Here is a 54,238-nt window from a genome sequence, read left to right on the forward strand (position 1 = left end):
CAGCCGCTCGCCGGGGAAGAGTGCCGACAGGCGGGCGCGGCGGGCCGGGGTGACGGCGTACGCGGCGACGCGCTCGGAGTCGGGCAGCGGTGACGGGGCCCAGTTGCCGGCCATGTACCGGGACAACTCGGCGGATACCGGCAGATCGTGACTCCCGGTGTTGAGGCGGGAGAGGGGTTCGGTCACGGGGGCTCCCTGGGAAAGGCGTGAACTGGTGTGCGCACAGGTCTTGTCAGTGCAATTTCACATTACTATGTTACAGCTCACACCGCGGCGCGTTAATCCCCGTCAAACGCCGTGTGGCGCAGGGCAGTTCACGCACGACCGCTCGTCCGGCACACCCCACGCAGCATCCCCGCGCCGTGTCCACCATGTCCCCCACCTCCCCTTCCAGGAGTCCTTGGTGTCCCAGCACAAAATGGTGCGTTCCTCGCTCCTCGCCACCGCGGTCGCGGTCACGCTCCTCGCCACGGCGGGCCAGGCCGTGACCCAGGCCGCCGAGACCGCGGTCCCCGCCCAGGCGCCCGGCACGGCCGCCGCCCCCGCCGCCCCCGCCGGTCCGCCGTCCGGGCGGAGAGGGCACCGGGGGGCCGGGCTGCTCCGCGCCGCGAGACGTGGCCGGGCTCAGGGCCCGTACCGGTGCTCGCCGGAGAGCGTGTCCCGGAGGCGACGGGCCTGTGCCTCGATGTCGCGACGGACGGCGGGGTTGCGCACCCTGCCGTTGAGGATGGTGACCATGTCGTCCACGGTCCGCTGTGCCTGCTCATCGCGGCCCGCCCTGACCTCCATCAAGGCACGGCGCTTCATCACCCAGCCCAGGGTGAGGTTGTCGACACCGCGGTTCTCGACGGTGGCGTCCACGACCTTGTTCAACTGGTCGATGCTCTCCTCGGGGGCGGCCTCCTTGACGTAGGGCTTGCGGTTGGCCGGGAGGTACTTGAAGTCCCGGGAGGCGTTCGTGCCCTTGACCAGCCGGGGGAAGACGGCGAGGGGGTGGTCGGGGTAGCGGTCGAGCGCCTCCTCCATGGCGTCACGGCCCGGGCGGAGCGTGTCGCTGTGGGAGCCGAGGAGGTAGAAGAGCATGCCCTGCTCGTCGCCCATCAGCAGCTCGGCCATGTGCTCGTCCTCGTCGGTGCGGGGCGCGCGGACGGTGACGTGGTGCACCGGCGACAGGACCCGGGAGCCGTCCGAGGCGACGTACTGCGCGCGGAGCTGGTACCGGCCGGTCTGCTGGAAGTACAGGCCCTCCTTGCCGAATCCGATGTACGAGCTCTTGTAGAGCGCGGGCCGCTCAGCGTCGAGCCGCACCACCTCCGAATCGTCCACGCACCGCGTCAGCGGTGGCCGGTAGATCCTGGTGTCGCCGGAGGGAGTACGGATCGCGATGGTGACGAAGCCCTCCTCGGGGTCGAGGTGGCCGTGCGTGGAGCGTCCGTTCAGGTCGGTGGTGGACAGCTTGAGCTCGACGACCACCGGCTGCCCGTACCGGAAGGCACCGGGCGAGCGGAGCTCCAGGGCGAGGCCGGAGTGGTTCACCACCGGGTCGCCGAACAGATCGGCGTCGATCTCGGCGGCGCCGAACTGGAACGGGTTCCCACCCATGGCCACGTCGCGGTAGAAGCCGTGCCTGAGGTGGATCAGCTCGTTGTCGGTGAACTGGAACGGGAACGCCGCCCAGTAGGCGGCGGTGCCGCCCGGCGCCGGGGGCGGGGGCTGGTACCGCTGCGCGTAGTTCATCCACGAGAGGTCGCCCAGGCCCCCGTTGGGACCGAGGGGTTGCGGAGGAGTCGCCGTGTTCTTGTCCCAGGAGTGCAGCAGGTTGAAGGCGTGGCCCAGTTCGTGCACGTAGGTGCGTAGCTGAGCCCGCTGGCTGGCGGGATCCGTTCCCTTGATCGCGTTGTGGAAGACCGCGGCGCCCTGCCGCTGGAACGCTCCACCGCCGTCGAACATGATGCCCCGGACGTCGGCCCTCACATACTCGGTGGCGATCAGCATCCACACCCGCCAGAGCGGGGCGTCCCGCCAGAGCGTGAAGTGGTTCACCATCGCGTTGTGCAGCTCGGAGACGTCCCACTTCGCGTCCGCACCGGCCGCGTCAAAGTCGATGACGTTGGGCGTCCCCGCGAGCTGGATCTCGATGCCCGCCTCCTCGTACGCCTTCGGCACGGTGAGGGTGCGCCGCGGGCTCGAGGGCGGCTGCGGCAGGGAGCCGGTGTCGTACGAGATGAACGGGACGGTTCCGGCGACGGAGTCCTGTTCGAGCTGCACGCTGCGCAGGTGCGGTGACACGAAGGAGCAGAGGAAGGTGGCGCCGGGCGCCACGGCCGGTCCTGCCGAGAACTGCACGGTGGCGATGCCCGGCCGGGGCGGGAGGCCCATACCCCGGGGAATGGTCACCCGTACGTGCCGGGAGCTCATGGGGAAGCTGAACCTGCCCTGGCCCTCCAGCTTCACCGTGCCGGGTGACTGGGTGATGACCGGGGCCTCGACGACGAAGGACCCGGCATAGGTCGAGGTGGCTCCGCTGTTCTGGAAGAAGTCGCCGCTCAGGCGCATGGTGGGCCGGACGCCGTCCACGTCGACGCGCAGTTCCATCTGGGTTCCGGTGCCGGTACTGCGGTAGCGGCCGCGTACCAGGCGTTTCACCGGCTGGGTCGTGGCCCTGAGCGCGGCGTGCGCCTCGAGCTGGGCGACCCTGGCCTGGAGCTGTACGGCCTGCTCGCCGCCCTCGAGCTCCGCGGCCGCGGTCATCTCCTGGAGCTGCGCCATCTCCTGCCGCGCGGCCAGGTCCTCGAGATCGACCTCCAGCGATGACTGGGCCTGGCCGTCCAGGGCCGTCGGGTCGGTGATCATCGACATGGCGTACGTACTCCTTCTGCCCCGGCTCAGGTGTCGCGGCCGGGCCGCACATGGTGGTGGGTGACCTGACCGGGCCGGATCCGCCGGCCGGGTTCCAGCCCACCACAACGAGCCCGGGCCCACCCGCCGCGTGCGCCCGGGCGGGTGGTGGCGGCGACGGGCAGCCCCCTTGAGGACCCGGGGGGCGCGCCGCCCCGTCAGGTGGTGGGCGCCGGTGGTTCTCGCGTGGGCTTGCCCGGGGTGCTGTGCGGCCCTCCCACGGAGTTCAGGACGGTCTGGGCCTGGTTGTCGACGAGTTTGGTGAACAACTGCTGGGCGTATCCGAAGATGACGGCCCAGGCGATGATCTGGGCCGACGAGTCGAGGGCTTGCAGACCGGGGACGAACTCACCCCGCATGAGCAGCAGGCCGAGAACGGCGGTCAGCGCACCGGTCGGCAGCTTCAGCAGGGCGAGTGCCACGGGGACGTTGTAGGGGGTGGACGTGCCTCTGATCCGGCGCAGGGAGGTGGCGGCGGCGACGGCGGCCGCCACGATCCCGACGAATGCGACGACGGGGTAGTCCCAGGGTGAGGCGACCGTTGCGTAGAGGTCATCGACGTCGCCCTCGGCCTGGCTCCGCTGGGACATGTCGCTCGCCGTGGGGCAGACGACCCCGATCTTCTCGGGGTGGAAGCACAAGGGCACCGTGTCCGGGGCCACGGCGCCCAGGACACCCACCAGGACGACGATGACGGACAGCGCGACCGACATGCCGTAGACGACGTACGTGAAGCTGCGGACCCGGAGGTTCTCCCGGAGATGGGACTGGCGTGCGACGGCCACCGAATCGACGACCACTTCGCGCTGTACCTCTTGAAGCGCCGAGCCGCTGCGGATGGCCAGCGCGATCTCCTCGACCTGCACCCTCCGTTCGTCGCTGACGGGGAGGTGCTCGCGGATGTAGGCCACCAGCCCCGGCATCATGGCCGTGACCTCGTCCAGCGTGGACAGTCTCAGCATGAGGTTGTGCGCGACGTCGAACCGCGTCTGGGCTACGGCCAGATGCGCGGCGGGGAGGCGCCGGCGGTGGTCGTGGCGGAGTGTGCTCCTGGCTTCCTTCAGCTCCTCGAACGCCTGGGCGGCCAGTGCTCGCGCCTCCGCCGGGAACTCCTCCTGCCCTGTCCTTGCGCGGAGCAGCGCCTCGAGTTCGCTGATGCGCGAGGTCAGGCTCTCGCGGAGCTCCCACAGACCCTTCTCGTGCGTACCGCGCCTCCGGCGGTCGAGGAACCTCGGTCTTTCTGCCATGGGTCCGCCATCGCCGGTTCTCTGCTCAGGGCGCTCAGCAGACGAAGTCGGGACTGTTGGCCCAGAACGCCAGATGAGACCAGGTCTGCGCGCCGCAGACTCCGTCGACCGTGATGGTCGCGCACTGCTGGAATCTCCGGGTCGCCGCGTCGGTGAGCGGTCCGAAGATTCCGTCGACGACGAGCCCGTCACCCGTCAGTGAACTGTTGAGGTAACACTGTGCCTGTTTCACACCCGCTCCCGACGAGCCGCGCTTGATCGTCGGGCGGGCACTGGTGTGGGTGCAGATGTCGGTGGCCATGACGCACTCCTGTCTCGTGGTGGCCTTCCGAGGATTGCGGGCGACGGCTGAGCCCTTGCCGAGACGAGCAGCCGCTCCGAGGGACGCTGCCCCCGCCATGGGTCCGTGACCCCGAACGCGCTACGAAAATTATGCGTTCCCATGTTTAGGCTACATCTGCCGCTAATCCACTGCATGTTCGTGTGCCCCAGGCCGAGCCGCATCGTCCGCTCAGGAACGTCGAGCCCCCGGGCGGCGGCCGGAAAACGAGAATTTTCAACGGCATTTGAGGGCATGGCCTGCTCACGAGAATGAGCCTAAGGTTATTGGGGGGGGGACAAATCCGACTACGCGTCATGGGAGTGGTGGCCATGGGCAGGCAAACCCATTACGCCTTCGAAACGTACCGTGCCGTTGCGGACAGTGGCCGTGCCGCTGCGCTCGCCGAGACCACGTCCCCGTTCCAGATCGAGGTGCGGTTCATCCGGGGGCTGACGAACAGGCAGAAGAGCGTCTTCTCCGAGGCCGCGGACCGCTGGGCCCGCGTCATCGTGGGAGACCTGGAAACCGCGATCATTCACGACTTCTCCGGTGAGGTGGTGATCGACGACCTCCTGATAGACGCCGAGGGCGTCCCGATCGACGGTGTCAACAACGTGCCCAACACCCTCGGGGAGGCAGGCCCCACGCGGTTCCGCAGTGAGGACGCGGCCAGCGGTGCGGGGCTGCCCGTGAAGGGGATCATGAGATTCGACAGTGCCGACCTGGCCCAGATGGAAGAGGAGGAGACCCTTCTCGACGTCATCACGCACGAGATGGGTCACGTCCTCGGTATTGGAACCGTCTGGACGGATTTCGGCTTCCTCAAGAACTTCCCGGGTACAGATCCCACCTTCGTCGGGCCCGGCGCCATGAAGGAGTTCGGCAAGCTGAAGAACAGGGGGCCCACCCCGGTGCCGGTCGCCAACGAGGGCGGATCCGGCAGTGCGGGCGGCCACTGGCGTGAGCGCGTGTTCGACAACGAGCTGATGTCCCCGTCCATCGAGGGCCGCGACAACCCCCTGAGCCGGCTGACGGTGGCGAGCCTGGGGGACCTCGGATACACGGTCGATCTCGGCGCCGCCGAGGACTACGCGCTTCCGGACCTGCTGGAGATCGCGAGCTCCGGCCGCGTGCTGCCTTCGGTTCCGCGGCACGTGGTGCTCCCCACCATCCCCACTCGCATCCCGGCCGAAAGGCCCTGAGACGCACGGTCCTAAGCCGGGCGGTCCAGAGCCGGGCGGTCCAGACCGCGCGAAGTCGTCCAGACGTCGACGAGGCACTCCTGCGCGGTCGCGGCGTCAAGCAGGATGTGGTGGTTGGTGTGGTTGGTTATCAGCAGGCGCGGCGAGACCAGGAAGCCGGTGCCGATCGGCAGCTCCGGCGGCAGCTCCCGGCCACGGCGATACCGCTCGGCCGCGGCCTCGCCCTACTTGAGCCGCGCCTGCATCACCGGTGATTGCCGTGCCCGGCCCTCCGAGCTGGTTCCGGGGATGTGCCTGCTCCCCGGCAGGGGACAACGGGCCGTCCCGGCCTCTCCGGTACGAGGGGTGGTCGCCGGACCTCCCGCTTCCTCTCCGTGCCTAGGCGAAGACCTGGTAAGGAACCCGGAGTTTGTTCCACGACGTCGGTCCGGGCCAGCCGTCGGCGTCCGCGCCCGTGTACCCGAGCTTCCGCTGCCACTTGGCGTAGGAGTCACGGTGCTGTTGGTTCCATTGGGACGACGGGCCGCCCGGACCGTATGCCGAGCACCTCTCTTCGATGAGACGAGCTCCCATCATGGCGATGATGGGGCTGTTCGGTTGATTCTTGAACCAGCCAGCTCCGGGGAAGGGGACGTAACCCGAGCCGGGCTGCGGCTCTTCCTGCCGGACAAGCAGCTTTTGACCGATCTTGATGATGTCCGGGTTCGGAATATTGTTCCACGCCTGTAGCTGCTCGACCGTAGTACCGAACGTTCGGGCAATCGCGTACAGAGTGTCACCCGTCTTAACTGTGTAGTATGTGCTGTCATTTCCCATGCTTTTATGCTAGGCGCGTTTTCGTCATCTGCATACGCAGATACGCAGACGCCCTCGGATATGCGGCCCATCCGGCCGCCGACAGCGCACACCTGACACCCGATCAGGGAATTTTCAACGAAATTCGATGATTGACCGGGCGATATTTGAACCGGCGACCACGGAAAACGAACCAGCCAGCACGGGGAAGCAACCGAAGCGCGAACCGATGGGCCGTCACAGCGCCACCGACACGTCCCGGCAAGCCGAGGACACCACTCCCGTTCTGGTGCCGGACGCCCCGAGGAAGACAGCCGCTCAGCGGGACGGCGTGACCGAGGACCACACGCCGAACCACTGCTCGGCGCCGTACTCCTCGAACCGCTCCACCTCGGTGAACCCCAGTCGTGCCGCGAGGCGCATCGCACGGTCGTTGGCGGTCCGGGTGCAGAGCACCACCGGCTCGCCGGGAAGCGCGCCGGCGAACCAGTCGAGTGCCGCCGCGCTCGCCTCGGCGGCGTACCCGCGTCCCCACGCCTCCGGCAGGAACAGGTAGCCGAGCTCGACCTCCCCGCCGTGCGGACGGACGCGACCCGGACGCCCGGCGTCGCGCCGATCGAGCGTGATCATGCCGATCATCGCACCGTCGAGCTCGGTCACGAAGAGGCCGGGGCGCCGCCCGGGCACCTCGGGCACCGCCCGTTCGAGCTCGTCGCGCGGTCGAGAACCACCGATGTGGGCGCCCACCTCCGGCGATGCGAACAGATCGACGAAGGCCGCACGGTCCCGGGCTTCGGACTGGCGGAGTACGAGCCGTTCGGTGCTTATCGGGGCAGGTGGCCAGGCGACGGGTCCGAGTTCGGTCATGGCCGGCAACCTAGCGCACGCCGGTGCGAGGGACCGGGAGAATGCCTAGCCCTCGATCATGCCGAGCTCGGTGTCGGGGCGGCACACCGAGCAGGCGTCCACCTGCTCCGCCAGTGCCCGCCGCGCCGATTCCTCCGACGCGCCGGTCGCCCCTCTGCCCGCCAGCGCGCACGTCCCGACGTGCACCTTGACCGGTGTCCGGGTGGCGTCCAGGCCGCGCTGTATCCGGTACGGCGGCGGGGCGGGCGGAGCCGTGCGCTCCTGGATCTCCCTCTGACGGGCCCTGGCCGCGCGCTGCTGCCTGACGTGCAGGAGCTGCACGGTCAGGTACGCCTCGATGGCGGCGAGCCGCTCGTCGTCGGGCGGGTACGGGGGTGGCAGTGGGTCGGACACGGTCCAGTCCAGGGACGTCGTCGGCGTCGGTCAGGCGGCCTCGGTGACGCCGTGCGGCGGCGTCACCGTCTGCCGCGTGACCTGCTTCAGCGCCGAGCGGGCGGGCGCGCGCTGCTGATCGTCGATCTTGCGCCAGTAGGGATGGGTGCTGACGCGGAGGGACAGGCCGAGGCACTCGGTTCGCAGCCGGGCGACCGCTTCCTTCTCCCCCTCGGTCCAGCCGGGGCTGTCCTCGCGGCCGCCGGTGACCTCGCCGGTGTGCGGGTGTGCGATGCCCGGCCACCCGGGCATCGGTTCGACGCTCCACGGCAGTCGCCGGCACAACGCGGCCAGCTCGGCGGTCGCCTGGTGGAGGCGGGTCTGCGCAGCTCGCAGATCATCGGGGAAGTCAGTTCCGGCCATGGCCAGAATCATACGCCTGTTCGATTCTCTTCGTACGAGGCGTGCCGGAGCGCCAGGCGGACGCGGGACCGCGCCGGTGGCGATGCGTACGGCGGAGCGATGTGATCACTCGATCGTGAGTTCCTCCTCTCCCGGGCCCGGCCTATCGGGATGCTCGAAGGACGGCGCGTGAGACGCCGTCCGATGTGCGGTGCGTGGGGGGAAGAGGACATGACTGGGAAACCGGAGCACGGCGGGGGCCTGGACAGCCAGGCGTTGCTGCTGGTCGCCGGGCTGGCCGACCTGGCGGCGAGCACGCTGGGCACCGCCCTGGGGGGCGTGCGGGGACTGCTGCGCCGCTCGGACGCCATGGAGCTGGCGGCCCAGGCCGAACACGAGCTCGTGGCGCGTGGCCGCCTCGTGATGAGCCGGTACGCGGCCGCACCCCCGGCCCACCTGGAGATCCTCGCCCGGCAGGCCCTGGCGCGGAAGGCCGCCGATGACGTCTGACCGGTGGGAGCCGACCGCGTTCAAGACCCGCGTCGACGAGGTACTGCGCCGGTTCGTCGCCCTGGAGGCCGACCGGTTCACGGCGATCGACCCGCTGCTGTCTCCGGTGGCCGAGCAGCTCGAGGCGACGGTCGCGGACGGCAAACGGCTCCGGGCGGCGTTCTGTTACTGGGGCTGGCGTGCGGTGGGACAGCCGGACAGCGACGCCCTGGTGCGGGCGGCGGCCTCGATGGAGCTGGTGCACGCCGCGGCGGTCGTACACGACGACCTCGTCGACGACAGCCCGCTGCGGCGCGGGCGGCCCACGGCCCATGTCGCCCTGCGCGGTGCCGTACGCGGCCGACCGCACGCCGACGGCGCCGCGCGGTCGCTGGCGATGCTGCTGGGGGACCTGCTGATGGCCTTGGCCGGGCATCTGTTCGCCACCAGCGGGCTGCCCGCCGCGTACCTCGCCCGGGCCCGTCCCTTGTGGTCGGTGATGGCCCGTGAGCTGATCGCGGGAGAGTGCCTGGAGATCCTGCGCACCGGAGCCGCCCCGGACACCGAGGCGTCGCTGAAGGTGATCCGGTACAAGACCGCCAAGTACACCGTCGAGCAGCCCCTGCTGATCGGCGGCGCCCTGGCCGGGGCCGGAGCGCGGCTGCGCGAGGGCTACTCCGCGTACGGGCTGCCGCTGGGTGAGGCGTTCCAACTGCGGGACGACCTGCTCGGCCTGTTCGGCGACCCGGGACGCACCGGCAAGGCGGGCACCGACGATCTGCGGGGCCGGCGGCCCACCGCCCTGCTGGCGGAGACGTGGCGCCTCGCCGGCGACGCCGACCGGGAGTCGCTGCGTACGCTGCTGGACGGCCGCCCGGAGCCCGGCGGCCGGGCCCCGGGCAAAAACGGACCGGACAAGCACGGGCCGGACAGGAACGGGCCGAACGGGCACGGGCCCGACGAGCACGGGGGCGACGCGCACGGGGCCGACAGAGACCGGGCCGACGGAGAGAACCCCGGCGGGGAGGCCCTGGACGCGGTCCGCGAGCTGATGCGCCGGCTCAAGGCACCCGACCGCATCGAGGCCATGATCAGCGCCCGGGTCGAGGAGGCTCTCGCCGCCCTGCACGAGCTGGACGTACCGGTGAACGCCACCGCCGCCCTCACCGCACTCGCCCATTCGGCGGCGGTCCGACAGTCCTGACGCCCGCACGGGGCGGCGCGACCCCGTGCAGAAGGAGCCCTGCCATGACCTACAGCGAGGCATCGATGGACGCCCTGCGACAGGCCGGTGACGAACTCGCCGACGCCACCGTCGCCACCCTCTTCGAACGCGGGGAGGTGGGCACGTTCAACACCTTGATGCGCTACGTCTCCGCCGCCGGTGCTCCCCTGCCGGACGGGCTGCCCGACGTCGCTCGTGACTACCTGGAAGCCACCCGTTTCCCGCCGTCCTGGGTGGACTGGTCGGAGATGGAGAAGGCCCGGCTGTTCTTCATCGACAACAACGTGCACATCTCCACCGCGCTGTCCTTCGCCTCCATGCCCGCCTGCTACGTCGTCCCGCACGTGGCGAAACTCCTGTCGACGACCCACGGGCTGAACTACCCCTCCAAACGCATGGCGGAGACCGGCCAGTTCACCGTCCACCTCATGCAGCCCGACGCCTTCGAGGCCGGCAGCCGCTTCATTCCCGCCGCCCAGAAGGTCCGCCTCCTGCACGCCTCCATCCGCCACCACCTCAGGCGTGAGGACCGGTGGGACGCCGACGCGCTCGGAACACCGATCTGCCAGGAGGACATGATCGGCGGGCAGATGTTCTTCTCCCTGCTGGTGCTGGACAGCCTCCACCGCCTCGGCATCCACATGTCGGCGGAGGGCGCCGAAGCGTACTACTACGCCTGGCTTGTTGTCGGCGCCATGCTCGGCGTCGACCAGAGCGCCGTGCCCAAGACGCTCGACGACGCCCGCCGGTTCCTCGACCTGTACATGATCCGGCACATGGGGCCCTCCGAGGAGGGCGCACACCTGACCCGGCAGCTCGTCGACCTCTACGAGGACGTCGTCCCCGGCACCTTCTTCGACCCGGTCGTCTCCGCCCTCATCCGCTACCTCATCGGCGACACCTGCGCCGACTGGCTCCGGGTGCACCGCACGCCGTGGGACACCGTCGTCAAGGCCGCGCCCCGCCTCCTCGGCGTACTGGAGACGATCGAGGACCGCTCCCCGTTCAGCGCCTGGGCCCTGGACCGCATCGGGCACCTCACCACGATCCTCGAACTGTCCTCCCTCACCCGCGGACGCGTCATGCACTACGCCATCCCCGAGGCGCTCAAGAAGGACTACGGCGTCTCCGGCACCGTGCCCCGCACCCACCGCTGGACGCCACCGCCGCCCACGGTCTCCTGACGGCCCCGCCTCGCATGGGCGGTGGTTGTCGCGGCGGCCGGCTGCGGCCGACCCCGCAACGCACCACGCGTTGTCCGAAGCTGCCGCGCAGGCGATCACCGGGGACGCGAAGGTCTTCGCCGCGGTCGTGTCAGACGTTCTGGACCTGGCCGGCGGTCCGCTGTGGGACGGGTATGCCATCCGAGACGGCACGTGACGGCCCCGGCTGCGGCTCAGGAGGAGCCTACGGCGGCCACGCTGATGGGGCTCCCCGCGCGTGTGGCGGGTCAAACCCCGTACGCGGGTGGCAGGAGACGGGCCGGCCACGGGTGGTCGACTGCGTTCCGACGGATGTGAGTACCTGGGCACGAGTGCTGAGTACGTTGCCCGATGTGGCCCCGCGCCGCTGCGTGCTGGGATGCGGAGCATGACCTCCGAAGCGCCTCGACGTGTGAACATGCAGTCCGTCGCCGGCACCGGCGCGGCCCTCGCGGCAGTGTTGCTGCCGCTGGCCGCCGCCGTACTGCTGGCCAAGACGGTGGCCGGTGACCCTTTGGCACCGGTGAACACGCTGATGACCAGCGGGGCGCAGCGTGCACGGATCTCCTGTTCGGTGTGGCGCAGATGCGGCAGGAGCGCGCTGTCCGAGTGGAAGAGGAGGAGCGACCTGCGGACCAGCGGCGCGGAGGCCCGGGATCACGCTTGAGTCGTGTGCCGACGGCGCGGGTGAAAGCCCGCGTGTCAACGCCCTCGCGGCGGCCGGTGCGCCGCCGCGAGCGGACATCGCGGCGGCGCACGTTTTCACAGCCCTACCCTGCTCCGGTTTCCGTCAGCGTTGGAACGCCACGTCGTAGTAGGTGTCCGACAGTGCGCCCGCGGCCGTGTAGCAGCGGACCTGCACGCCCGTGCTGGGTGTCCAGTAGTCCACCTTGCAGTGCCTGGAGTCCGCGCCGTAGGCGGTCACCTGCACATTGCCGTTGCTCAGCGGCATTCCGGAGGGCCAGAAGCGGTACGTGCCGACACCGACCCGAGAGATCCGGTTCGTCGCGCCCGTGGAGTTGTACGAGTAGGACGCCGCGGGATTGTACGCGGACGCGGTCGGCTGGTTGGCCCACGCGTAGGCGGCCGGCGTGATGCGCTGGATGCCGGTGCCGCGCACGTAGGTCAGCGTGTACCGGTTGTCCTGGAGTGCGCCGCCGAGGGTGAAGCAGCGGACGTTGACCATCTGGGCCGTTCCCGACACGTACCAGTTGACGACCTTGCACCTGGCCCTGACGTCGCCGTATGCGGTCACCTGCACCTGTCCGGCCGCGGACCCGATCGATGGGATCCGTACCGTGTACCGGCCCACGCCGGAGCGGGTGATGGTGTTGGTCGCGCCGGCGGAGTTGAACTGGTAGCTCGTCGACGGCGTGTACGCAGCCGTGGTCGGCTGGTTGGCCCAGACGTAGGCGAACCGGCCGCCGAGGCTGGTGGTGTTCACGAAGCTCGTGGTGAACGCGGTGTTGACTCGTACTCCGCCCGGCGTGAAGCACCGGACGTGCGCATCCAGTCGGTCACCGACCGGGGCCCAGTAGTGGACGCCGCAGGAGTTCGCGTTGGCGCCATACGCGGTCACGTGTACCACACCGCCGACCCGGCCGAGGTTGGGCATCCGGACCGTGTACTGGCCGGTTCCGGTGCGCACGACCGTATTCGTCCCCCCGGTCGAGTTCCGGCTGTAGGCCGCCGACGGTGTGTACGGCGTATTCAGCGCGGCGTTGGGCGAGTTTGCCCAGACGTAGGCACGGCCGAAGCTGGGCGCCGCCTGGGCGGTGGACGGAGTCAGGGCCGCCACTCCAGCGGCGAGGGCCAGTGTCGTTGTGATGGCGAGCCCGCGAGCGCGCCACTTCCTGAAGGTTGTCGATACGTTCACGTACGTTCGTCCCCCCCTTACGCACAGGACGGTCCGGTGACCGGCCTGGGTGAGTGCTGAGGAACCTATACATTTCCCGCCACGCCGACTACGTCGCCGCTGGGGGATGTGGTGGCACCTGGTAGTGAACGGGGGGCACTCTTCACAAACGGAGCACCCCCGCCCGTGTCGTTCCGTGGAGCGTTTCGACTCTCCGGTCCCGGATGCAGGTGATGGTGCCGATCCCCTCGTGGGTGCACGCGGAGAGCGCGACCGGTTCGGTGCCGGTGAGGTCGACCAACGCGAACTCCGGAGGTGTCCGGCGAGCCGCGGGCGCGCACCGGATCAGCTCAACCGTGGTGGGGTCCAGGCGTGGTGTCGGAGGATCATGCGCATGGCGGCAGGGGAGGGTGTCATCCGCATGGTCGCGTTGCGCAGGGCCACGGCCAAGGGGTGGGAGAGTTGGTGGCCCATCCGCCCGGCTTGTCGAGCGGCGCGGGCGACGGCCTGGCTGCGCGGGCGGCGCTCGGTGTCGTACCGGGCCAGAGCGGCTTCGACGGTGGGTTCGGAGGCGAGGGCGGCGGCGAGGGTGACCGCGTCCTCCAGCGCTTGGCAGGCGCCTTGGCCGAGGTTGGGGGTCATCGCGTGTGCCGCGTCGCCGAGCAGTGCGATCCGGCCGGCGGTGTACGAGGGGAGGGGCGTGCGCAGTTCGTTGACGTCGTGGTGGAGCACGGCGTCGGGCCGGGTCGCGTCGAGCAGCGCGGGGATCGGGTCGTGCCAGTCGTGGAAACGTCGGCGCAGTTCGGCCAGGGGGTCGGCGAACCGCGTGCCGGCGGGGAGGCGGAGGACCGCGTGCCATTCGGCGCGCCCGTCGGGGAAGGCGATGTGTCCGAACTCGGCGCCGTTCCCCCAGGTCAGTTCGAAGTCGGTGTGCAGCCCGACCGCTTGCTCGGTGATGGCACGCAGCACCGTCGAGCCGCTGTAGGCGGGGCCGGGGTGGGCGGGGAAGAGCCGGCTGCGGATCTTGCTACCGATGCCGTCGGCCGCCACCACCAGGTCCGCTTCCCGGATCGTTCCGCCGCAGCCGACTCGAACCGTCCCGGCGTCGATCTGCTGGACCGAGCCTGCTTCGTGGCCGATCAGCAGGGCCTCGGGGGGCAGCGTCTCGCGCAGCAGCCGGTGCAGGGTGGCGCGGGGGATGCCCATGATCGGCGTACCCACCGCCTTCTCAAGTCCCACGCCGTCCATCCTGGCCAGCCAGCCGCCCGCCGGTGTGCGGGTGCCACCGCTGTACTGGCCCCGCGACGCCTTCCTCACCGCGTGGCCCACGCCGAGTTCGTCCAGTGCCCGAAGCCCGTTGGCGGCAAGGGAGATGCCCGCTCCGGCGTCGTCGAGCATGGCCGCGCGCTCGACGACCGTCACGTCCCAGCCGATGCGGCGCAGGCCGATCGCGGCGGCCAGTCCGCCGATGCCTCCTCCTACGACTACTGCTGTGCTGCCCATAACAAGCCCCCACTTCTTCTACACCTGTAGAAGGTTCGATCATATCCGAGGCTCTACAGGTGTAGAAAGGAACCATGACCACCGACCGACGCACCCTCCTCGCGGACGCGGCTCTCGACGTGCTCACCGACGAAGGGGTCCGCGGCCTGACCCACCGCGCGGTCGACCGCCAAGCGGCCATGCCGCCCGGCACCACGTCGGCCTACTTCCGCACCCGAGCCGCGCTGCTGACCGGGCTCGTCACCCGCCTGGTCCAGCTCGACCAGGCCGAACTACAGACGACGGCGGAGCAACTGCCGCCACTTCGCACCGCCGAAGAGCTGGTTGACGCCATGGCGCTGCTCGCGCGGCAGCGACTCACCGGCGAGGGGCGCCGCCGTTCGCTCGCCCGATACGCCTGCACCGTCGAGAGCGTGCGCGACCCGGAGCTGCGCGCGATCCTCGTGCCGCGCGAGAACGCCGGCCGGAGGGCTGTTCGGTCGTTCCTCGAAGGGCAGGGCGTGAAGGACGTCGACAACCGCACGCACACGCTGCTGACGTGCCTCGACGGACTGGTCTTCGACCGGCTTGTGCGCGGGGGTGAAGTGCCGCGCGAGGCCCTCGAAGGACTGGTCGCCGCCGCGCTGCGCGTCTGAGGCCTCCGGCACGGACGTCGGATTGCCGGTTCCGTTCGGTTCAGTGTGGGGGTGAGTAACGACGGCGGTTGCCGGGGTGGCACCCTGGAGCGATGCGATCTGCAACCGGCGTCACCGTGAACGGCCTGCGGCAACTGCTCAACGAGTGGGATCCGATCGGCGTCGCGGACGATGTGCAGGACGAGTACGACTGCATGCTCGCCCCTCTGCTCCAGCGCCTCCGTAGCGGCGAGGACGAGACGGAGATCGGTGCGTTCCTCCGACACGAGCTGGAAGACCACTTCGGTCTTACCCCTCTGCCTTCAGAGCCGGAAACGATGGCTGCCCGGCTGGTGTCCTGGTGGACATCCGCCGGCAAGGTTGACGGCACCGGCCACGCGTAGTCGCTACGTCCGGACCCTGATCGTTTGTCCGGGCGTGCCGTCAACTGGCGTGCAGTGGGCGGGGATCGAGCCGCCACTTCCTGACCGCCGCCGAAACGGGGTGCTTCCGGCACAGGCCGATGCCGACGAGAGGCTGAACCGGGTCGTCTGACCGTCAGGTCGATGGGCGAAGAGGGGCGCAGCCCATGCGGCCGGGGGTGTCGTTGAGGCTTTCCCAGCGCCGTGGGAAAGCGTGCGGCGGCGCGTTCGGCTTCGGCCAGGTCGATGTCGCCGGCATCGTGAACGACACGCTCGACGTACTCCTCGTACGACGGGACGGCCGAGACGGGCGGGGAGTGGTGCGTCAGGTGCTCGTCGCGGCGGGGGTGGAGGAGGCCGGCTCGAGGCGGACGCAGCAGAGGCCGGGGCTCGGAGCCAGGCATGCCTGGAAGCCGGCTTCGTCGAGGCCTTCGAGGGCGCCGCGGAGCAGGTGGAGGTTCATGCCGCACACGGTCTGGGTGTGTTCGCGGGCGAGGGCGTGGAAGGGGCAGTTGCCCAGCACGATGGCGTCACCGTCGTGGCGGGGCTCGAAGCCGTTGTCTTCCAGCAGATCCAACACGCCCGTGTTGGCCTGCTCGGCGAGCTGGGCGCCGAGGTTGTGGGCTTTGCGGTGCAGGACGGTGCGGACGGGTTCGCCGGTGGCTTCGGATTCCTCCAGTGCCTGGGCGAGGAGGCGGCCGGCCAGTTCGTAGTGGCGCTCGGGCAGGCTGACGGTGACCTGCTTGGTGGATCGCCTGTAGAGCTTGGCCGGCCGGCCGGCTCCGGGGCCGGTGCGGCCGCTGCGCCGTTCGTAGACGACGTCGAGCAGTGATTCGTCCGCCAGGCGGTCCAGGTGGAAGGCCGCGGTCTTCCGGGCAAGGCCCAGCGCCTCGGCGGCCTCATCGCGGCTGACCGGTTCCGGCTGGCGTACGACGTGGTCGTACAGCCTCCTGCGGGTCGGCTCGTCGAGAGCGGCGACGGCGGAGACGTCGGGTCGGGGTGCTTCTTCCGGGTGATCCACGAACACCAGTGTAAAACCCACGCCCATTGACTAAAGAAGGTTTGCGCGCTTCTATTGCTAATGAGAGTTGCCGATAGAAGGAAGTGCGTCATGTCGTCCGCAACCACCACCACGTCCGCCACCTCCTCTCGGCGGGCCGCACTCGCCGACCCCGGCTACCAGGCGTTCGTCATCCTGCGCGCAGGGTTCACCGTGGCGCCGATCCTGTTCGGACTGGACAAATTCACGAACCTGCTCGTGGACTGGCCCACCTACCTCGCGCCGTGGATCAACGACATCGTCCCGGGCAGCGCACAGGCGGCCATGTACGCCGTGGGCGTCATCGAGATCGTCGCGGGCATCGCCGTCGCCCTCGCGCCCCGGTTCGGCGGCTGGCTGGTCGCCGGATGGCTCGCCGGCATCATCGTCAACCTGCTGACCATCCCCGGGCACTACGACATCGCACTGCGCGACTTCGGCCTCCTGCTCGGCGCGGTGGCCCTGGCCCGGCTCGCCCAGCGCTACCACGGCACCCGGCAGCCGCGCTGACCGCCCGCCGCGGCGGGCACGAACGGCGACGGGCGGGCGAGCGCCCGGGGGCTCACCCGCCCTCGCCGACGGCAGCGCAACACATGGCACGCGCGGCCCGCGGAACAGGAAGGTGGCGCCATGGGAACCATCAACGGCCCTCCGGGGACAGCGACCGATCCGGTCCCCTCGGCCGGACGCCGGCGGACCCGCGGCTACGTTCCCCTCCGGGAGTACGCGGTCCTCGGCGACGGACGCACCGCCGCCCTGGTCGCCCGAGACGGGTCGGTGGACTGGCTCTGCCTCCCCGACCTGGACTCCCCCGCCGTGTTCGGCGCCGTGCTGGACGCCGCCCGCGGTGGCCGGTTCACGCTCGAACCATCCGCGCCGTACCGGGTGGAGCGCCGCTACCTGCCCGGCACCAATGTCCTGGAAACGACCTTCCGCACCAGCACGGGCACGGTGCGGATCACCGACGCGCTCAGCCTCCACGACGACGCCGCGCTCACACCGACGCGGGAGCTGCTGCGACGCGTAGAGGGGCTGTCGGGATACGTGCCACTGCGCTGGAGCGTCAAGCCGCGCTTCGGCTACGGCACCCACCGCACCCGGATCACCCGGCGCGCCGGTGTCCCTGTGGCGGCAGCCGGAAGGGACGCGCTGGCGGTCTGCGCCTGGGAGGCCGGCGAGCCCGTATGCGGCTCGGACGCCATCGGCGGAGACTTCGCGCTCGCTGAGGGCCGGCGTGCCCTGCTCGCGATGCCGTTCGCCCATCAGGAGCCGCTCGTCCTGCCCGCCCGCTCCGAGTGCGAGGCACGCTTGGACGCCACGTGTGCGGCCTGGCGGCGCTGGGCGCACGGCCGCCCGCACACCGGGCGGTGGCACCAGGCGGTGATGCGCAGCCTGCTGGCGCTGAAGCTGCTGGTCCACGCCCCTTCCGGCGCGGTCGCGGCCGCGGTGACGACCTCGCTGCCGGAGGAGATCGGCGGCGAGCGCAACTGGGACTACCGCTTCTCCTGGGTGCGCGACTCCGCCTTCACCCTGGCCGCGTTCCTGCGGCTGGGCTGCCCGGCGGAGGCACGCGCCTACTTCTGGTGGCTGATGCACGCCTCCCAGCTCACCCACCCCCGGATGAACGTGCTGTACCGGCTGGACGGCGGGCACCGCACCCCGGAGAAGACCCTGCCCTGGGAGGGCTACCGCCGCTCGGGGCCGGTCCGGGTCGGCAACGCCGCGGCCCGGCAGGTCCAGCTCGACACCTACGGGGAGCTGATGCAGACCGCCTGGCAGTACGCGGGGGCCGCCGGCCGTCTCGACGCCGACGTCGCACGCCGTCTCGCAGAGCTGGCCGACCTCGTCTGCTCAGCCTGGCAGGAGCCGGATGCGGGCATCTGGGAGGTGCGCAGTCCACCCCGGCACTTCACCCAGTCGAAGATGATGTGCCGGGTCGCCCTCGACCGCGCCGCCGACCTCGCCCAACGCGGCCTGATACCCAGCCGGAACCTGCCCCGCTGGAACGCGGCACGCGACGACATCACAAGGTTCATCGAGAACCACTGCTTCTCGGCCGACCGCGACAGCTACGTACGTTCCGCCGGCAGTGACGACCTGGACGCCGCCGTCCTGCTGGGCCACCTGTACGGATACGGCGGCGACGATCACCGCATGCGGGCCACGGTCAGCGCCCTGGATCGCGAGCTGCGGCACGGGCCCTACGTCGACCGGTACTCGGGGGACGACGGCCTCGCCGGCAGTGAAGGCGCCTTCCTCGCCTGCTCCTTCTGGCTCGCCGAATCCCTCGCCCGCACCGGCAGCCCGGCGCGGGCGACCGAGCTGATGGACGAGCTGGTCGGGTTGTCGAACGACGTCGGTCTTTACAGCGAGGAGATCGACCCCGCCACCGGCGACTTCCTGGGGAACCTGCCCCAGGGCCTGAGCCACCTGGCGCTGATCAGCGCCGCCTGCGCCATCACCGCCGCGAGCAAGGACACGGCGCCGTGAACGCGTCGGGAACCGCCGCGGGCGCCTTCGTCGGCACACTCGCCCTGACGACCGCGCTGCGCGCCGCCGGCGAACTGCGGCTGACCCGCATGGACCTGCCGTTCCTGCTCGGCACGGCGGTGACCGTCGACCGTGCCCGTGCCAAAGCCCTCGGCTACCTGATGCACTTCGTCAACGGTCAGGTCTTCGCGTTCGTCTACTTCGCCGTCTTCGTCGCCATCGACCGGGCGGGCTGGTGGCTGGGCGCCCTGTTCGGCCTCGCGCACGGCCTGTTCGCCGGCACCGCGCTGGTCAACATCCTGCTCCCGCTCGTCCACCCGCGCATGGGCAGCCCTCTGACCAGCGCCCCGCAGAGCGCGCTGCTGGAACCGCCCGGCTTCCTGATGCGCAACTACGGACCGGGCACCCCCGTGGTCACGGTCCTCGCCCACATCGGCTACGGAGCGATCGTGGGCGGCTTCACGGGTTCGCCGGCCTGATGCGGACGAGCACGGTGCGGCCGCCACCGTGGCCTGACGGTCCGTGCTCGGCCGCTCGGGAGTCGTCACCAGCGACCACGAGGTCGGCGGCCGTACCCTCCGCCGTGGCTGCGGCCGCAGCGGCGGATGCGGACTCGGGGCGCCTCGGCGAACCGGCCCGGGAACCGTTCCCCCGGATCCAGCGTGACCTCTTGACGAGTTGTCGGCCGGTGGTGAGGGGACCGAATGAGAGCGCGAACGACGCTGCGCGTGGCGGTATCGACCTGTGTGGCGCTGGTGGCCTGCGGGTGCGGTCCCGAGGAGGCGAAGGAGGACACGGACGCGAAGCCTTCGCAGCCGTCCGCGTCCACGCGGGTCCAAGAGCCGTCGGCCACGCCTTCCGCGTCCACAACGCCCGAGAAGCCCTCGGCCGTGCCGACCGGCGACCAGCCAGCCCCCAGGACACGGGAGGGCGCGATCCAGCGGTACGAGCAGTACCTCCACGCCCTGGGCCGCGAGGACATCGACACGGTCTGCGAAGTGGCCGGCCCCGCCGCGAAGAAGGCACAGGACCAGGGGCTCGGACCGTGCACGTCGACGTACGCCGTCGTGTTCCGGATGATCTCGCCCGCGCAGAAGAAGGCCCTGCGAACCGCGACGGTCGACCCGCAGCGCGTCACCGTGCGCACGCCCGACAAGATCGAGATGCCCGTCGAAGCGGTCAGGGCCTCCGCCACCTTCTCCGAGAGCGACCTCGGCAGCTACACGCTGGAGTACCTCGACAACGACTGGTACATCACCGACTGACCCGGTTCGCGCTCATGGACGAGCTTCCCCGGGCCGGATGGCGCCCGGGGATCAGGGCGTGCGGAACCCCTGAAAGGTCACATGCTTGCGGGTCTTGAAGCCGAGCCGCTCGTAGAGTGCGATCGCGCCGGTGTTCGCCTCGGCGACGTGCAGGAAGGGGCGTTCGTCGCGAGCCACGACACGTGCGATGAGCGCGCTGACCAGATGGGCGGCGTGGCCTCGCCCGCGTGCCTCGGGGGCGGTGCAGACGGCGCTTATCTCGGTCCAGCCCGGAGGTCGCAGTCGTTCGCCCGCCATCGCCACCAACGTGCCGTTGTCCCGGATGCCGAGGTAGGTGCCGAGCTCGTGGGTGCGCGACCAGAACGGTCCGGGTCGGGTCCGTGCGACGAGGTCGAGCATCTCGGGCACGTCGTCCGCGCCCAGCTCGACCACGCTGGTGCCGGATCCGGTGTGGGAGAGATCGGGCGCGACGCTGCCGGGCCAGATCATCTGACGGCCTTCGAGGAGGAAGACCGGCTCCCAGTCCGATGGCGGAGTCGCCGGGGAGCTGAACATGTCGGCGAGCTCGCCCCGGCCGAGGAGCTTGGCGAGGTCGGCCCACTCCGCCGCGTCCGGGTCGGCGGATATGGCCGAGAAGGTCGCGACTCCCGGCAGGTAGGTGGCAGCCTGGCCGAGGTGGCGGGCGAGATGCGCGTGGTGGCCGCGGAGTGACTGGCCCACCGGGTCGTCGAGTACCAGGGCGTCGTCGTGGACCACCATCGTGCTGCGCCTCTCATGATCATGGTGAAGGCAGCCGACCGACGCGGCTGCCGCCGTACGTGCCGAGGCTCCGTCTCTGAGGCAACGGCAGCGGGGTCGGCGCCCTCTTGCAGCCGCAGTCTAATTGTGCCGGGACCAGGCCTGCGGCACCGGGTACGCAGCCCTGTCCCTGCGGCCGGTCCATCGGGCTCCTGCGGCAAGGAAGCGCTCGCCGCATGGCCGGGCCCGGTCCATGGCCGGTCGTCACGCTGATTGCCTACGCGGCCAGTGCGCTGCGGTCCCTGTTTCGGACCGGTCAAGGCGGAGCCGCCCTGCTGGATCCGGCCCATGAGAGGCTGGACCGCATGGGCGGAGCGTCGGACTAGCGGGATCGTGGCAGAGGTGTCTGTACAAGGTGTGCGGGTGTTCCCGGACGGTTTCGCCGGTCGTCCGCCGGGGTTCGTGGGGTCGTTGGGCCTGTCTTGGCGCCAATTCTCGTCCGCAACGGTGGAGGCATCATGATGCCGGTGGACGTACCGCCCATCGTCTTCGTCCACGGAACGCGGTTCAGTGCGGGGCAGTGGAGCGCACAAGTCGCCGCACTCCGGGAGGAGTTCCCGATCGCGGCGATCGACTTGCCCGGCCATGGCGCCCGCACCGCCCAGCCGTGGAGCCTGAGCGCGGCGACGGAGATCATTACGTCAGCGGTGGAGTCGCTCGCCCGTGGCCCGGCTCTGGTCGTTGGACATTCACTCGGCGGATACGCCGCATTGGAGTTCGCCCGGCGCTGCCCCGAGCGGCTGCGAGGGCTGGTCCTCGCCGGGGCGAGCGCCTCCACCAAGGGCGCCTGGGCGGCGCCGTACCGGTGGGTCGCCGGGCTCGTTCCCCGTGTACCGGCGGACCGCTTGGCCCGGTGGAACGACAGGGTGCTGCGCCGGCTCTATCCCCCCGACGTGGTGGAGCCGACCATCCGTGCGGGATACGCGTTCCACACGCTGCCCGCCGCCTGGGGAGAGGTGCTCGGCCGTTTCGACGCGGAGAGCATGCGTCATGTGAAGGCTCCTGTCCTCATCCTCAACGGGGAGAAGGACACCGTCTTCCGGTCCGGCGAAAGGGACTTCGCCCGAGCGCACCCGGAGGCTCGCGTCGAATTGATCCCACGGGCACGGCATCTGGCGAACTTCGACGATCCGGAGGCTTTCACCGGGGCGGTGCGCCGCTTCGCCCGGCAGCTACCCGGCGGGGGCTGACCGACGCCGATGACGGTGGCGGTACGGTCGAACACCCGGTGCCCAGCCAGGCGGCCCTTGCCCTTGCCTCCTCGGCCCAGCCGTGGCCTCCTCGGCCCAGCCGTGGGTTGTCCTCGCGACCTCCCGTCACCTCGCCGGTGTGCGGAGGTGCAGCGCCAGCTCATCCGGGCTTCGGGTTCGGCATCCGGACGATGGCGGTTCCTCCGTCGAGATCCACCGTTGTCCTGTTCGGTGGAGCGCCATCATCCTCGTTGTCCGGCATCACCAGTGCCGACTGCCGTTCCTTGAGCTCGTGCTGCTTGCCCGGCGAAAGGCTCGCGTGCAGTTGCTCGAACCCGGTCGCTGATATCTGACCCTGCCGGACGCTGTTCCGCCAGGGCAGCACTCCGGCCCGGCCCGCGCGCAACAGCAACTGGTCGGTGAAGGCCAGCAGTGTCAGCACGATGACGAGCCCTGGCAACGTCATGAGGAAGACGAATTCCATGCCCTCAGTATCAGAACGTCTGGCCGGCGCCGCATCCAAACAGGGGGGCCGGCGTGGGCGCTCCGGGACGGGCCGTCTGTCGGGCGGAGCGAGGCAGGGCTGTACAGTGCCCTTCCGGCGGAACACCGGCCCCACCCGCACCGCCGTCCCCCCGCGCATCGCTTCGCTCATCTTGTGCTGAACAGCCCCGGCCCTGCGCCGCGTGGTCCGGAAAGGGCCCTTTACTCTGTGATCACTCGTACCCGGCTGAGTGCGCTGGCCACGACGGCCGCCCTCGCCGCCACAGGCGGTCTGCTCACCGCCACCCCGGCCTCCGCCGCCGTCACCTGCTCCTCTCCGGTCTGGAAGGCGCAGTTCTTCGCCAACACGTCATTCAGCGGCACCCCCAAGCTCACGAGCTGCGACGCCGCCATCAACGAGAACTACGGCACCGGTGACCCGGCCGGCGTCACACTGCCCAGGGACAACTTCTCCGTGCGCTGGTCCGTCACCCGCGACTTCGGCTCCGGCGGGCCCTTCACGTTCTCCGCCGCGACGCAGGACGGCATCCGCGTGTACCTCGACGGGGTGCGGAAGATCGACCTGTGGCGGAACGTCTCCACCACGCAGAGCAAGACCGTCAACCTCACCGTGCCGGCCGGACCTCACACCCTCCGGGTGGACTACGTGGCCTGGACGGGCTCCGCGAACGTGAAGTTCACCTACGCACCCCGCACGGCGGCCACCGTCGACACGGTCCGGCCGCTCGCGCCCACCGGCACCTCGGTCGTGTACGACAGGGCCACCAACAAGGCCACGCTCCGCTGGTCGGCGAACAAGGAGATGGACCTCGCCGGTTACCGCGTCTACCGCAGGCTGAGCAACACCGCCTGGGTGAAGGTCAGCGGCACGGCGCTCCTCACCGGTACCTCGTTCGTCAACTACCCGCCCCCCACCGGCGAATCGTTTCTCTACGAGGTTCGGGCCGTCGACAAGGCGGGCCGCGAGTCCCTGGGCAGCGCCGACCAGACGGTCGCCAGTGTCGACCGGACCGCTCCGGCGGCGCCGGGCGGGCTGACGGCGACCGACGGGCAGGCCGGGACGGCGCTGGCGTGGCAGCCGGTCGCCGGTGCGGTGAAGTACACCGTCTTCCGCCAGCAGCAGGGCCAGACCGACACCGGTGTCCCCCACCCCGTGGTCCAGATGGCCACGGTGACCTCCGCCTCCTGGACGGACACCAACGCCGCCGAGCGCACGGGCTACACCTACGCCGTCTCCGCCACCGACGCGGCCGGCAACACGTCGGCGCCCGGGAGCATGCTGTCCGCCACGCGCGGCGACTACGCGCCCGCGGTGCCGACGGGCGTGACGGCCCTGTTCGAGCCGGGCAACGGCATCGTCGTCAGTTGGACCCGCTCGACGAGCGACGACGTCAGCCATTACCGCCTGTACCGCTTCGGCGCTCTGTACACGGAGGTCTGGGGCAGCTCCTACACGGACCTGTCGGTCGGCCACGGCAGCACGTACACCTACACCGTGACCGCCGTGGACAAGGCGGGCAACGAGTCCCCGGTGTCCGCCTCGGCATCCGCCACGACCAACGGTGACCGGGTCGCCCCGGCGCCCGTCACCGGCCTGAAGGCGACGGCCCGCGAGGACGGCGTACTGCTGGAGTGGCAGCCGAGCACCGAGCCGGACCTGAAGCGGTACGAGCTGTTCAAGGCCGTGCGGTACGACGACGGTGAGGGCGGCCACGTCTGGCTCGCCCACCGGGTCGACTACATCGCCGAGGACACCACCTCCTTCCTCCACGGCAGTGCGGCGGACGGCGAGACCGTGATGTACGCCGTGGTGGCCGTGGACGACTGGGAAAACGCCCTCCCCGCGGACGACGAGAGCGTGAACTGGGTCGAGGTCACCGAACTCGGCACTCCCTCCGCGAGCTGAACACCCACGACCGAGGCCGCCGCACCCGACGAGGGGCGGCGGCCTCGGCCGTGCAGCCACGTCCCATCGCCTGCACCATCGCCTGACCGGGTGCGGCCACGCGGCCCCTTCACCTGCGTTGGGGTGCCGACCATGTACGGCACAGGGGCCGGTGCCGGCGTTTCGGCCAACCCCCGTGCCGTGTCCTCCCGTTGCGGGAAGCGGGTCGATGTATCCCCCACGCTCCGCCGCGCGCTCCATTTCGGGATTCCGCAACCGACCGAAATACAGGTGTTCGATATCCCGGTTGGGTCGTTGAGCCTGACGAGCACGCCGCACGACCGTCATAGGGGGACCACGTTGACTTCGGCCGCCGCGAATGAACAGCAGGGCACCGCGCCGCCTCCACCACCACCGCCACCGCCTCCACCGCCATCGCCACCGCCACCGCCACCGCCGGCGGAGATCACCTACAGCGGGCAGTACTCCGTCAATCCGCTCGCCGAGGTCTCCTTCCGCCGGATGTGTGCGCAGATCCCGGCCGTCCTGGCCCGGATCGCCCGGCTGTCGTGGCGGGCCTTGACACCCTCTTGGCCAGCGACATTTTCGGCGGCTCGGAGCTCTCCGACGGCCAGTGGCAGCGCGTCGCCTGCTCCAGGGCCCTGTACCGGCGGCCCGGGCTGCTGACCCTCGACGAGCCCACGTCCCAGATGGACCCGCGCGGCGAGCACCAGGTCTTCGAGCAGATCAAGGCCATCGCAGCCGACCGCATCACCATCGTGGTCACCCACCGCCTGGAGAACACGAAGATCGCCGACCACATCATCGTGATGGAGCACGGCCGGATCACCGAACAGGGCCGCTGGGACGACCTCGTCCACGCCGGCGGAACGTTCGCCGAGCTGCTGGAACTCTCCCAGGACCGCTGACCGCCCCTTCTGCCCCCTCCCCCTCCCCCTCCCCCTCTCCCGACGCCCGAGGAGCTGTTCATGATCATCGCCGACGAACCGTGTGGGACCGCCGCGCTGCTGGTGGATTCCCGCGGCCGGTACCTGCTGCACCTGCGCGACGCGAACAAACCCATTTGCGACCCTGGTACGTGGAGCATCCCGGGGGGTGCCCGCGAGGGGACGGAGTCCTGCCGGGAAGCGGTCGAGCGGGAGCTGCGGGAGGAGACCGGCCTCACCGTGCCGCTGGAGGAGTTCACGGTCGTGGACAGTGTGGGCCCGGACGGAACGAAGGGCCGCATCCGCGTCTACCTCGGCGCCTGGGACGGCGACGCCGACGAACTGCCGTGCCCGGAGGGGATCATGTTCCGGCACTTCGACGCCGCGACCATCCCGTACCTGACGATGTGCCCCTGGACGAAGGACGTCATCGACCTCCACCACGCCCGGACCCCCGCCCCGCCCGCCGTCCCGGCGCAGCTCCGCCCCTGCAGCGGCCGGGCGCGCCTGAACGTCGTCGGGGTACACCTCTACCTGGAGCGGGACGGCAAGGTGCTGCTCGGCCTGCGCCACCCCGACGCCCCCTTCGCGCCCTCCACCCACCACTTCCTCGCCGGACACTGCGAGCAGGAGTCCGCCGTCGGGTGTCTGGTCCGCGAGGCCGAGGAGGAGGCAGGCCTGGTCATCGATCCGGCGCACGTGGAGCTGGCGCACGTCGTGCACACGGTGGACGAGCCGGGCGGTCAGCCCCGGATCGGGATGGTCTTCCGCGCACACCGCTGGCAGGGCGAGCCGGTCGTGCGTGAGCCGGACCGGTGCCTGAGCTGGGATTGGTGGCCGGTGGACGCGCTCCCCTCCCCGATCGTGCCCTACACCCGCGCCGCGATCAGCGGCATCCAGGCCGGCCGCCTCTACAGCGAACTCGGCTGGTCCTGAACCGCCATCAGGGTGTGTGTCAGTGTCATCAGGCGTTTCCGGGCTGCGGTGTCGTAGGCCTGTTCGTGGGCCCGCGTATCCGTGAACTGGTCGAAGTAGCGGCCCGTGGTGGTGGCGAGTTCGGGGTCGAGGAGCAGGCGCACCGTGGGGCGGACGCCCTCGTCGGTGCTGGTGACGGGGGTGAGGCCGTATGCGCGTACGCCGTCGGTGTCCATCAGGTGGGCGGGGTGCAGGGTGTTGACCGTGACTCCGGTGCCTTGCAGTTCGGCGGCCAGTTCGAAGGTCGCCATGATCATGGCCAACTTGCTTCTGCAGTAGGCACGCAGGCCCTCGTAGTCCCGTTCCAGCATGACGTCGTCGAAGTCGATGGCCTCCTGACCGATCGAGGCGACGTTGATCACCCGGGCGGGGGCCGAGGCCGTGAGCAGGGGCAGCAGGTCGCGGGTGAGTGCGTAGGGCGCGAGGTGGTTCACGGCGAAGCGGAGTTCATGGCCCTGGCGGCTCAGTTCGCGTGTGAGGGGCTCCGCGCCGCCGCCCGCCACCGCGTTGTTGATCAGACCGTCGAGGTACGGCTCCGTTGCACGGATCCGGTCCGCCATCGCGTGGACCTGGTCCAGGTCGGACAGGTCGGCGAGGTACGTGCGGATGGTGGTGCCCGGGCCGGCGGATCGCGCTTCGGCGGCCACGGCCTCCAGTCGGGTGCGGTCCCGGCCATGCAGCAGGACGGTCCCGCCGCGTGAGGCCAGGTCGAGTGCGAGGGCGCGGCCCATGCCCTGGGTCGCGCCGGTGATCAAAGTCGCGCGTTGCGTCATGGCGGTCACTCTGGCAGTACCGGGCGGAGCGAAGCAGTGCCTGCTGAGCCTGGTGTTGACACCACCAGGCCCGGGCGCATGGGTGGTTGACAATGCCGGCACGGGACGAGGCATGGGCTGGCACCTCTGCGGCCGCCGAACGTCACGTCGAGCCAGGCCCCGGCATGTCACGGCACGGCACGGCAATGCATGGCACGGCACGGTTACGGTGTCATGCCGGCCGGTGACGCTCTTGTGCAGCGAGGACATCGTCGGCGTAGCGCGCGGCCCAGGCGCCCATGGCGCGGATGGGGACCAGGAGGGCGGTCCCGGCCTCGGTCAGGCCGTAGTCGACGCGTGGTGGGGCCTCGGCGTAGGCGCGGCGCTGGACCAGGCCGTTGCATTCCAGCCGGCGGAGGGTGTCGTTGAGTACCTTGGGGCTGATGCCGCCGATGCGGTCCAGCAGGGCGCGCGGGCGCATCGGTCCCGACTCGCCGAGGATGAAGACGACCACGCTGTCCCAGCGGTTCGCGAGTACTTCGAAGGCGACGCGCGCCCGGCAGTCCGCGGCGAACGGGTCGCCTCCGAGGTCGGGTCCTGGTTCCATGCCTTCCATCGTGCCTGGGCGATGCACACCTGATGGTGTGCATCACCACGCCTAGCGTCGACTCCGTCCACTGTGAGCGACGTGAACGGAGCACGAGCATGCGCATCGCAATTCTCGGTACCGGGGCGATGGCCCGCGCCCTCGGGGGAGCCTGGGTGAGGGCGGGGCACGACGTACGGATCGGGGGGCGCGACACGGCCGCGGCCGCCCGAGCCGCGGACCTGACGGGTGCCGCGGGGCACGGCACGCTCGCCGAGGCCGCCGCCCACGGTGAAGCGGTGCTGGTGGCCGTGCCGGCCGCGACGGCGCCCGGGCTCGTCGGAAGCCTCGCCGGGCCGCTTGCCGGTCGCGTCCTGCTGGACTGCACGGTCCCCATGGCGCCGGGCGACGACGGGCGGCCGGTCCTCGCCGCCGCGGTGCCCGTCGCCCGGCAACTCGCCGAAGCGGCGCCCCGGTCGCACGTCGCCAAGGTCTTCGGCCTCGTCCACGAAAGCATCTGGAGCATGGTCCGCCCGTCGTTCGAGGGCGCGCCGCTCGCCGTGCCCTTCTGCGCGGACGCGCCAGAGGCCGTACGGCTCACCACCGAGCTGGTCGGCAGCATGCACTGCACGGCGCTTCCGTGCGGTGGGCTCCACCGGGCCGGACTGCTGGAGGCCACCGCGGTCTTCGCGATCGGTGTCTGGTGGTCGGGCGCCGAGGTCCGGCCCGCCTTCCCCGCCCCGGCTCTGGCGCCGGGCGCCGTCGACGACCAGGTGACGTCTGTTCGGTCGGGCAGCGCCGGAGACCCGACTTGATAGGCAAGTCGTTACTTGCCTATCGTGGCGGTCATGGCGGAGGATGTGTTCAAGGCGCTGGCCGACCCCACCCGCCGACTCATCCTCGATGAGCTGGCGGAACGGGACGGCCAGAGCCTGTTCGAGATTTGCACACGGCTGGTGACCAAGCACGGTCTGGGGCTGTCCCGCCAGGCGATCAGCCAGCATCTGGCCGTACTGGAATCGGCGGGTCTGGTCGTTTCGCGGCGCCAGGGCCGCTACAAGTTCCACGACCTGAACACCGAACCCCTTGAGCGCATCGTGACCCGATGGCTCAGGCCCGACGCACCGGAGAGCACCCCATGAGAATCCACCTCACCAGCGTCTTCGTCGACGACCAGGAAAAGGCCCTGCGCTTCTACACCGACGTGCTGGGCTTCGTGAAGAAGCACGACGTCCCGGTGGGTACGGACCGATGGCTCACCGTCGTCTCGCCGGAGGATCCCGACGGGACCGAGCTGCTGCTCGAGCCCTCCGGCCACCCCGCGGTACCGCCGTACAAGACGGCGCTGGTCCAGGACGGCATCCCGGCCGCGTCCTTCGCCGTGGACGACGTACGAGCGGAGTTCGACCGGCTGCGCGACCTCGGGGTGTACTTCACCCAGGAGCCGCTGGAGATGGGCACGGTCACCAGTGCGGTCCTGGACGACACTTGCGGCAACCTGATCCAGATCGTGCACAGCGAGTAAGGCGGCGCCCGGTCCGTTCGACCGCCATTACCCGGGTGGTAATCGACCGCTCCCCCCTCCCCCGGCAGGATCGAGCACATCGACGGAAACCCCCGTCGCGATCCGGCCGCAGCCGCGAGGAGAGCGCATGTCCGCCACGTTCACGAATCCCATCGCCGAGGCCACGCGGGCCGTGGTGCAGGAGTTCCTGGCCGCTCGTCTGGCCGGGGACACCGGGCGGCTCGTCGCGCTCTTCGCCGACAAGGTCGACTGGGTGCTCGCCGAGAACCCCGTCGTCCCGTGGATCAGGCCGCGGTCCACCGCCGCCGAATGCGCCGCGCAGTTCACCGAGTTGATGGAGCACACCGTGCCCGAGGACGCGCGCGCCTCCGTCGACACCTTCCTCGTCGACGGCACCGACGCCGTGCTGATGGGGTACGTCTCGGGGACCGTACGGAAGACGGGAAAGTCCTTCGAGGGCCCGTTCGCACTGCACCTCACCGTCGAGGGCGGCCGGATCACGCGCCACCACCTCTACGAGAACAGCTTGTCGATCGCCGAGGCCTGTACGCCGTGACGAGGCGGCCTACGGCGCCGTCCGGGCGGAACCCGCTGCCGCCACGACGATCTCTCCGGCACGCGTGCGCGCGTACAGCACCTGTCTGCCCGCACGGTGGGAGCTGACCAGGCCGGCGGTGCGCAGGGCGGTCAGGTGCTGGGAGACCCCGCCGGGGGTGAGGCCCGTGCGGCGGGCGAGGTCCGTGGTCGAGGCGGGGGCGGTCAATTCGGTGAGGAGGGTCGCGCGGGAGCGGCCGAGTACACCGGCCAGGGCGTCGGACACCGCCGCGGGCCGTGCGTCCCACAGCGTGCCGACGGCGCGGGGCGGATAGCGGAGCGAGGGCTGCCACGGCTCCGTGAGTACGGAGAACACCCGCGGCCACACGAAGGCGGACGGCACCAGCAACAGCCCCCGGCCGTCGAGCCGGCGCGCTCCGCGCGCGGTGCGGTGCTCCAGGTGCAGGGTGCCGCCGGCCCAGGTGACCTGGGGGTCGAGGTCCGCGAAGAGGTGCTGGGCGCCGCCTTCGACGAGGCGGCCGGCGCGGTAGCGGATGTCGCCCTCCAACAGGGTGAGGATCCGCGACCAGTACGGTGCCAGAGCCAGCTCCCAGTACGCCTCCAGCACGTCGGCCAGGCGCCCGAGTTCGGCCGCCGGGTCGGCGCGAAGTGCCGCCATCCGCGCGGGCGGCACCTCGGCCGTCGTGTGCAGCAGCTCCGGAGGGGTGGCCCGGACCGTGGCCAGTTCCACGTCCAGTGAGGGCAGCGGCGTCGTGGGCGGCGGGCAGATGAACCCCGGGATGCGGCCGGTCCAGGGCGAGCGCGTCGGCACCGGAACGAGGTCGAACAGCGGCCTCAGGTCCAGGTCCGCCGCTGCCAGCCGGGGGCGCACCTGTTCGGCCCAGGTGCGATGCAGGCCGTGCTCGTCAGCGCCCTTGAGCACCCGGACGCTGGCCACCAGCTCCCACAGCGGGGAGATCGCGAAGCGGGTGCGGGCCACGTCGTCCACGCCGAGCTCGATCTCGATCATTTAGCCGAGGGTAAATCAATAGGGTGTGGGGGCGGGGGTCGAGCACGGTACGGGCATGACCCGAACGCCCCATTCCCCGTGGCCGTTGCGCGACTTCCGCGTGTTCTTCGCCGCCGGCTCGCTCAGCCACCTCGGCAGCAACGTCGGCTACGTGGCGGTCCCGCTGCTGGCCGTCACCACCCTTGGCGCGGGCCCCGGCCAGGCCGGTGCGCTGGCCGCGCTGTCCACCGTCGCCTTCCTCCTCATCGGCCTGCCCGCGGGTGCCTGGGTGGACCGGCTGCCCGCCCGCCGGGTGTTGGTGGCCGCCAACGCCGCGCGCGCCGTGCTGTTCGCCTCCGTGCCCGTCGCCTGGTGGCTGGACGTGCTGTCACTGCCGCAGCTCTACGTCGTGGTGCTCCTGCACGGTTGCGCCACGGTGTTCTTCGACGTCGGCTCGCAGAGCGTCCTGCCCGAACTGGTCGGCCGCGAGCGCCTGGTACCGGCGAACGTCGCCCTCGTGAGCCTGATGGCCGGTGCCAACGTCGCCGGCCGTGGTGCCGGCGGCTTCCTGGTCCAACTCCTCACGGCTCCCCTCGCGATCCTCGGCGGGGCCGTCGCCTACTCGGCCTCCGCCTTCGGCCTCATGGGCATCGGGCGGCGACACGCTCCCGCCGTGCCGGTGCCGGTGCCGGTGCCGGTGCCGGTGCCGGTGCCGGTGCCGGTGCCGGCCGACCGGAGACGGCTGCGGGCCGAGATGGCGGAAGGGCTGCGCCACGTACTCGGCAGCCGCGAGTTGCGCGCCCTGGCGCTGACCGCGACCGTCAGCAACCTCGGCGCGCAGATGATCAACGCCGTGCTGCCGGTGCTGTTCGTCCGCGAACTGCGCCTGCCGTCCGGGGCGCTGGGGGCGTACTGGGCCGCCGGCGGCCTGGGCATCCTGTTCGGTGCCGGCCTCGCCCGCCGGCTCGCCTCCCGGCTCGGCCACGGCCGGACCCTGGGGCTGGCCGGGCTCTGGTTCGCACCCGCCACGCTCGCCGTCGCGCTGGTCGGCGACGGGCCGTGGCTGTGGGTGGCCGGTGCGGGGTGGCTCGCGGCCCTGACGAAGACGGGCATCGACAACGTCCTCGGCGTCTCCCTGCGCCAGCACTTGACCCCGGACCCGCTGCTCGGCCGCATGAACGCCACCTTCCGCTTCCTGCTCACCGGCGCCCTGGCCGTCGGCTCCGCCCTCGGCGGCCTCATCGGCCAGGCGGCGGGCGTACGCACCGCGGTCTGGGCGGGCGCGATCCTCATGGCCGTCGCCTTCCTCCCCGTCTTCTGCTCCCCCGTCCGTACGCTGCGGGAGCTTCCCGTGACCGCCGCGGCATCCCGGCGGGTGTCGGGTGATGATCCGGGGGCACAGGGGCATGTCTCCACGGGCCGGACTGGTGCCTGATTCACGTGGTCCACGAGGAGCGGGCCTAGTCCTGCCAGTAGAACAACAGGGTGTCGACGCTGAGCGGGGTGCGCCCACCGAAGTAGTAGACGTACAGGTCGGTGACCTCGATGGCCTCGGTTTCCTCGTCGATCCAGCGGAGACCGGCCGCCTCCAGCACCGGGCGGGCAACGGTTCCCGCTTCGCGGGCGATGGCGAACCGGCCCAGGGTGCTGATCCAAACCTCGCTGTCGCCGAACTCGATGACGTGGTACGTCCCGTCGCCCTGCTGGTGGTGGGCCCCGCAGTGGACGGGCGGGTTCGGGGCGAGGCCGGCGGAGGCGAGCGCCTCCGTGGCGCGGCGCAGCCAGCCGTCCACGTCATGGGGAGCGGGCGGTTCGGCGCACAGGGCCTCGACGCGCCAGCGGGGGTCGGTGAGGCGCCGGCTCCCGGGGGCGTACTCGTGGAGGATCGCGGTACGTAGTTCCTCGTCCAGGCCGGGAACCTCGACGCGGGGGCGGCCCAGGGCCTCGTAGAGCCCGCGCGTTTCGGCGAGGTCCTCGGTCAGCTCGTGGAGCGCGTGGATGGCCCAGAGCTTCGCCTCGGTCGTGGGCGCCTCGGCGAGGTACGCCCGGAGGCGGTCGGCGTCGTGCGCGAGCGTGTGGGCGCGGTGGGCCACCATCCTGTCCGGGTCTGCGAGCGCGTACGTCACGTCCTGACCCGCCCGGAACCGCATCCGCAGCCGGAAGAGCCGGTCCTCGGGACGGTCGTCCCCGAGCCGCGCCAGGACCGCCTCGACGCCGTGCCGCTCGACCAGCGCGTCCAGCGCGGTCTCGCCGGCCTCCTGGCCGCGCTGCCACGGGTCGGCGGCGAGGGTGGCCAGTTCCGCGACAGCCGTGAGGTCGCCCACCAGGCCGCGCGTTTTGAGGAACGCCTCCGGCATGCCGTAGGACTCGTCGCGGTCCTCGTGGCGCAGCCAGGGCAGCAGTTCCGGGCGGTCCCCGACGACTTCCAGCAGCGCCCTGCGGATCTCCCCGGAGTCGTCGGTGTCGCGAACCCGGTCGAGCAGCGCGCCGGCCCACGCCTCCGGTACGCGTCCGGCGAGCGCCAGCGCGCACGCCCTCCGCCGCCACCAGGGGTGCGTCGGCTCAGTCACGTACCGGGCGAGCTCTTGGGCGTCGTACGCGCGCAGCGCGTCGGTGTCGGCCTGCCCGGCCGAGGGGATCAGAGTCTCCAGCGTCTCCATGTCCGGCATCCGGGGATGGTACTGGCCGGTACCGGCGGTGGCCTGGGGTTTTCGGGGCGCGGTGCACCCGGCTCGCGGGGACGGGGGGCGGCCGGCCGGGAACGAGGACCAGGAGAGAGGACCGGGGCCGGGCCTGGGACTGGGACTGGGCCTGGGAACTAGGACCAGGACCAGGACCAGCGGCCGATGGCCCCGTCCCGGAGGTCCGGCCAGACTGGGGCCATGGAAAGTTGGGAGCCGCTCACGCCCGCCCGCCTCGCCGCGTACCTGGACCGGATCGGTGCGCGCCGACCCGCTGCCCCCACCGCCGAGGCCCTGCGCGACCTCCAGGTGCGGCACCTGCACGCGGTGCCGTTCGAGAACCTGTCGATCCACCTCGGCGAGGACGTCCCGCTGGACGCCGGGGCCATCCTCGGCAAGCTGTTGGACCGGCGACGAGGCGGCTTCTGCTACGAACTGAACGGCGCCTTCGCGCTGCTGCTGCGGACGCTGGGCTACCGGGTCCGGCTCCTGGAGGGCCGCGTGTACGGAAGCGACGGCTCGCCCGGCATCCCGTACGACCACCTCGCCCTCCAGGTGGAGGCCGAGGACGGCAGCCGCTGGCTCGCGGACGTCGGCTTCGGCGACCACGCCCACCACCCGCTCGCCCTGGACGACCGCGACGACCAGAAGGACCCGGCCGGGGTGTTCCGGATCCAGGACGCCACGAACGACGAGAATGATGAGGACGACGAGGAGGAAGAGGACGGCTCTGGCGACCTGGACGTCCTGAGGGACGGAAGACCCGGACTCCGGCTCGCACCGCGCCCCCGCGCCCTCGCCGACTTCGTCACGGGCGCCTGGTGGCACCGGACGTCACCTGCTTCGCCCTTCACCCGCGGTCCCGTCTGCTCCCGCCTCACCCCGGCCGGGCGTGTCACGCTCCGCGACCGCACGCTCATCACCACCGGGGACGGCGGGCGTACCGAGCGCACCCTCGGCACCGACGCGGAGGTCCTGGCCGCCTACCGGGACCACTTCGGCATCACCCTCGACCGCCTCCCGGTTCCCCTCCACCCGCGCGGCCCGCAGCCCGGCTGAGCGCCCCGGGGCGGCCGGCGGTACCGGGGCGGCCTAGGCTGTGCCGGTGACTTCCCAGCATCACACCTCCTGTTCCTGCTGCGGCGAGCCCCTCGCGGACGAGCGGCGCGTCGACGTGCGCTTCCGGCTGCCGGACGCGGCCCTCGCCGTCCCCGAGGAGGCCCGCCGTGACGCCGGACCCTCGGCGCTGCGCGTCGACGGAGGCGGCTGTTACCTCCGTGTCCTCCTGCCGGTCCGGCTGAGCGGCGGCACCGAGCTGGTCGTCGGTACCTGGCTGGAGGTCGACGACGCCACGCTGGCCCGCGCCCACGCCGTGTGGGAGGACCCCGCGTACGCCGCGCTGTCGTTGCGCGGGGCGCTGGCCAACGCGGTACGGCCGTGGGGCGACGCCCTGCTCGGCGCGCACGTCACGGCCGAGGTTCGCGACGGGGACGAACTGCCGTACGTCACCGCGTCGGACCACCCGCTCGCGGCCCGCGTCGTGACGGAGACCTGGGACCGCGACGAGGTACTCAGCCGCTTCGCGCACCCGCTGCCGCTGTCCGTCCGTACGAGTCTGGACGAGCGGTGGTCGATCGAGCGCGCCGCCGGCCTGACCGCCCGTTTCGCCGACGGCACCGACCATTTCGCGGGCCCCGCCCGCAGCATCGCGGTCAACGTGTTCGAGGACGACATGCCCGGCCGCGCCCCCTCCGACTTCCTGGCCGCCCTCCTCGCCGGCGCTCCGGCCGCCCCGGAGGCGCAGCGCCTCACCGAGCCGCTGCCGGACGGGCAGCGGCACGCCTTCTGGCTGACCCCGGCGGAACACGGCCGGGAGCGCCACGAGTTGTACGGGTTCGCCGCGCACGCCGACGGCACGGCCGTGGGGGCGTTCTGTACGTTCGAGGAGGCCGACGACCTCGCCTGGGCGCTGCACACGTGGCGGTCGCTCCAGCACACCGCGCAGGGCGGGTAGGGCGGGTACGACTCAGGGGCGCGGGGTACGGCCGATTCATGCGGGTACGGTTGCTTCGTGCGGGTACGGCTGACTCGGTGCGGGTCGGTCAGCGGGCCGGGATCGCCCTCAGCAGGGCGTCCAGGAACGACCGGGAATCGTGCGTGGCGATGAGCAGGGCCTCTCCGCGCCGGGTGACGACCGTGACGGTGTCCATGCCCATGGGGGCGCCCCAGCCGCCGCCGACCAGGCGCGGCCGACCGTGCGGGGCCGCGTACCGTACGGACTCCGGGTCGAGGTCGGCGAGCGCGATCTTCTCGCGGCCCACGCGCAGGACGCCCGCTGCCGGGTCGATCCGGATCCGGTGGTAGATCCGCTTCGACAGCGGCACCGCGATGCACGGGAGCAGCACGAGCAGGAACGCCGCCGAGACCAGCAGCCAGACTCCGAGGTCCTCGGGCAGAGCGTCCACACCGAGCCGGACCACCATGACGAGGTAGACCGCGACACAGAAGACGGTCCACTTCCAGGGCAGTTTCTCGACGTACACGCGGCATTCCCCCAGTGCGAGAACGGATGGGCCGCCGATGCGCGGCCCGCTCCTTACTAACACGGGACCGGTCCGCGCCCGTCCCCGGCCCCCGGCCCTCGGCGTCGCTGGGGGTGCGTCAGAACCCTGTGTCAGCCGTCCTTGAGTTCGTCGGCGACGTACCGCACGACCTCCCATGAGGCTCGCAGTGCGTCACGGGATTCGGTGCGGGCGGCGCGCAGCCTCTTCGAGCCGTGGTGGAGGAGGGCGCAGGCTCCGGAGGCGTAGGCGAGCGTCAGCGCGCCGGTGACCTTCCGGGGTTCCCAGACGCGCTCCAGGGCACGGAGCAGCGTCGTGTGCGCCGACAGCAGGGCGAGCAGGCCGCACGCACCACCGGCTGCCAGCGCCGCGACGGCCTGCCCGGCCTCCGAGAAGCCGTGGGCCGCCGCTTCCCTCGCGTGGTCCAGCTCTTCACGTACCTCGATGTGAGCATCTTGGGCCGACGACTGCATGAGGCCCGGCTACCCGCTGCGCGCAGCGGCATACCCGCGCGGGAGTCCGTCAGCCGGTCGGCGAGGATGCCGGGGGAAGCAGCGTCCGCGTGACGACCATGTCGACGACGTCCTCGAAGCGGTGTCGGCGGGCGTAGGCGGCCCGCTGTCGTTCGGCGCCGGTTCCCGTCGCCTCCAGGCGGGCGACGTGCGCATCGACCAGCGCGGCGTCCCCGTGACGGACCAGGGCGGGAGAGACCCACTGGATCAGTGCCCGCAACTGGTCGGTCGCGGGTTCGAGGCACCGCTGGGTCAGGTCGATCGCCGCGCCGGAGAGCCCGTCCCTGGCCGCGCGCCAGCAGGCGGCACGCAAGAGCTGGGGGTCGGGGTCGGGAGCGGGCCGGCCTGCCACGACCTCGTCGAGGGCGGTGGCGGCCGCGGCACGGACGAGCGCGGCCAGCAGGGCCGCGTCGTCGACGGTCAGCCCGACGTCGGCGATCCTGATCTCCAGGGTCGGGTGCTTGCGGGAGGGACGGATGTCCCAGTACACCCCGTCGGCGTCCAGGCAGGTTTCCGTGTCGACCAGCCGGGCGACCAGGTGTTCATAGTGCTCGGTGGAGGTGAACAGCGGTGGCGGACCGCTCACGGGCCACCGGTGCCGGGTGACGCAGCGCCAGCTCGCGTGGCCGGTGTCCCTGCCTGCCCAGAAGGGTGAGTTGGCGCCGAGGGCGGTGAGTACGGGTAACCAGACGCGGAGGCGATTGCTCACCGCCAGGGCCTGCCCCCGGTCGGCGAACCCCACGTGGACGTGACAGGCGCAGGCGACTTCCTCGTCGTCGAGTGCGCCGAACGCGGCTGAGCTGCGGGCGTACCGCTCGCCCGGCATCAGGCGCGGTGCGCCGTGCGGAGCCAGCACGGGGGCGCCGCTGGCCATCAGCCTCACGTTGTGGGCCTTGGCCGCCTGGGCGGCGATCTGGCGGGCGAAGTGGAGTTGCTCGGTGAGCTCCGCGAGGGAGGTGTGCGGACCGGTTCGGGTCTCGATCTGACAGCGCGTCAGTTCCGGGCCGACGAGATCGCCCAGCTCCGTCGACGCTGTGGCGATGACCGCTTCCGCGACGGGCGCCGGCGTTCTGGAGTCGGGATCGACCAGGAGGAACTCCTCTTCCACACCCACGGTCAGGAGCGGGGCCGCCCGGAGGCGGGCGGACTCATCGGGCTCGTTGGTCACAGCGAGGCGATCCACAGCCACGAGTGTGTCACGCGATGCGGTCGTTGCCAGGGTCGATATCTGCCCATTCGCCGACAACGACTACTCGGGTAGGGGGCGGTCGTCGACGACGTGCTTCATGACGAGGGTGGAGGTGAGGCGCTGGACTCCTGGGAGGCGGGCGAGCTGCTGGTCGTAGAGCTGCTGGAAGGCGGCCAGGTCGGTGGTGGCGACGCGCAGGAGGTAGTCGGGTTCGCCGAAGAGGCGCTGGGCCTGGAGTACGTGCGGGACGGCGGCGACGGCCTCTTCGAAGGCGGTGACGGTGTCGGGGTCCTCCCACCGCAGGGTGGCGAAGACGAGGGCTTCGAAGGTGAGGCCGACGGCGGCCGGGTCGACGACAGCGCGGTAGCCGCGGATGGCGCCTTCGCGTTCGAGGTCGCGCAGGCGGCGGTGGCAGGGCGAGACGCTGAGCCGCACGCGGGCGGCGAGCTCGGTGACCGTGAGGCGGCCGTCCATCTGTAGTTCGGTAAGGATTTTCCGGTCCAGGGCGTCCATGGAGAAGATTCTCCCTCAGGACGCGCGATCACGGGGGAAATGAGGGAACACTTTCGGGCGGATCCGACCTAGCCTTCCTCTCGCAATACGGAACGTGAGAGGTAGCGACCCGATGGACACGACGACGCTGGCGGCTTTCCTGGCACTGGATCTCCTGCTGGTGTTCACCCCGGGCGCGGACTGGGCCTATACGATCTCGGCCGGCCTGCGGGAACGGTCGGTCGTCCCGGCGGTCGCCGGGCTGGTGGCCGGGTACGCGGGGTACACCCTGCTCGCCGTCGCGGGCCTGGTGGTGATCGTGGCCAGCTCGGCGACCCTCCTCACCGCGCTGACCGTCGCCGGGGCCGGCTACCTGGTCTGGCTCGGCTGGGGTGTGCTCAGGCAGCCGGCCACCTTGACGGCGTCGGACGAGGTCGTGGGCTCCTCCAGGTTGCAGGTCATGCTCAAGGGGGTCGGCATCAGCAGCCTGAACCCGAAGGCGCTGCTGCTGTACTTCTCGCTGTTCCCGCAGTTCATCGATCCCGAGGTCGGCTGGCCGGTCGCGGCGCAGACCGGGCTGCTCGGCACGCTCCACATGACGGCCTGCGCCGTCGTCTACCTCACGGTCGGCGTCCTGGCCCGTACCGTCCTGAAGAGCCGGCCCTCGGCGGCCCGGGCGGTCACCCGCTTCTCCGGCGCCATGATGATCATCATCGGCGGGTTCCTGCTGGTGCAGCGCCTGGTCGGCTGACGGACCCGACCCGCCTCACCCGCCCCGGAGGCTGTGCGCTGCGGGGCTCGTGTGACGGGGAGTCGTGTCACGGGGAGCCGCGTCGCGGGGGCTGGCGGCACGGGGCGTCGTGTCATGGGGCGTCGCGTCGCAGGGGCTGGCGGCATGGGGCGTCGCGTCATGGGGCGTCGCGTCACGGGGGCTGTCGGCACGGGGCGTCGCGGCACGGGGCGTCGCGGCACGCCGGGTCCACAGCAGCGCGCCCGCCAGCAGAGCCGCCGCTCCGGCCAGCCACGGCGGCGGGCCGGGCGGGAGGGCACCGGCGACCAGGCCGGCCAGCGCCCCCGCCAACTGGAGCGCCAGGGACTGCACGGACAGAGCGGTGGCCCTCACCGGGCCGGTCACGCGGCGGTGGAGGAGGTCGTTCTCGTTCGGGCCGGCGGCTCCCAGGCCGAGGTGGACGAGCGCGTAGCCACCCACTGCCAGGGCCGCCGGAGCCGGGCCTGTCCAGCCGGCCGTCACGCCCAGCAGGACCAGTCCGGTCGTGCTCACGGCGAGGCCTGCCAGCGCCGCCTTCTCGCTGCTGCCCGTCAGCCGGGGGGCGAGCGGCGCGCAGTGGCTGCCGAGCGCAGTGCACACGAAGCCCACGCAGGCGACGGCGGCGTACAGCACCGCTCCCGACTCCGGCGTGCCGGTCAGCCGGGCCGCCCGCCCGGGGGTGAGGAGCTCGATGGTGGCGAGTGCCGCGCCGGCCGCGGCGGCGGACAGCAGTACCCGGCGGACCAGGGGCTCCCGTACCCCCAGACGCAGCCCGTCCGCCATCGTGGCGGGGACGCCGCGCAGCACCCCGCGCAGGGTGGCCGGCGCCCGTGGCGGCTCCGGCAGCGCGCACAGCACGTACACGACGTAGCCGGCGCCGACCGCCGCGCCGAGGAGCCCGGGTACCGAGAGCGGCAGCACGAGTCCGCCGGTGACGCGGACCAGTTCCGCGCCCGGGTCGGGGCCGAGGCCGAGGAGGAGCGGCAGGGTGCCGCCGACGAGCGTTCCGGCGGCGAGCGCGGCGGCGGAGGCGGTGCCGCCACGGGCCAGGCCGGTGCGCAGTTCGGCTCCGGCGCCGGAATGGGTCTGGACGGTGTCGACGTACCAGGCTTCGGCGGGGCCGCTGGACAGGGCGCGGCCGGTGCCCATCAGCACCATGGCGACGGTGAGCGCCCCGACGGTGGTGCCGAGCGCCATCACGGTGAGGGCGCACAGGTTGAGCAGACCCGCGGCGGCCAGGACGGTACGGCGGCCGACGACGTCGGACAGGCCACCGGTCGGCAACTCCATGGCGGAAACCGTCACCGAGTAGACGGCGAAGAGCCCGGCGACGACCGCGAGGGCCATGCCCCGCTCGGTCAGGAGCAGGACCTGCGAGGGTATGTAGAGGCCGACGGGCAGCCAGAACAGGAACGTGACGGTGGCGAAGCGGCGCCGTGCGGCGCCGGGGTCCAGTGGCTGTGCTCGACCGGCTCCGGGCATGGGGCGAGCGTAGGAGGGCGGGCGAAGATCACCAACGCGTTTTCGCACCACGACTCGGGCGATGCGGTCTCAGCCTCGGTCCCGGTCCGGTCTCCGCCCCGGTCTCGGCCTCGGCCTCGGCCTCGGTCCCGGTCTCAGTCCCGGTCTCCGGGGCCTACGGCGGTGAACGCGCCGTACACCGGAGCTCGTCGCGGTCGGCATCGATGTCGGCGCGGACGACGGGAACGGCACTTGCGATTGGCGGCGCGCCACTCCTGACGGTTCGTCAATAAGCCGATGACCGACCGTCAGTGTTGTGGCGATAACCTGACGCGCATGGATGAAATCGACGGGGTGGAGATCATCACCTGTGCGGACGGCGAGGCGTTCGAGAGCTGGCTCGCCGAGCACCACACCCGCCATGAGGGCGTGTGGATCAAGGTGGCCAAGAAGAATTCCGGTATCCCCTCGGTCACCTCCGACGAGCTGGTCGACATCGGTCTCTGCTACGGATGGATCTCCGGTCAGCGGCGGTCCTACGACGCGCAGCACTACCTCCAGAAGTACGTGCCCCGCCGGCCCCGCAGCCTGTGGTCGCAGGTGAACGTCGAGAAGGTCGAAGCGCTGACCGCCGCCGGCCGGATGCGCGAACCCGGATTGGCGGAGGTACGCAAGGCCCAGGCGGACGGGCGGTGGGCGGCCGCGTACGAGTCGCAGCGCACGGCCACCGTTCCGCCCGACCTCGCGGCGGCACTGGAGGCGGACCCCGACGCCGCGCGCGCCTTCGAGAAGCTCGACCGGACGGGCCGGTACCTGCTGATCCTGCCGCTGCTCCAGGCCACCACGCCGGAGACCCGGCGAGCCCGTCTCGACAAGGCCCTGGATTCGCTGCGCACGCCAGGCACCTCAGCCACGTAGGCGCCGGTCGCGCAGCCGTGGGTGGGGAACGCAACGGCAGCGGTGCCGGACGCCGTCGGCGACGACGACGGGAGGCGGCACGGCGAACCACTCCGTGACCTGCGGCGTCCTCCCCGGCATGCACACATTCCTCGGCGGCATGGCGCAGCTCATCAGGTTCGGGCTCCTCCAGGTTCGGTGCTGCACGTTCGCGGCGGCGCTCCTCGGCGGGATCGCGGTGTCGCGGGTGTTGCCGGAGCTGCCCGTCGCACGGTACGACCTGGTGTTCGTCTACGGGCTGCTGCTGACGGTGACCGCGCGTCTGCTCGGGTGGGAGAGCCGGCGGGACACACTGGTGATCGCGGCGTGCCATGTCGTGGGGCTGCTGTTCGAGCTCGTCAAGGTGCGCCTAGGGTCCTGGAGCTACCCGGAGGACGCGGTGACGAAGGTCGCGGGGGTGCCGCTGTACGGGGGTTTCATGTACGCGGCTGTGGCCGGTTACGTCTGCCGGGCCTGGCATCTGTTCGAGCTGCGAGTCACCGGCTACCGCGCGGCCGCGACGGCGGTCGTGGCCGCGGCGGTGTACGTCAACTTCTTCACCCACCACTGGCTGCCCGACCTGCGTTGGCCGCTGGCCGCGGCGATGGTGGGCGTGACGGCCGGGGCGTGGGTCGGGTTCACCGTCGGCCGGTGCCGTTACCGCATGCCGTTGGCGGTTTCCTTCGTGCTGATCGGCTTCTTCCTGTGGGTCGCCGAGAACGCCGCCACCTACGTCGGTGCCTGGAGCTACCCGCACCAGCTCGACGGGTGGCAGCCGGTGGCGCTCACCAAGTTCGGCGCCTGGGCCCTGCTCATCAGCGTCACGTTCGTCCTGACGGAGCGGATCAAGGCGGCGGAACCCCGGGCGGCCCTCACCTCACCCGGTAGCCGCCGTGGGCGACCGACCGGTCATTGAAGTCGGCGAAGTCGCTGACCCACTGCCCGGCATCGGCGGGCGCGTCGTCATAGAACGACAACAAGTCGGCGATCACGTGCTTGCTCATGGCCGAGCGCAAGCGGGTCGCGATGAAGCCCGCCTCACCGGCGCTGACGTGCCAGTTCGAGTTCGACAGGAACTTCTCCATATCGACCGTTTCCCCAGTGGGCTCCAGTCCCGGTGTGCGCAACGCCGGCTCCAGGCCCTGCCCGGCCGCGGCACCGGCCTCCCGCATGGCTTCCCGGACCAAGCTCATCTGCCCGTTGCTCAGGGCGAAGGAGCCGCCAGGGGCGGGCTGTTCGAACTCGAATGCGTATCCCATGGCGTGAGCGTAACCGGCCGTCGAGCCATGGCTCGCGGCCCCCTGAGGCGGCGCGGGCGATGGCGGGCCGCGCCAGGGGGGGAAGGACGCGTGTCCGGCTCCGTCCCGGCGTCAGCCGTCGACGGGCAGGCCGCGTGGTTCCTTCACGCGCTTCATGATGATCTGGGAGTTGACCTCCGTGACGCCGGTCAGGGTGGTCAGCTTCTCGATCCACAGCCGCTCGTACGCCGCCAGGTCCGCCACGGCGATGCGCAGCAGGCAGCCGGGGCTGCCGAAGAGCCGGTACGCCTCGATGACGTCCGGAATGTCCAGCAACGCCGCTTCGAACGCCTCGATCACGTCCCGGTCGCGCCGTACCTCGATGGACACCAGCACTTCGAAGCCCCGGTCCACCGCGTCGGGGTCGATCACCGCGCGGTAGCCCTGAATGATCCCGTCCTGCTCCAACTGCCGCACGCGCCGCATACAGGGCGAGGGAGTCAGGCCCACGCGCGCCGCCAGCTCCTGGTTGCTGAGCCGGCCATCGCTCTGAAGCTCACGCAAGATGGCGCGATCGATCTCATCCATGACGCAATTATCCACCACGACCGAGCCGAATGTGCAGGCAAAGAGGCAATCCGATTGCGCGACGACTCACCTATCATTGCGCTCGAACATTTCGTTCGGTCGCCGAGGCCGCAGCGAGCGCGGTGAGAAGAGGGCAGGACACTGTGGGACGGATCGTCGTCATCAGCACCGGCGGGACGATAGCCAGCCGCTGGCAGGGTTCCGGCTTCGCCGCCGATGCGCACGGCCAGGAGGTCATGGCGACCGCCGCCGTACCCGCGGGAATCACCATCGAGGTCGTCGACCTGTTCAGCGTGAACAGCCCGCGCCTCACCACCGCGCACCAGCTCACCCTGCTGCGCACCGTGCACGAGGTGCTCGCCGACCCGGGCGTGGACGGCGTCGTCGTCACGCACGGCACGGACACCCTGGAGGAGTCGGCGTTCCTCGTCGACCTGTACCACGACGACCCGCGCCCGGTCGTGTTCACCGGCGCGCAGTTGCCGCTGGACGCCGAGGACGGCGACGGGCCGCGCAACCTCCACGACGCGCTGCTCACCGCCGCCCGCGTCCGCGACCTAGGCGTGCTGATCGCCTTCGACGGCAAGGTGTACGCCGCCCGCGGCACGGTCAAGACGCACACCCTCGACGCCGACGCCTTCGCCGACCCGTCCGGCGCGCGGATCGGTGACATCGGGTTCGGCAAGGTCACCGTGGCGCGCCGCCCGCCGCGACCGGCCGCGCTCCCCCTGCCCGCCATGCCGGAGGCCCGGCCCCGCGTCGACATGGTGATGCACCACTCCGACGGCGACCCGCTCCTGCTCAACGCCGCCGTCGAGGCCGGTGCGCAGGGCGTCGTCCTGATCGCCACCGGCGCCGGCAACGCCACCCCCGAGGTCGCCTCCGCCGTCGCCGACGCCACCGCGCGCGGCGTCCTCGTCGCCCTGACCACGCGGGTCCACTCGGGGCCCGTCTCCCAGATCTACACCCACGGCGGTGGCGTCGACCTCGTCGCCGCGGGCGCCGTACCCACCGGCACCCTGCGCGCCGGCCAGGCCCGCATCGCCGTCCTGGCCGCCGCGCTCGCGACCACCGACGCCGCCGAGCGCGTACGGATCCTGCGCCACGCCCTGGCCGAGCCCGTCCCCGCCGAACCGGCCCGGGTCTGATCCCCTCCCCCTCCCACCCCCTCCCCCACCCCACGCACACGCCGCGCGACGGGGCTCCCACCGCTGCCGCCGCCGCTGCCGCCGCCGCTCTTTGGGCACCGTCCCACTCCGCACACCCTGCCGACAGGAAGCCGCACCGCCACCATGGCCACCCCGCCCGTCACATCCTCCTCTCCCTTGCCCTCCGCCTCCGCCTCCGCGTCCGCCGTCCCCGCACCCGCGTTCCGCGTCGAGCACGACCTGCTCGGGGACCGTGACGTGCCCGCCGACGCGTACTACGGCGTCCACACGCTGCGCGCCGTCGAGAACTTCCCCATCACCGGCACACCCATCAGCGCCTACCCCGAGCTCGTCACCGCCCTCGCCTGCGTCAAGCAGGCCGCCGCCCTCGCCAACCGCGACCTCGGCCTGCTGGAGCCCTACAAGGCGGACGCGATCATCGCCGCCTGCGAGGAGATCCGCACGGGGAAGCTGCACGACGCCTTCGTCGTCGACGTCATCCAGGGCGGCGCCGGCACCTCGACCAACATGAACGCCAACGAGGTCGTCGCCAACCGCGCCCTGGAGCTGCTCGGCCACGCCCGGGGCGACTACGGGCGGCTGCACCCGCTGGAGGACGTCAACGCCGGGCAGAGCACCAACGACGTCTACCCGACGGCCGTCAAGATCGCCCTGGACTTCACCGCCCAGCGGCTGCTCGCCGCCATGGAGGTGCTGCGGGACGCGTTCGCCGCCAAGGCGGAGGAGTTCGCCGACGTCCTGAAGATGGGACGCACCCAGCTCCAGGACGCCGTGCCGATGACGCTCGGCCAGGAGTTCGCCACGTACGCGATCATGCTGGAGGAGGACCGCAAGCGGCTCGCCGAGGCGTGCGCGCTGATCCGCGAGATCAACCTCGGTGGCACCGCCATCGGCACCGGCCTCAACGCCCACCCCCAGTACGCGGCGCTCGCGTCCCGCCACCTCCGGGAGATCACCGGCCTGCCGCTGACCGTCGCCGACGACCTCGTCGAAGCCACCCAGGACGCCGGCGCGTTCGTCCAGCTCTCGGGCGTTCTCAAGCGGATCGCCGTCAAGCTCTCCAAGACCTGCAACGACCTGCGTCTGCTGTCCTGCGGGCCGCGCGCCGGCTTCGGGGAGATCAACCTGCCGCCCGTCCAGGCCGGTTCGAGCATCATGCCCGGCAAGGTCAACCCGGTGATCCCCGAGGTGGTCAACCAGATCGCGTTCGAGGTCATCGGCAACGACATGGCGGTGACCATGGCGGCCGAGGCGGGCCAGCTCCAGCTCAACGCCTTCGAGCCGCTCATCGCACACAGCCTGCTGAAGAGCCTCACCCACCTGAGGGCGGGCTGCCTGACCCTCGCCGAGCGCTGCGTCACCGGCATCACCGCCAACCGCGACCACCTCGCGCACCTCGTCGCCCACTCCATCGGCCTGGTGACCGCCCTCAACCCCCACATCGGCTACGAGCAGGCCACCTCCGTCGCCCAGGAGGCCCTGGCCTCCAACCGCAGCGTCCAAGAACTGGTCCTGGAGCGCGGCCTGCTGACCGAGGACCAGCTCCGCGAGATCCTCCACCCGGACAACGTCGCCCGACCCCACAGCCGCTGACCCGTCGCCCCCTGTGCACGTTTTCATATGTGCTTGTTCGCCGTTGCGGCACCGCACTACCGTGCCGGTGTGGCTCTCTTCTCCCGCTCCTGGACGGCGTTGCGCGCGGCGGTCGCCGAACTCTCGGACGAGGACTTCGCACGGCCGTCGGGCTGCACCGGGTGGCTGGTGCGGGATCTCGTGTGCCATCTGGTCATCGACGCCCAGGACGTCCTGATCACCCTCGCGACCCCGACCGACAAGGAGCCGACCCGCGACGCGGTGACCTACTGGGAGGTCGCCGAAACGCCGCCCACCGGTGACGACCCGCTCGACGCGCTGATCGTCCGGCTGGCCGCCGCGTACGAGGAGCCCTGGCTGCTCAAGTTCCACCTGGACGACGTCGGCTCCGCCGCCGGCCGCGCCGCCGAACTCGCCGATCCCGACCTGCGGGTGGCCACGCGGGACCAGGTTCTCACCGCGGACGACTACCTTGCCGCGTACGTCCTGGAGTGGACGCTGCACCACCTCGACCTGACCGCGCACCTCCCGGACGCGGCGGAACCGCCGGCGGAGGGGCTCGCCCGGTCCCGCGAGATGCTGGAGCGGATCGCCGGTACGGCGTTCCCCGCGTCGTTCTCCGACACGGACGCGCTGCTGGTCGGTACCGGACGGCGTGCTCCCACGGACGCCGAGAAGGCTCAGCTCGGCGAGCCGGCCGCGAAGCTCCCGCTCGTCCTCGGGTGATCCGGCCCGGGCTGCTGCTCCGGTCCGGCTTGTGCGTGCGGCCCGTGACGCGTCAGGGGGTCACCCGTGCTCCGCGTCATCGTCCGCTTCCCAGCGGAGCAGGTCTCCGGGCTGGCAGTCGAGCGCCTCGCAGAGGGCGGCGAGGGTCGAGAAGCGCACCGCCTTGGCACGGCCGTTCTTGAGCACCGCCAGGTTGGCGGGGGTGATCCCGACGCGCTCGGCGAGTTCACCGACGGACATCTTCCGTTTGGCCATCATGACGTCGATGTCGACGACGATCGGCATCAGATCACCTCGTCCGGCTCGGCCTGGAGCTGCGCCACGAGCACGGCACGCAACGCGAGCACTCTCTGTCTTCCCATCATCACTCCCTGAACCGTCCACCTCCGACCGAGCAACGATGGAAATCTATCGACTTTCGATAGGCAGGGCATGGTGCCTCTGCGCTCGGGTACGGAAGGCCCGTAAGGTGTCCGTGGGCGCGGCGCGATGACGAGGAGAACGAGTGACTGCGCCGAGTCTTGAGCATGCCGCCGTCCCCGCCGACGCGGGTGAGGTGACCCTGCTGATAGCCCGCCAGGTGGAGCCCGGCTATGAGGCCGTTTTTGAGGAATGGGCGAAAGGGATTCTCGACAGCGCGTCCCGCTTTCCCGGCCACCTCGGTTACGGGCTGTTCCGGTCCTCCGGGGACGGGGCGCCATGGTTCCTCGTGCACCGCTTCCGCGATGCGGAGGCGTGCAAGGCCTGGCAGGAGTCCCCGGAACGGGCCGCGTGGTTCGCGAACTGCGAAGGGCATCGCCACACGGAGATCGCCCGGCGGACGCTGACCGGCATGGAGACCTGGTTCGCCAAGCCCGGATCGACACGTCCGGCACCGCCACGGTGGAAGATGGCGATCAGCGCCACGCTGGCGATCTACCCGATCACGCTGCTCGGCAGCTACGTGCTGGTGCCGCACCTCACCATGCTGCCGGTGTTGCTTTCCAGCGCTGTCATCGCCGGCGTTTACAACATCCTGATGACGTATGCGGCGATGCCGGCCGTGAGCCGCCTGCTGCGCGGATGGCTCAGCGGCCAACGGGGCGGGAGCGGACAATAGGGCGGCCCCTCGCCGTCCGCTCCCCCTGGCCGGTTCCTCACCGCGTGGGTCCTCCTGCCCGGCTACTCGCTGCCCGGTTCCTCGCTGTCCGTTCTCCTCCTCGCCGGACCGCCTTCCGGGCGACAGGCCTCGCCTTCCGGCGGCTGACACGCGGTGCGGGTCCGCGATGTGCGGGGGGCCGTGGCCGATGATCGAGGCGACAGCCCGGTACGGCGAGCGCGGGAGAGGCAGTGGCAGAGCATCCGGTGATCGGCTACCTCGTCTGGGCCGTACTGTTCGGCGCGATCTTCGCCTGGGAAGGCATCGGCCTGCTCCGCCCTGGCGACGGCTTCCCCACGCTCAGCGACGCGACCAGGGCGGTCATGCGTTACCCCGTGGGCCGTTGGGCGTTGTTCGCCCTGTGGTTGTGGTTCGGCTGGCACACCTTCGTACGCGGCTGGCACTTCCTGCTGCGGGATCTGCCCTGAGCCCGACCGACCACCCACACAGGCGCCGCCCATGCTTCCCGTATCCCTCAACATCACGCTGATACTGGTCGGATACGTCCTGGTCATGGGCTATCTCGGGCTGGGCCTGATCCTCCTTGCGCGATATCCGGCGAAGCGGCCATGGACACCTGCCCGGCGGCTGCTTCCCGTGTCCGCCGGGCGGGGCCGGCTCGCCCTGATCCGCCAGGTCATGGGTACCGCGATCGGCGGCTACGTGCTGCTGATGGCGGTGGTGATCGGTTACTACCAGGGCGTGGCGCACCTGGGAGGCCCGTTCCTGATGAGCGCGGTGACCGGCGCCGCGTTGCTGATCGGCATCAGCGTGCCCCTGTTCCTCCTCGCCTCCTGGTTCGCCGCCCGGTTCACCCCCTGGCTCGCCTCCCGGCGTGGCGGGCGAGGCTAGGCCCGTCCGGTCGGCCGCATGAGCCGGTCTTGCGGTCCGTTCCGGTGGAGGGCGTCCAAGAGGTCCAGTTCGTGGCCGGAGAGGCGCAGGGCACCGGCGGCGACGTTGGCGGCCAGGTGGTCCGGGTTGCCGGTGCCGGGGATGGCCAGCACGTGCGGGCCTCGGTGCAGCGTCCACGCCAGCCTCACCTGCGCCGGGGTCGCACCGTGCGCGCGGGCGACGGCGAGGACCTCGGCGCTGTCGGCGGCGCCGGTGACGCCGGCCTCGCGCCCGGCACCGGCGATCGCGTAGAACGGCACGAACGCCACGCCCTGCTCACCGCAGCCGCGTACGAAGTCGTCGTGCTCGGGCCGCAGCCCGAGGCCGTAGGGATTCTGTACGCAGACGACGGGGGCGATGGCCTGGGCCTCGGCGAGATGGTGCGGGTGGACGTTGGAGATGCCCAGGTGGCGGATGAGCCCGGCGTCGCGCAGGTCGGCCAGCGCGCCGAAGCGCTCGGCGATCGAACCGGTCCCCACGATGCGCAGGTTCACCACGTCCAGGTGGTCACGGCCGAGTTGGCGCAGGTTCTCCTCTACCTGGCCGCGCAGTTGCTCGGGGCCGGCGTGGGGCAGCCATGCGCCCGACGGGTCACGGCCGGGCCCGACCTTGGTAGTGATCACGAGGTCGTCCGGGTAGGGGGCGAGGGCCCGGTTGATCAGTTCGTTGGCGGAGCGCAGCGGCGAGAAGTAGAACGCGGCGGTGTCGATGTGGTTCACACCGAGCTCCACCGCGCGGCGCAGTACGCGAACGGCCCGGTCGCGATCGCTGGGCGCCACACCGGGGGCGAACGCCTCGCCGTCCTGCGTCAGGCGCATCGCGCCGAAGCCGATCCGGTTGATCTCCCGGTCTGCGAATGTCCAGGTCCCTGCGGCCGCCGCAGCGGCGCTGCTTGTCTGTGGGGTCATGCCCAAAATGATCAACCCGCCATAGGATGACCGCCATTGATTCAGGCATAGGTGAACCCGGGAGGTACCCCGTCACGGCGGAACTGCCGTTCACGGTCGGCGACCTGGCGCAGGTGCGGTTCGCCGTCTCGCCGATGTGGGAGGTCGTCAGCAGCTTCCGACTGCTGCGTTCCGGGTCCGCGCACCCGGTGCACCTGCCCTGGACGAGGCAGGTGCGGCCACGGATCGCGGCCGCCGGCCTGGAGGGCGGGTGGCTCTCCGAGCTCGTTCGCGTCTCCGGGTACGCGCCGGATTTCCTGAACCCCGCGCCCAAGGGGCCGGGGCCGGCCCTGCCGGACGAACTGGACGCGATCACGGCAACACCCGACGACCGCGTACGCCACGACCTCGACCACCTCCGGTACCACCAGGGGCACCTCGGTCCCCGCCTCCGAGCCCTGTACGCCGAGCCGCATGCCCGTCTGGGGCAGGTCGCGCAGGAGATCGACACGTACTGGAACCTGGCTCTCGCCCCCTACTGGGCACGCGTGCGGGGCGTGCTGGACGCCGATGTCTTCCACCGGACCCGCCAGTTCGCCGAGCACGGCGCCGCGTACCTCTTCAACCACCTGCACCCGTCGGTGAGCTGGGACGACAGCGCCCTGAGGCTCGTGCGCAGGCAGCGGACGCTGTCACGCGACACGGCCGGTTCCGGGCTGCTGCTGGTTCCCTCGGTCTTCAAGGGGCCGGGGCTGTCCACCCGCGTGGCACCACCGGACCCGCCGCAACTCGCCTATCCGGCGCGCGGCACCGGCTCGCTGTGGCACCCGCGCACCGTTGCCCCGAGCGCCGCGCTCACCGCCGTACTCGGGCGCACGCGGACCCTGCTCCTGACCGAGTTGCACACCCCGGCCTCCACCACCGAACTGGCCGACCGCACACGGCTCTCTCCCGCCCGGGTGTCCCAATGCCTGACCGCACTGCGCGACGCGGGCCTGGTCAGCGCACACCGAGCCGGGCGCCGCGTACTCTACGCACGCACCGCCGTCGGCGAGGCCCTCCTCACCGCCACCAGCCCGTCGACGCCATGAAGGGCGCCCTCACCATGCGGTACGCGACCGTCGCGGTCACCTCGGCACGCACCGGCACCGCCTGAGCCGCCCGGCGTGGGCGGCGCGGGCGACCTGGATGGCGTGGGCAGCGCGAGCCGCGCAGGGTCTGCTGTCAGCGAATACCCCTGGGCGCCGGGTGCTCACGGTGGTTGGTTGTCCGGATGGAGATGCTGATTCTGGGTGGGACGGCGTGGGTCGGCCGGGAGTTGTCGCGGCAGGCGGTCGCGCGCGGCCATCGGGTGACGTGCCTGGCTCGTGGTGAGAGCGGAGCGGTGGCGGAGGGTGCGAGGCTGGTGGCCGCCGATCGGCGTGACCGTTCGGCGTACGAGCCCCTGCTCGACCGCGCCTGGGACGCGGTCGTCGAGGTCTCGTGGCAGCCCGGGTTCGTCGGCGAGGCCCTCGACGCGCTCGGCCGCAGGGCCGGGCACTGGGTCTACGTCTCCTCCATCAGCGCCTACGCCTCCCACGCCACACCGGGCGCGGACGAGTCGGCGGACCTGCTCGCCCCGCTCGGCGCGAGGGAGGCGGACCGCACGGCGTACGGGGAGGCGAAGGCGGCCTGCGAGCACGCGTCGGCCCGCGCCGTGGGCGACCGGCTCCTGATCGCCCGCCCGGGTCTCATCGGCGGTCCTGGCGACCACAGTGGGCGCTCCGGGTACTGGGTGGCACGCGCCGCACGCGATCCGCTCGGGCCGATGCTGGTTCCCGACGCGCCCACCATGCCGACGCAGGCGGTCGACGTCCGGGACCTGGCGGCCTGGCTGCTCGACGCGGCCGAGACGCGGTGCGTCGGGACGTACGACGCCGTGGGCCCGGTCGTCCCGTTCGGGGAGTGGGTGGAGCTGTCCCGCGCGATCGGCGGGCACACCGGTCGGGTGGTCGCCGCCGACTCGGCCTGGCTGCTCGCGCACGGCGTGGCCGAGTACATGGGCGCCGAGTCGCTGCCGATGTGGGTGGTCGAGCCGGGCTGGGAGGGCTGGTCCGCCCGGGACGGGTCTGCCGCGCGCTCCGCCGGTCTCCGTCACCGGCCGCCGGCCGATCTGCTGGCCGATACGCTGCGCTGGGAGCGCGAACAGGGCCTGGACCGGGTGCGACGTGCGGGGCTCAGCGCCCGGCGCGAGCGCGAGTTGCTCGAACTGCTCGGATCGGTCGACTCGGTCGACTCGGTCGACTCGACCGGGGTCAACGGCTGACGGCTGCGGCCGAGCCGGGCGAGCCCGTCGTACGTGTCATGCGGGTCATACGTGTCGCACGTCTCGTCGATCACAGCCGAACGGACTTGCGTGCACCGGTGGTGGGCGTGATGGGATGAGTCGATGCGACCCCCCACACGCATAGCGACGCATCCCCGAAATCCCTACGAAGAGCTCGCCCAACTGGCCGATCCGGAGCCCGAGTTCGACGTGCCGTCGGCACGGCCACGCACCGGCTCGACGGGCCTCGGCATACCCTCGGACGACGACGAGGAGGGCTGGTCGCCGCCCAACCACCGCGGCAGGAGCCGGTTCGCGGCCGTTCCCGTCGTGGTGAAGCTCGCCGTGACGGTCGTCGTCGGCGGCTTGCTGTTCGTGGCCGGTGACCGGCTGGCCGTGGCGTACGCCGAGGAGAAGGCGGAGGACAGGATCCAGCAGTCGCTGGGCCTCGCCGCCAGGCCCCAGGTCGACATCGAGGGGTTCCCCTTCCTCACGCAGGTGCTGGGCAAGCGGATCCACACGGCGGACGTCACCGTGCCCGACGTCGCCGCGGACAAGGTGTCCCTGGCCGAGGTGCACGCGACGGCCACCGACGTACGTATCGTCGGCGACCTGCCGGCCTCGGTCGAGGGCGCCGTGATCGACCGGATGGACGGCGACGTGCTGCTGTCCTTCGACGACCTGAACCGTGAACTGGGCGCGTCCCACGTCAGGTTCAGCAGCGCCGGAGGCGACGGCATCCACATCCTCGGCACCCTGCCGGTCGCCGGCCGCGAGGTGAGCCTGCGTGCCGAGGCGCACGTCAGGCGGGACGGGGACCGGGCGGTATCCACGACCGTCGAGAACATGCGGCTGGACGTCGCCGGGCTCTTCACCTACCGCCCGGGCCATGATCCCGCGCGCTCCGGTCTGCGTCTGCATCCGCAGGCCGCCCGTCGGATCAGCCGCGAGGCGGCCGACCTCAAGGCGCTGCTCGCCGTGCCCGCCATCGCGGAACGCCTGGGGCTTCCCCGGTCGCAGATCGACCGCGCGCTGCGCGGCGAGAAGGAACTGAGCCGTCTGACCGGCTCACCGCTCTTCCTCCAGCGGTTGATGAAGGTCAATCTGGTGGATCTGGTGGCCGATCACCCGTGGCTGCTGGAGAAGGCCGGGATCGATCCCGCTCTGATCGGCGCCCTGCTGAAGCTCCGGCCGCCGGAGCTCGCCGACCGCTTCTCCCTCTCGTTCGAACTGCCCAGGTCCGCCGGGGACGTACGGCTCCGGCACGTCCGCGTGGAAGGCTCCGGCATCCGCATCGGCCTGACCGGTACGGGCCTGTCCTTCGGCAAGGGGAAGCAGGCGACGGCGGCCGGGCCTTCCGGGATCCTCCGTCCGGCAGCCTCCACCGAGCAGGCCACGCCGGGACCTTGACACCTGGCCGGCGCGCCCGGCCGGTGGCGGGTGCGCCCGGTCCCCGGCCGGTGGCCGTGGGGGTGTGCCCGGTCCCCGGCCGCGGCCGGCGGCCAGTAGCCGGTGCGGCCCGCCCCGGCTTCCGCCCCCCGGTGGTCCCCGGCCCCGGGCGCTCGGCCTCCGCCCTGGCACCGTGACGCCACCCGGTTTATCCACAGGAGGACGCGACCCGGAGGGGAGCGCCCGATGGGCCTGTTATCTTTACGTTACATCGCGGGCGTCACGCTCAGTCATGTTCTGGGGTGCGCTTTTGTGATGGCTTCATCGCGCCGGTAACTCCGATGCCGGACCGGATGCCCTCGGCTGTCCGCGGGCCCGGACCGCAAGTCATGGCTGGACGGGGATGACCAAGCACATCGACCACAGAAGAGTCGCGGAGGCCCTGCGCACCGCGGCGAGGCCCCTGACCAGGGCCCGCGACAAGCGGCGGAAGGCAGGCGCCTCACGACGCCTCCGCCGGCCCGACTACCCGAGATCAGGCAGGCGCGGCTGGCGCCGGTGGATCCCGTCCTGGCGCCAGACGCTGGCCTCGTTACTGATGACCGTGGCAGCCCTCGCGGGAGTCGTGGCCATCGCCTACGCGCGCACCGAGATCCCTGAGGACCTGAACGGGTTCGCCACGCAGCAGGACAACGTCTTTTACTGGGCCGACGGTTCACCGATGGCCCGCACGGGCTGGGTCAGACGCCAGGAGATGCCCCTGGACAAGATCCCGGAGCACGTCCGGTGGGCCGTGCTC

The 54,238-nt window shown here is 71.3% G+C and carries 59 protein-coding genes and 2 pseudogenes (1 of these 61 cut by a window edge); 35 read left to right on the top strand and 26 right to left on the bottom strand.

What is annotated here, in order from left to right:
• From ACZ46W_RS21690 to ACZ46W_RS21705, 4 genes and pseudogenes are all read right to left on the bottom strand, one after another.
• Positions 1–186: pseudogene (locus ACZ46W_RS21690) on the bottom strand (aminopeptidase P family protein); the annotation flags it as partial.
• Positions 187–624: 438 nt separating this feature from the next.
• Complete coding sequence (locus ACZ46W_RS21695) at positions 625–2,859, bottom strand: zinc metalloprotease (RefSeq protein WP_468339875.1); 2,235 nt, start codon at positions 2,857–2,859, stop codon at positions 625–627.
• 197 nt (positions 2,860–3,056) lie between these two features.
• Complete coding sequence (locus ACZ46W_RS21700) at positions 3,057–4,145, bottom strand: hypothetical protein (RefSeq protein ID WP_468339877.1); 1,089 nt, start codon at positions 4,143–4,145, stop codon at positions 3,057–3,059.
• Positions 4,146–4,179: 34 nt separating this feature from the next.
• Positions 4,180–4,446, bottom strand: coding sequence for a peptidoglycan-binding domain-containing protein (locus ACZ46W_RS21705; protein WP_468339879.1), 267 nt, complete (start codon positions 4,444–4,446; stop codon positions 4,180–4,182).
• A gap of 350 nt (positions 4,447–4,796) precedes the next feature.
• On the opposite strand from ACZ46W_RS21705, the gene ACZ46W_RS21710 reads away from it, so the two are divergent.
• Positions 4,797–5,669 carry a leishmanolysin-related zinc metalloendopeptidase gene (locus ACZ46W_RS21710; RefSeq protein ID WP_468339881.1) on the top strand — a complete coding sequence of 291 codons (873 nt, stop codon included), beginning with the start codon at positions 4,797–4,799 and terminating at the stop codon, positions 5,667–5,669.
• A 378-nt stretch (positions 5,670–6,047) separates the two neighbouring features.
• On the opposite strand, the gene ACZ46W_RS21715 is transcribed toward ACZ46W_RS21710, so the two are convergent.
• The 4 genes from ACZ46W_RS21715 to ACZ46W_RS21730 form a co-directional block, all read right to left on the bottom strand.
• On the bottom strand, positions 6,048–6,485 hold the full coding sequence (locus ACZ46W_RS21715; protein WP_468339883.1) for a peptidoglycan-binding protein: 438 nt from the start codon (positions 6,483–6,485) through the stop codon (positions 6,048–6,050).
• Positions 6,486–6,782: 297 nt separating this feature from the next.
• Positions 6,783–7,331, bottom strand: a complete 549-nt coding sequence (locus tag ACZ46W_RS21720) for a GNAT family N-acetyltransferase (RefSeq protein WP_468339885.1) — start codon at positions 7,329–7,331, stop codon at positions 6,783–6,785.
• 45 nt (positions 7,332–7,376) lie between these two features.
• The gene (locus tag ACZ46W_RS21725) at positions 7,377–7,724 is read right to left on the bottom strand and encodes a DUF6233 domain-containing protein (protein WP_468339887.1); all 348 of its coding nucleotides are present in this window, start codon (positions 7,722–7,724) and stop codon (positions 7,377–7,379) included.
• A 30-nt stretch (positions 7,725–7,754) separates the two neighbouring features.
• On the bottom strand, positions 7,755–8,126 hold the full coding sequence (locus tag ACZ46W_RS21730; protein WP_468339889.1) for a hypothetical protein: 372 nt from the start codon (positions 8,124–8,126) through the stop codon (positions 7,755–7,757).
• Positions 8,127–8,336: 210 nt separating this feature from the next.
• Between ACZ46W_RS21730 and ACZ46W_RS21735 the strand changes: the two genes are divergently transcribed.
• The 4 genes from ACZ46W_RS21735 (at position 8,337) to ACZ46W_RS21750 (ending at position 11,688) form a co-directional block, all read left to right on the top strand.
• Positions 8,337–8,615 carry a polyprenyl synthetase gene (locus ACZ46W_RS21735; protein WP_468339891.1) on the top strand — a complete coding sequence of 93 codons (279 nt, stop codon included), beginning with the start codon at positions 8,337–8,339 and terminating at the stop codon, positions 8,613–8,615.
• Positions 8,605–9,798 (top strand): polyprenyl synthetase family protein, encoded by a 1,194-nt coding sequence (locus ACZ46W_RS21740; protein WP_468339893.1) that lies wholly within the window; start codon positions 8,605–8,607, stop codon positions 9,796–9,798. The genes ACZ46W_RS21735 and ACZ46W_RS21740 overlap by 11 nt, the downstream gene beginning before the upstream one ends.
• Positions 9,799–9,842: 44 nt before the next feature.
• Positions 9,843–11,003, top strand: a complete 1,161-nt coding sequence (locus ACZ46W_RS21745; RefSeq protein ID WP_468339895.1) for an oxygenase MpaB family protein — start codon at positions 9,843–9,845, stop codon at positions 11,001–11,003.
• A gap of 406 nt (positions 11,004–11,409) precedes the next feature.
• Positions 11,410–11,688 (top strand): hypothetical protein, encoded by a 279-nt coding sequence (locus tag ACZ46W_RS21750; RefSeq protein ID WP_468339897.1) that lies wholly within the window; start codon positions 11,410–11,412, stop codon positions 11,686–11,688.
• Positions 11,689–11,811: 123 nt separating this feature from the next.
• Here the strand turns inward: ACZ46W_RS21750 and ACZ46W_RS21755 are convergent, their stop codons facing one another.
• A complete protein-coding gene (locus tag ACZ46W_RS21755) occupies positions 11,812–12,669 on the bottom strand; it encodes a hypothetical protein (protein WP_468339899.1) in 858 nt (285 codons plus the stop codon).
• Positions 12,670–13,221: 552 nt separating this feature from the next.
• Positions 13,222–14,379, bottom strand: coding sequence for an FAD-dependent monooxygenase (locus ACZ46W_RS21760; protein WP_468339901.1), 1,158 nt, complete (start codon positions 14,377–14,379; stop codon positions 13,222–13,224).
• A gap of 74 nt (positions 14,380–14,453) precedes the next feature.
• Here ACZ46W_RS21760 and ACZ46W_RS21765 point away from each other — a divergent pair, with 74 nt between their 5' ends.
• The gene (locus ACZ46W_RS21765; protein WP_468339903.1) at positions 14,454–15,014 is read left to right on the top strand and encodes a TetR/AcrR family transcriptional regulator; all 561 of its coding nucleotides are present in this window, start codon (positions 14,454–14,456) and stop codon (positions 15,012–15,014) included.
• Positions 15,015–15,106: 92 nt separating this feature from the next.
• Positions 15,107–15,397, top strand: a complete 291-nt coding sequence (locus ACZ46W_RS21770; protein ID WP_468339905.1) for a hypothetical protein — start codon at positions 15,107–15,109, stop codon at positions 15,395–15,397.
• Between the two features lie 343 nt (positions 15,398–15,740).
• Here ACZ46W_RS21770 and ACZ46W_RS21775 read toward each other — a convergent pair whose 3' ends face one another.
• On the bottom strand, positions 15,741–16,442 hold the full coding sequence (locus ACZ46W_RS21775) for a helix-turn-helix transcriptional regulator (protein ID WP_468341114.1): 702 nt from the start codon (positions 16,440–16,442) through the stop codon (positions 15,741–15,743).
• Between the two features lie 84 nt (positions 16,443–16,526).
• Here ACZ46W_RS21775 and ACZ46W_RS21780 point away from each other — a divergent pair, with 84 nt between their 5' ends.
• From ACZ46W_RS21780 to ACZ46W_RS21795, 4 genes are all read left to right on the top strand, one after another.
• Positions 16,527–16,964: a hypothetical protein gene (locus ACZ46W_RS21780; RefSeq protein ID WP_468339907.1), complete on the top strand. Its 438-nt coding sequence runs from the start codon at positions 16,527–16,529 to the stop codon at positions 16,962–16,964.
• A gap of 120 nt (positions 16,965–17,084) precedes the next feature.
• Positions 17,085–18,944 (top strand): glycoside hydrolase family 15 protein, encoded by a 1,860-nt coding sequence (locus tag ACZ46W_RS21785; RefSeq protein ID WP_468339909.1) that lies wholly within the window; start codon positions 17,085–17,087, stop codon positions 18,942–18,944.
• Positions 18,941–19,423: a hypothetical protein gene (locus ACZ46W_RS21790; RefSeq protein WP_468339910.1), complete on the top strand. Its 483-nt coding sequence runs from the start codon at positions 18,941–18,943 to the stop codon at positions 19,421–19,423. The genes ACZ46W_RS21785 and ACZ46W_RS21790 overlap by 4 nt, the downstream gene beginning before the upstream one ends.
• A gap of 225 nt (positions 19,424–19,648) precedes the next feature.
• Positions 19,649–20,209: a hypothetical protein gene (locus tag ACZ46W_RS21795; protein ID WP_468339912.1), complete on the top strand. Its 561-nt coding sequence runs from the start codon at positions 19,649–19,651 to the stop codon at positions 20,207–20,209.
• A gap of 51 nt (positions 20,210–20,260) precedes the next feature.
• Here the strand turns inward: ACZ46W_RS21795 and ACZ46W_RS21800 are convergent, their stop codons facing one another.
• A complete protein-coding gene (locus tag ACZ46W_RS21800; RefSeq protein ID WP_468339914.1) occupies positions 20,261–20,968 on the bottom strand; it encodes a GNAT family N-acetyltransferase in 708 nt (235 codons plus the stop codon).
• Between the two features lie 497 nt (positions 20,969–21,465).
• Here ACZ46W_RS21800 and ACZ46W_RS21805 point away from each other — a divergent pair, with 497 nt between their 5' ends.
• Positions 21,466–22,197 carry an alpha/beta fold hydrolase gene (locus ACZ46W_RS21805; protein WP_468339916.1) on the top strand — a complete coding sequence of 244 codons (732 nt, stop codon included), beginning with the start codon at positions 21,466–21,468 and terminating at the stop codon, positions 22,195–22,197.
• Positions 22,198–22,357: 160 nt separating this feature from the next.
• On the opposite strand, the gene ACZ46W_RS21810 is transcribed toward ACZ46W_RS21805, so the two are convergent.
• Entirely contained in the window at positions 22,358–22,681 is a 324-nt protein-coding gene (locus ACZ46W_RS21810; protein ID WP_468339918.1) for a DUF6191 domain-containing protein, read from the bottom strand.
• Between the two features lie 228 nt (positions 22,682–22,909).
• Between ACZ46W_RS21810 and ACZ46W_RS21815 the strand changes: the two genes are divergently transcribed.
• The 3 genes and pseudogenes from ACZ46W_RS21815 (at position 22,910) to ACZ46W_RS21825 (ending at position 26,469) form a co-directional block, all read left to right on the top strand.
• Positions 22,910–24,607 carry a fibronectin type III domain-containing protein gene (locus ACZ46W_RS21815; protein WP_468339920.1) on the top strand — a complete coding sequence of 566 codons (1,698 nt, stop codon included), beginning with the start codon at positions 22,910–22,912 and terminating at the stop codon, positions 24,605–24,607.
• A gap of 551 nt (positions 24,608–25,158) precedes the next feature.
• Positions 25,159–25,515, top strand: a pseudogene (locus ACZ46W_RS21820) (ATP-binding cassette domain-containing protein); the annotation flags it as partial.
• Between the two features lie 60 nt (positions 25,516–25,575).
• Complete coding sequence (locus ACZ46W_RS21825; protein WP_468339922.1) at positions 25,576–26,469, top strand: NUDIX hydrolase; 894 nt, start codon at positions 25,576–25,578, stop codon at positions 26,467–26,469.
• On the opposite strand, the gene ACZ46W_RS21830 is transcribed toward ACZ46W_RS21825, so the two are convergent.
• Together ACZ46W_RS21830 and ACZ46W_RS21835 are read right to left on the bottom strand one after the other, a co-directional pair.
• Positions 26,445–27,281 carry an SDR family NAD(P)-dependent oxidoreductase gene (locus ACZ46W_RS21830; protein ID WP_468339924.1) on the bottom strand — a complete coding sequence of 279 codons (837 nt, stop codon included), beginning with the start codon at positions 27,279–27,281 and terminating at the stop codon, positions 26,445–26,447. The two genes, ACZ46W_RS21825 and ACZ46W_RS21830, sit on opposite strands and share 25 nt — an antisense overlap.
• Positions 27,282–27,492: 211 nt before the next feature.
• Positions 27,493–27,867, bottom strand: a complete 375-nt coding sequence (locus ACZ46W_RS21835; protein ID WP_468339926.1) for a winged helix-turn-helix transcriptional regulator — start codon at positions 27,865–27,867, stop codon at positions 27,493–27,495.
• 98 nt (positions 27,868–27,965) lie between these two features.
• On the opposite strand from ACZ46W_RS21835, the gene ACZ46W_RS21840 reads away from it, so the two are divergent.
• The 4 genes from ACZ46W_RS21840 to ACZ46W_RS21855 all read left to right on the top strand — a co-directional run bounded on the left by ACZ46W_RS21840 (position 27,966) and on the right by ACZ46W_RS21855 (position 29,927).
• Positions 27,966–28,661 (top strand): NADPH-dependent F420 reductase, encoded by a 696-nt coding sequence (locus ACZ46W_RS21840; protein WP_468339928.1) that lies wholly within the window; start codon positions 27,966–27,968, stop codon positions 28,659–28,661.
• A 33-nt stretch (positions 28,662–28,694) separates the two neighbouring features.
• Entirely contained in the window at positions 28,695–28,988 is a 294-nt protein-coding gene (locus ACZ46W_RS21845; RefSeq protein WP_468339929.1) for an ArsR/SmtB family transcription factor, read from the top strand.
• Positions 28,985–29,371, top strand: a complete 387-nt coding sequence (locus tag ACZ46W_RS21850) for a VOC family protein (protein WP_468339931.1) — start codon at positions 28,985–28,987, stop codon at positions 29,369–29,371. Before ACZ46W_RS21845 ends, ACZ46W_RS21850 begins: the two co-directional genes overlap by 4 nt.
• A 127-nt stretch (positions 29,372–29,498) precedes the next feature.
• A complete protein-coding gene (locus ACZ46W_RS21855) occupies positions 29,499–29,927 on the top strand; it encodes a nuclear transport factor 2 family protein (protein WP_468339933.1) in 429 nt (142 codons plus the stop codon).
• A gap of 9 nt (positions 29,928–29,936) precedes the next feature.
• Here ACZ46W_RS21855 and ACZ46W_RS21860 read toward each other — a convergent pair whose 3' ends face one another.
• A complete protein-coding gene (locus tag ACZ46W_RS21860; protein WP_468339935.1) occupies positions 29,937–30,935 on the bottom strand; it encodes an ArsR/SmtB family transcription factor in 999 nt (332 codons plus the stop codon).
• Positions 30,936–30,990: 55 nt separating this feature from the next.
• Between ACZ46W_RS21860 and ACZ46W_RS21865 the strand changes: the two genes are divergently transcribed.
• Positions 30,991–32,349, top strand: coding sequence for an MFS transporter (locus ACZ46W_RS21865; RefSeq protein ID WP_468339937.1), 1,359 nt, complete (start codon positions 30,991–30,993; stop codon positions 32,347–32,349).
• A gap of 25 nt (positions 32,350–32,374) precedes the next feature.
• Here ACZ46W_RS21865 and ACZ46W_RS21870 read toward each other — a convergent pair whose 3' ends face one another.
• Positions 32,375–33,583, bottom strand: a complete 1,209-nt coding sequence (locus ACZ46W_RS21870) for a hypothetical protein (RefSeq protein ID WP_468339939.1) — start codon at positions 33,581–33,583, stop codon at positions 32,375–32,377.
• Positions 33,584–33,796: 213 nt separating this feature from the next.
• Between ACZ46W_RS21870 and ACZ46W_RS21875 the strand changes: the two genes are divergently transcribed.
• Together ACZ46W_RS21875 and ACZ46W_RS21880 are read left to right on the top strand one after the other, a co-directional pair.
• Positions 33,797–34,654: an arylamine N-acetyltransferase family protein gene (locus tag ACZ46W_RS21875; protein WP_468339941.1), complete on the top strand. Its 858-nt coding sequence runs from the start codon at positions 33,797–33,799 to the stop codon at positions 34,652–34,654.
• A 46-nt stretch (positions 34,655–34,700) separates the two neighbouring features.
• Positions 34,701–35,609: a DUF2199 domain-containing protein gene (locus tag ACZ46W_RS21880; protein ID WP_468339943.1), complete on the top strand. Its 909-nt coding sequence runs from the start codon at positions 34,701–34,703 to the stop codon at positions 35,607–35,609.
• An 88-nt stretch (positions 35,610–35,697) separates the two neighbouring features.
• Here ACZ46W_RS21880 and ACZ46W_RS21885 read toward each other — a convergent pair whose 3' ends face one another.
• The 4 genes from ACZ46W_RS21885 to ACZ46W_RS21900 all read right to left on the bottom strand — a co-directional run bounded on the left by ACZ46W_RS21885 (position 35,698) and on the right by ACZ46W_RS21900 (position 38,370).
• The gene (locus tag ACZ46W_RS21885) at positions 35,698–36,138 is read right to left on the bottom strand and encodes a hypothetical protein (protein WP_468339945.1); all 441 of its coding nucleotides are present in this window, start codon (positions 36,136–36,138) and stop codon (positions 35,698–35,700) included.
• Positions 36,139–36,269: 131 nt separating this feature from the next.
• The gene (locus tag ACZ46W_RS21890; protein ID WP_468339947.1) at positions 36,270–36,629 is read right to left on the bottom strand and encodes a phage holin family protein; all 360 of its coding nucleotides are present in this window, start codon (positions 36,627–36,629) and stop codon (positions 36,270–36,272) included.
• 49 nt (positions 36,630–36,678) lie between these two features.
• On the bottom strand, positions 36,679–37,851 hold the full coding sequence (locus ACZ46W_RS21895; protein ID WP_468339949.1) for a carboxylate-amine ligase: 1,173 nt from the start codon (positions 37,849–37,851) through the stop codon (positions 36,679–36,681).
• A 66-nt stretch (positions 37,852–37,917) separates the two neighbouring features.
• Positions 37,918–38,370 (bottom strand): Lrp/AsnC family transcriptional regulator, encoded by a 453-nt coding sequence (locus ACZ46W_RS21900; RefSeq protein ID WP_366131876.1) that lies wholly within the window; start codon positions 38,368–38,370, stop codon positions 37,918–37,920.
• Between the two features lie 112 nt (positions 38,371–38,482).
• On the opposite strand from ACZ46W_RS21900, the gene ACZ46W_RS21905 reads away from it, so the two are divergent.
• A complete protein-coding gene (locus ACZ46W_RS21905) occupies positions 38,483–39,100 on the top strand; it encodes a LysE family translocator (protein ID WP_468339952.1) in 618 nt (205 codons plus the stop codon).
• Between the two features lie 15 nt (positions 39,101–39,115).
• On the opposite strand, the gene ACZ46W_RS21910 is transcribed toward ACZ46W_RS21905, so the two are convergent.
• Positions 39,116–40,600: an MFS transporter gene (locus ACZ46W_RS21910; RefSeq protein ID WP_468339954.1), complete on the bottom strand. Its 1,485-nt coding sequence runs from the start codon at positions 40,598–40,600 to the stop codon at positions 39,116–39,118.
• A 315-nt stretch (positions 40,601–40,915) separates the two neighbouring features.
• On the opposite strand from ACZ46W_RS21910, the gene ACZ46W_RS21915 reads away from it, so the two are divergent.
• Together ACZ46W_RS21915 and ACZ46W_RS21920 are read left to right on the top strand one after the other, a co-directional pair.
• Positions 40,916–41,497, top strand: a complete 582-nt coding sequence (locus tag ACZ46W_RS21915) for a YdeI/OmpD-associated family protein (RefSeq protein WP_468339956.1) — start codon at positions 40,916–40,918, stop codon at positions 41,495–41,497.
• A gap of 118 nt (positions 41,498–41,615) precedes the next feature.
• Positions 41,616–42,431 (top strand): DUF817 domain-containing protein, encoded by an 816-nt coding sequence (locus ACZ46W_RS21920; protein WP_468339958.1) that lies wholly within the window; start codon positions 41,616–41,618, stop codon positions 42,429–42,431.
• Here the strand turns inward: ACZ46W_RS21920 and ACZ46W_RS21925 are convergent.
• Together ACZ46W_RS21925 and ACZ46W_RS21930 are read right to left on the bottom strand one after the other, a co-directional pair.
• Positions 42,388–42,774: a hypothetical protein gene (locus ACZ46W_RS21925; protein WP_468339960.1), complete on the bottom strand. Its 387-nt coding sequence runs from the start codon at positions 42,772–42,774 to the stop codon at positions 42,388–42,390. The genes ACZ46W_RS21920 and ACZ46W_RS21925 overlap by 44 nt on opposite strands.
• A 111-nt stretch (positions 42,775–42,885) precedes the next feature.
• On the bottom strand, positions 42,886–43,341 hold the full coding sequence (locus tag ACZ46W_RS21930; RefSeq protein WP_468339962.1) for an Lrp/AsnC family transcriptional regulator: 456 nt from the start codon (positions 43,339–43,341) through the stop codon (positions 42,886–42,888).
• A 143-nt stretch (positions 43,342–43,484) separates the two neighbouring features.
• Here ACZ46W_RS21930 and ACZ46W_RS21935 point away from each other — a divergent pair, with 143 nt between their 5' ends.
• The 3 genes from ACZ46W_RS21935 (at position 43,485) to ACZ46W_RS21945 (ending at position 46,829) form a co-directional block, all read left to right on the top strand.
• Entirely contained in the window at positions 43,485–44,489 is a 1,005-nt protein-coding gene (locus ACZ46W_RS21935) for an asparaginase (RefSeq protein ID WP_468339964.1), read from the top strand.
• 177 nt (positions 44,490–44,666) lie between these two features.
• Complete coding sequence (gene aspA, locus ACZ46W_RS21940) at positions 44,667–46,103, top strand: aspartate ammonia-lyase (protein WP_468339966.1); 1,437 nt, start codon at positions 44,667–44,669, stop codon at positions 46,101–46,103.
• Between the two features lie 69 nt (positions 46,104–46,172).
• Entirely contained in the window at positions 46,173–46,829 is a 657-nt protein-coding gene (locus tag ACZ46W_RS21945; RefSeq protein ID WP_468339968.1) for a maleylpyruvate isomerase N-terminal domain-containing protein, read from the top strand.
• Between the two features lie 60 nt (positions 46,830–46,889).
• On the opposite strand, the gene ACZ46W_RS21950 is transcribed toward ACZ46W_RS21945, so the two are convergent.
• Complete coding sequence (locus ACZ46W_RS21950) at positions 46,890–47,114, bottom strand: helix-turn-helix domain-containing protein (protein WP_468339970.1); 225 nt, start codon at positions 47,112–47,114, stop codon at positions 46,890–46,892.
• A 220-nt stretch (positions 47,115–47,334) separates the two neighbouring features.
• Between ACZ46W_RS21950 and ACZ46W_RS21955 the strand changes: the two genes are divergently transcribed.
• The 3 genes from ACZ46W_RS21955 (at position 47,335) to ACZ46W_RS21965 (ending at position 48,819) form a co-directional block, all read left to right on the top strand.
• A complete protein-coding gene (locus ACZ46W_RS21955; RefSeq protein ID WP_468339972.1) occupies positions 47,335–47,928 on the top strand; it encodes an antibiotic biosynthesis monooxygenase in 594 nt (197 codons plus the stop codon).
• A 230-nt stretch (positions 47,929–48,158) separates the two neighbouring features.
• The gene (locus ACZ46W_RS21960) at positions 48,159–48,395 is read left to right on the top strand and encodes a DUF6186 family protein (protein ID WP_468339974.1); all 237 of its coding nucleotides are present in this window, start codon (positions 48,159–48,161) and stop codon (positions 48,393–48,395) included.
• A 31-nt stretch (positions 48,396–48,426) separates the two neighbouring features.
• On the top strand, positions 48,427–48,819 hold the full coding sequence (locus ACZ46W_RS21965; protein ID WP_468339976.1) for a DUF6256 family protein: 393 nt from the start codon (positions 48,427–48,429) through the stop codon (positions 48,817–48,819).
• On the opposite strand, the gene ACZ46W_RS21970 is transcribed toward ACZ46W_RS21965, so the two are convergent.
• Complete coding sequence (locus tag ACZ46W_RS21970) at positions 48,816–49,766, bottom strand: oxidoreductase (protein ID WP_468339978.1); 951 nt, start codon at positions 49,764–49,766, stop codon at positions 48,816–48,818. The two genes, ACZ46W_RS21965 and ACZ46W_RS21970, sit on opposite strands and share 4 nt — an antisense overlap.
• Before the next feature lie 26 nt (positions 49,767–49,792).
• Between ACZ46W_RS21970 and ACZ46W_RS21975 the strand changes: the two genes are divergently transcribed.
• The 4 genes from ACZ46W_RS21975 to ACZ46W_RS21990 all read left to right on the top strand — a co-directional run.
• On the top strand, positions 49,793–50,836 hold the full coding sequence (locus ACZ46W_RS21975; protein ID WP_468339980.1) for an ArsR/SmtB family transcription factor: 1,044 nt from the start codon (positions 49,793–49,795) through the stop codon (positions 50,834–50,836).
• Positions 50,837–51,018: 182 nt separating this feature from the next.
• Positions 51,019–52,050, top strand: coding sequence for an NAD-dependent epimerase/dehydratase family protein (locus ACZ46W_RS21980; protein WP_468339982.1), 1,032 nt, complete (start codon positions 51,019–51,021; stop codon positions 52,048–52,050).
• 123 nt (positions 52,051–52,173) lie between these two features.
• Entirely contained in the window at positions 52,174–53,460 is a 1,287-nt protein-coding gene (locus ACZ46W_RS21985) for an LmeA family phospholipid-binding protein (protein ID WP_468339984.1), read from the top strand.
• Positions 53,461–54,037: 577 nt separating this feature from the next.
• Positions 54,038–54,238: the start of a transglycosylase domain-containing protein gene (locus tag ACZ46W_RS21990; protein WP_468339986.1), read on the top strand. It continues 1,671 nt past the right edge of the window; only the first 201 of its 1,872 coding nucleotides appear in the window; the start codon lies at positions 54,038–54,040; the stop codon falls past the right edge of the window.

It is taken from the genome of Streptomyces sp. NPDC031064, from assembly GCF_055570965.1.

Coding starts and splice junctions, on each gene's coding strand:
- ACZ46W_RS21855 (WP_468339933.1), top strand. CDS start 29,499: ATGTCCGCCACGTTCACGAATCCCATCGCCGAGGCCACGCGGGCCGTG.
- ACZ46W_RS21900 (WP_366131876.1), bottom strand. CDS start 38,370: ATGGACGCCCTGGACCGGAAAATCCTTACCGAACTACAGATGGACGGC.
- ACZ46W_RS21740 (WP_468339893.1), top strand. CDS start 8,605: ATGACGTCTGACCGGTGGGAGCCGACCGCGTTCAAGACCCGCGTCGAC.
- ACZ46W_RS21800 (WP_468339914.1), bottom strand. CDS start 20,968: ATGGTGGTCCACGACGACGCCCTGGTACTCGACGACCCGGTGGGCCAG.
- ACZ46W_RS21985 (WP_468339984.1), top strand. CDS start 52,174: ATGCGACCCCCCACACGCATAGCGACGCATCCCCGAAATCCCTACGAA.
- ACZ46W_RS21930 (WP_468339962.1), bottom strand. CDS start 43,341: ATGGATGAGATCGATCGCGCCATCTTGCGTGAGCTTCAGAGCGATGGC.
- ACZ46W_RS21865 (WP_468339937.1), top strand. CDS start 30,991: ATGACCCGAACGCCCCATTCCCCGTGGCCGTTGCGCGACTTCCGCGTG.
- ACZ46W_RS21975 (WP_468339980.1), top strand. CDS start 49,793: ATGACCGCCATTGATTCAGGCATAGGTGAACCCGGGAGGTACCCCGTC.
- ACZ46W_RS21715 (WP_468339883.1), bottom strand. CDS start 6,485: ATGGGAAATGACAGCACATACTACACAGTTAAGACGGGTGACACTCTG.
- ACZ46W_RS21890 (WP_468339947.1), bottom strand. CDS start 36,629: ATGCAGTCGTCGGCCCAAGATGCTCACATCGAGGTACGTGAAGAGCTG.
- ACZ46W_RS21830 (WP_468339924.1), bottom strand. CDS start 27,281: ATGACGCAACGCGCGACTTTGATCACCGGCGCGACCCAGGGCATGGGC.
- ACZ46W_RS21965 (WP_468339976.1), top strand. CDS start 48,427: ATGCTTCCCGTATCCCTCAACATCACGCTGATACTGGTCGGATACGTC.
- ACZ46W_RS21845 (WP_468339929.1), top strand. CDS start 28,695: ATGGCGGAGGATGTGTTCAAGGCGCTGGCCGACCCCACCCGCCGACTC.
- ACZ46W_RS21970 (WP_468339978.1), bottom strand. CDS start 49,766: ATGACCCCACAGACAAGCAGCGCCGCTGCGGCGGCCGCAGGGACCTGG.
- ACZ46W_RS21925 (WP_468339960.1), bottom strand. CDS start 42,774: ATGGGATACGCATTCGAGTTCGAACAGCCCGCCCCTGGCGGCTCCTTC.
- ACZ46W_RS21705 (WP_468339879.1), bottom strand. CDS start 4,446: ATGGCCACCGACATCTGCACCCACACCAGTGCCCGCCCGACGATCAAG.
- ACZ46W_RS21870 (WP_468339939.1), bottom strand. CDS start 33,583: ATGCCGGACATGGAGACGCTGGAGACTCTGATCCCCTCGGCCGGGCAG.
- ACZ46W_RS21840 (WP_468339928.1), top strand. CDS start 27,966: ATGCGCATCGCAATTCTCGGTACCGGGGCGATGGCCCGCGCCCTCGGG.
- ACZ46W_RS21785 (WP_468339909.1), top strand. CDS start 17,085: ATGGGAACCATCAACGGCCCTCCGGGGACAGCGACCGATCCGGTCCCC.
- ACZ46W_RS21920 (WP_468339958.1), top strand. CDS start 41,616: ATGCACACATTCCTCGGCGGCATGGCGCAGCTCATCAGGTTCGGGCTC.
- ACZ46W_RS21805 (WP_468339916.1), top strand. CDS start 21,466: ATGATGCCGGTGGACGTACCGCCCATCGTCTTCGTCCACGGAACGCGG.
- ACZ46W_RS21850 (WP_468339931.1), top strand. CDS start 28,985: ATGAGAATCCACCTCACCAGCGTCTTCGTCGACGACCAGGAAAAGGCC.
- ACZ46W_RS21695 (WP_468339875.1), bottom strand. CDS start 2,859: ATGTCGATGATCACCGACCCGACGGCCCTGGACGGCCAGGCCCAGTCA.
- ACZ46W_RS21735 (WP_468339891.1), top strand. CDS start 8,337: ATGACTGGGAAACCGGAGCACGGCGGGGGCCTGGACAGCCAGGCGTTG.
- ACZ46W_RS21875 (WP_468339941.1), top strand. CDS start 33,797: ATGGAAAGTTGGGAGCCGCTCACGCCCGCCCGCCTCGCCGCGTACCTG.
- ACZ46W_RS21910 (WP_468339954.1), bottom strand. CDS start 40,600: ATGCCCGGAGCCGGTCGAGCACAGCCACTGGACCCCGGCGCCGCACGG.
- ACZ46W_RS21980 (WP_468339982.1), top strand. CDS start 51,019: ATGGAGATGCTGATTCTGGGTGGGACGGCGTGGGTCGGCCGGGAGTTG.
- ACZ46W_RS21770 (WP_468339905.1), top strand. CDS start 15,107: ATGCGATCTGCAACCGGCGTCACCGTGAACGGCCTGCGGCAACTGCTC.
- ACZ46W_RS21860 (WP_468339935.1), bottom strand. CDS start 30,935: ATGATCGAGATCGAGCTCGGCGTGGACGACGTGGCCCGCACCCGCTTC.
- ACZ46W_RS21745 (WP_468339895.1), top strand. CDS start 9,843: ATGACCTACAGCGAGGCATCGATGGACGCCCTGCGACAGGCCGGTGAC.
- ACZ46W_RS21950 (WP_468339970.1), bottom strand. CDS start 47,114: ATGCCGATCGTCGTCGACATCGACGTCATGATGGCCAAACGGAAGATG.
- ACZ46W_RS21730 (WP_468339889.1), bottom strand. CDS start 8,126: ATGGCCGGAACTGACTTCCCCGATGATCTGCGAGCTGCGCAGACCCGC.
- ACZ46W_RS21720 (WP_468339885.1), bottom strand. CDS start 7,331: ATGACCGAACTCGGACCCGTCGCCTGGCCACCTGCCCCGATAAGCACC.
- ACZ46W_RS21825 (WP_468339922.1), top strand. CDS start 25,576: ATGATCATCGCCGACGAACCGTGTGGGACCGCCGCGCTGCTGGTGGAT.
- ACZ46W_RS21760 (WP_468339901.1), bottom strand. CDS start 14,379: ATGGGCAGCACAGCAGTAGTCGTAGGAGGAGGCATCGGCGGACTGGCC.
- ACZ46W_RS21750 (WP_468339897.1), top strand. CDS start 11,410: ATGACCTCCGAAGCGCCTCGACGTGTGAACATGCAGTCCGTCGCCGGC.
- ACZ46W_RS21835 (WP_468339926.1), bottom strand. CDS start 27,867: ATGGAACCAGGACCCGACCTCGGAGGCGACCCGTTCGCCGCGGACTGC.
- ACZ46W_RS21710 (WP_468339881.1), top strand. CDS start 4,797: ATGGGCAGGCAAACCCATTACGCCTTCGAAACGTACCGTGCCGTTGCG.
- ACZ46W_RS21780 (WP_468339907.1), top strand. CDS start 16,527: ATGTCGTCCGCAACCACCACCACGTCCGCCACCTCCTCTCGGCGGGCC.
- ACZ46W_RS21810 (WP_468339918.1), bottom strand. CDS start 22,681: ATGGAATTCGTCTTCCTCATGACGTTGCCAGGGCTCGTCATCGTGCTG.
- ACZ46W_RS21905 (WP_468339952.1), top strand. CDS start 38,483: ATGGACACGACGACGCTGGCGGCTTTCCTGGCACTGGATCTCCTGCTG.
- ACZ46W_RS21795 (WP_468339912.1), top strand. CDS start 19,649: ATGAGAGCGCGAACGACGCTGCGCGTGGCGGTATCGACCTGTGTGGCG.
- ACZ46W_RS21765 (WP_468339903.1), top strand. CDS start 14,454: ATGACCACCGACCGACGCACCCTCCTCGCGGACGCGGCTCTCGACGTG.
- ACZ46W_RS21700 (WP_468339877.1), bottom strand. CDS start 4,145: ATGGCAGAAAGACCGAGGTTCCTCGACCGCCGGAGGCGCGGTACGCAC.
- ACZ46W_RS21915 (WP_468339956.1), top strand. CDS start 40,916: ATGGATGAAATCGACGGGGTGGAGATCATCACCTGTGCGGACGGCGAG.